Below are 57,074 nucleotides of genomic sequence, written 5' to 3' on the forward strand. Positions count from 1 at the left end.
GATCGAGCGCCGGTCCACCGATCCAGTGGTCGACCACCGAGATGCCGTGCAGGGCGCTCACGATCCACAGCTCGCACCCCTCGAGGTCGCCCGGGCGTGCCCGTTCCTCCACCACGCGGGTTCCGGTCGCCGTGGCGATGAGCCGGATGCTGCGGGCGGTGACGCTGTCGACCCGGGCCAGATCGCCGGCCGGTGCGGCGAGCACGTCTCCGCGCCACCAGAGCAGTGCCGAGCTGGCGCCGTCGGTGACGAGACCGTGGTCGAGCAGCACCAGCTCGTCGGCGCCGTTCTCCTGCGCCGCCGCCCGGAGGGCGATGAGATGCTCGAGGTCGGGCCCCTTCACGCGTGGCTCGCGCCGGGGATCGGGCCCGTCGTGCGTCACGAGCACTGCAGACGACCGGCGGCGGGGCGCCACCCGCACCCGCAGACGGAGCTCGCGGCGGCCGTCGTCGGTCTCGGCGAGCTCCACCCGCGGAAACAGGCCCGCGTCGCCGCCCGGCGCATCCTCACCGTCGGCTTTGAACGAACGGAGCCGGCCCATGGAGGCGCTCCAGAACGCGGCGACCTCCGACTCGGAGGGCGTACCGGTGTCGCTGCGCCCGCCCCGCGCACCCTGCCGCGAGGCCGCCGCGAGAAAGCGGGTGCGATGGGCGTCGAGGGCGCGCACGCTGCCCGCCGGCGTGACGAACCACGAATCGGCGGCGAGCAGTGCGCGATGGGCGGCGAGGTCGCGCTCGACGAGGGAGTCGCCCGTCCAGACGAACGAGGCCGGTGCGGATGCCACAGTGCCCCTTCCGTCGACGCGTCACGAATTACGCTAGTACAGTGCCGGCGCCGCTCCTTCGCAGAACCCTGAGCGGGCGGCACGACGCGGCAGCGGTCTTCGACGCCCTCTACTCGCGATCGGTGAATGCCTTCTGGCTCGACGGGGGAGCACATGCCTCGAGCGGCATGAGCTACCTCGGCGACTCGGAGCGCGTGCTCGAGGCAGTTTCGTGGGAGGCGCTGCTGGACGGGATCGGGATCGAGAGAGGCGAGGGCGGGCCCGGAATCCTGTCGCCGTACTCGGCCGCGAGTGCACCGCGCTTCGCACTCGGCTGGGTCGGCTGGCTGGGTTACGAGCTCGGCGTGCTCGGCGACGTGCCCTCACCGGGTGCTCGCGCATCCGTCACCCCCGTGGCGACGATGATGCGCGTCGATCGAGCCGTCGAGATCGACCACACCACCGGCGCCACCACCCTCCTCGCCCTCGACCGCACCGGCGCCCGCTCCTGGCTCGACACCACCACCCGCATCCTCGCCTCCCTCAGCGCATCGAGTGGGCGCACTCGGTCGCTCTCAGACACAGAAGCGACCGATCGCGCCCACTCGATCGCCGGCGGAGCCCGTGAGGTGAGGATGCGGCACGGGTTCGACGAGTACGCGGCCCTGGTGGAGGAGTGCCGCGAGGTCATCCGGGCCGGTGAGGCCTACCAGCTCTGTCTCACCAACGCGTTCGAGGTGGAGGGGGGCTTCGACCCCGTCGAGGTGCACCGGCGACTGCGGGCGTCGAGTCCGACGGCCCACGGCGGGCTCGTGCGAGCGGGCGACACCGCGCTGGTGAGCGCCTCGCCCGAGCAGTTCCTCACCGTGTCGCCGTCGGGTGTCGTCACGACCCGTCCGGTGAAGGGCACCCGCCGTCGCGACCCCGACCCGCGGCGCGACCGCGAGCTCGCCGCCGAGCTCGCGGCCAGCGACAAGGAGCAGGCCGAGAACCTCATGATCGTCGACCTCATGCGCAACGACCTCGCCCGGGTGTGCGAGCTCGGGTCGGTGGGCGTGACGAGGCTGCTGGAGGTGGAGTCGCTGCCGCAGGTGCACCAGCTGGTGTCGACCGTCGAGGGGCGACTGCGCGAAGGGCTCGGCGCCGTCGACGCGCTGGCGGCGTGCTTTCCGGCCGGATCGATGACGGGTGCGCCCAAGCTGAGCGCGATGGAGCACCTCGCCCGGCTCGAGGGGGCCCCGCGCGGCGTGTACTCGGGCGCCTTCGGGTACCTCTCCGACGACGGCTCCGCGGAGTTCTCGATGGTCATCCGCAGCATCGTCGTCACACCCGGGCGGGCCACCGTGGGGGCGGGCGGCGGCATCACGATCCTCTCCGACCCGGTGGCCGAGGTGGAGGAGACACGACTGAAGGCGGCGGCCCCGCTCGCCGCACTGGGGGCCGAGGTGCCCCCGTGGCCGGCCCCGCGCATCCGTTCGCCGCGGGAACACGGCGGCTTTTAGTACAGTTGTGCTTTGGTGCGCCGAGTGCGCCCCATCCTGAGCGACCCACTCTCTGGCTTCCATCGCCGCCGTGGGTTCGCCGCGCACGCAACGAATGAGAGTCACGTGGTCACCGAGAACACTGCAGCCGCCGCCGACCGAGACGACGCCGAGCGCTACGACTTCGCCGCCCTTCAGCAGAAGTGGCAGCCGCGTTGGGAGGAGCTGAAGCCCTTCCGCACCGACCTCGAGGGCGACAAGCGCCCCCGCAAGTACGTGCTCGACATGTTCCCCTACCCCTCGGGCGACCTGCACATGGGTCACGCCGAGGCCTACGCGCTGGGTGACGTGATCGCGCGCTACTGGCGTCAGCAGGGCTTCAACGTGCTGCACCCGATCGGCTGGGACTCCTTCGGCCTGCCCGCCGAGAACGCCGCCATCAAGCGCGGTCTCGACCCCCGGCAGTGGACCTACGACAACATCGAGCAGCAGCACCGCAGCTTCAAGAAGTACGCCGGCTCGTTCGACTGGGACCGCGTGCTGCACACCAGCGACCCCGAGTACTACAAGTGGAACCAGTGGCTGTTCCTCAAGATGTACGAGAAGGGCCTGGCCTACCGCAAGGCGAGCTGGGTCAACTGGGACCCGGTCGACCAGACCGTGCTCGCCAACGAGCAGGTGCTGCCCGACGGCACCTCGGAGCGCTCGGGCGCGATCGTGGTGAAGAAGAAGCTCACGCAGTGGTACTTCCGCATCACCGACTACGCCGACCGCCTGCTCGACGACCTCAAGCAGCTCGAGGGCACCTGGCCGGCCAAGGTCATCGCCATGCAGCGCAACTGGATCGGCCGCTCGGTGGGCGCCGACGTCGACTTCGTCATCGAGGGGCGCGACGAGCCGGTGACGGTGTTCACCACCCGGCCCGACACGCTCTACGGGGCCACCTTCATGGTGGTGGCGCCCGACTCCGACCTGGCGATCGAGCTCGCCGCGGGGTCGCCGTCTCAGGATGCACGTGACCGCTTCGACACGTACCTCGCCGAGGTGCAGAAGTCGTCGGAGACCGAGCGGCAGGCCACCGACCGGCCGAAGACGGGAATCTTCCTCGAGCGGTATGCCATCAACCCGGTCAACGGCGAGCGCCTCCCCATCTGGGCCGCCGACTACGTGCTGGCCGACTACGGTCACGGTGCGGTGATGGCCGTGCCCGCGCACGATCAGCGCGACCTCGACTTCGCGCGCGCCTTCGGGCTGCCGGTGAAGGTCGTGGTGGACACCCTGGCGCCGGTGACCGGCGTCATCCCGGTGATCGACCCCGACGACCTGCCCGAGCTCGAAGACCTCGACCCCGGCACCACCGGCGTCGCGCTGGCGGGCGAGGGGCGGCTCATCAACTCCGGCCCGCTCGACGGGCTGTCGAAGTCGAACGCCATCCGCAAGATCATCGAGATCCTCGAGGCGGCGGGCACCGGCCGGCCGGCCAAGAACTACCGGCTGCGCGACTGGCTCATCTCGCGACAGCGCTACTGGGGCACGCCCATCCCGATCATCCACGGGGCCGACGGCTCCGAGCATCCCGTGCCCGAAGACCAGCTGCCGGTGCTGCTGCCGGCCACCGAGGGACTGAATCTCACGCCTAAGGGGTCGTCGCCGCTCGGTGCGGCCTCTGACTGGGTCAACGTGCCCAACCCCGTCGACGGCACGCCCGCCCTCCGGGACCCCGACACCATGGACACCTTCGTCGACAGCTCGTGGTACTTCCTGCGCTTCCTGTCGCCGCACGACGACACGCAGGCGTTCGACCCGAAGCAGGTCGACACCTGGGCACCGGTCGACCAGTACGTGGGCGGCGTCACGCACGCCATCCTGCACCTGCTCTACGCGCGCTTCATCACGAAGGTGCTGTTCGATCTCGGCTACGTGAACTTCACCGAGCCGTTCAGCGCGCTGCTCAACCAGGGCATGGTGCTCATGGACGGCTCGGCGATGTCGAAGTCGAAGGGCAACCTGGTGCGCCTGTCCGACCAGCTCGACGAGCACGGGGTCGACGCGGTGCGCCTCACCATGGCGTTCGCCGGGCCCCCGGAGGACGACATCGACTGGGCAGACGTGTCGCCGGCCGGGTCGGCGAAGTTCCTGGCGCGGGCCTGGCGGCTCACGGCCGACGTCACCTCGGAGCCGTCGGTGAACTGGCGCGACGGCGACCGGGCGCTCCGGCGCGTGACGCACCGGTTCCTCGCCGAGGCGCCGGGGCTCATCGAGGCGTTCAAGTTCAACGTGGTGGTGGCGCGGCTCATGGATCTCGTGAACGCCACCCGCAAGGCCATCGACTCGGGCCCCGGCGGCGGTGACCCCGCCGTGCGCGAGGCCGTCGAGACCATCGCTCTCGGGTTGTCGCTGTTCGCGCCCTACACGGCCGAGGACATGTGGGAGCGGCTCGGCTACGAGCCGTCGATCGCCAATTACGGCTGGCGGGGTGCGGATGCGTCGCTGCTCACCGAGGAGACCGTCACGGCGGTCGTGCAGGTCGACGGCAAGGTGCGCGACCGGCTCGAGGTGTCGCCCAAGATCGACGGGGCGGCCCTGGAGGCCGAGTCGCGCGGACTGGCGTCGGTGCAGCGGTCGATCGGTGACCGGGAGATCGTGACGGTGGTGGCGCGGGCGCCGCGGCTGATCAACTTCGTGACGAAGCCTCGCGCCTAGTCTCTGCTCCTGCGCGCCAGCGCTCCAGCACTCCTGCACAGAAGCGGATGTCCGGGGCCTCGTCCCCAGATTCATCCTGTCGCGGGCTGCGAGGGGGTGAGGTCTCTACCGTGACGGCATGACCGTTCACGACGAGACCACCACCCCGCTGCCACCGCTCGCGACGGCTGCCCGTCGAGAGCTGCGTTCGGGCACGAGCGATCCTCCTGAGCGTGGCGCCGGGTTCCGGCTGAGGGTGGGGGCGGGCGCGGCCGTCGTGCTCGTCATCGCGGTGCTGGTGGTGTCGGTGCTCGTGACCGCGCTGTCGCCGGTGGGGGCCACCACGATCGTGGCGAGTGGCCCTTCCGGCACACCGTCCGCACCGCCCGTGTCTGTGTCGTCTCACACTCCGTCGCCCTCGCTGTTGCCGTCGCCGGTGTCGCCGGTGCCGTCGGTGGTGACGGTGCACGTGCTCGGGGCGGTCGGCGCTCCAGGGGTCTACGAGCTGCCGGTGGGTTCGAGGGTGGTCGACGGCGTGGAGGCGGCTGGCGGCCTGGCGGAGTCGGCCGATGCGGGGTCGGTGAATCTCGCTCGACCCTTGGTCGACGGCGAGCAGCTGCGGGTGCTGTCGGTGGGGGAGGAGGTGCCTCGTGTGCCGACAGGGCCCGAGCCCGGCGCCTCAGGCGCCGCTGCGTCCGTCGAGCCCGCTGCGGGTGCTGGAGCGGGCGCCCTGATCGATCTCAACCGGGCTACCGCGATGGAACTCGAATCACTCCCGCGCATCGGGCCCGCGATGGCCGCTCGTATCGTGGAGTGGCGCGATCAGAACGGTGGCTTCTCGGCGGTCGACGATCTGCTGCAGATCACGGGCATCGGCGACAAGACCTTCGAGGGCCTCCGCGACCTCGTCACGGTCTGACCCGCCCTGTCACACCGTGAGCGGTGATGTCAGACTCGTCGTCCCCGCGGGCGTCGCCTGGGGCGTGGCGGCGCTGCTCATCGGGGCACCTCGCCTCGCGGCATGGGCCGCCGCTGTGCTGTGGGTCGTCGTCGGCGTCCTGGTCGTCGCTGCTCTCCATCAGGTGCGTGCACGCGGTCGGCACGGACTCGATGCCGGTCGAACGCGGGGTGGGCACTCTCGGCGCGAGCGGCTCCGTGGCCGGGGCGTGCGGGCGCTGGGTCTCGTCCTGGTGACGGTGTCTGCATCAGCAATCGTGTGCACTGCGGTGGCGGTGGCGCTTCCCTCGCGTCATCCTTCCGACCTGCTCCCTGAACCCGGTGTGCGATCGGGCACCGCCGTGCTCACGGTCACCGGGCTGCCCGAGAGGGCCTCCTCGACCCCCTTCGAGGTGGCGGGCTCGCCCCCGCGGGTGCTCTTCGACGCGGAGCTCCGCAGTTTCACGACGGGCGGCCGGCAGCACCACCTGCGATCGCCGGTGCTGGTGTTCGCGAGCGCAGCGCATCCTGAGCGGCTCGCCCTCGGCAGCGAGATCAGGGTGGCCGGCCGCCTCACCTCCACGGAGCCCGGCGACTCACGTGAGTTCCTGTTCTTCGCCCGAGGATCGCCCGAGATCGTGGCGTCGCCCCCGGTCTGGCTGTCGTGGGCCGACCCCGTCCGTTCCGCGTTCCGAGACGCTGTGGCGGGGCTCCCGGGTGACGGCCGGCAGCTGCTCATCGGGCTCGCCATCGGTGACGACCGCGACGTCTCCGACGACCTCACCGAGGCGATGACCGTCAGCGGGCTCACCCACCTCACCGCCGTGTCGGGGGCCAACTGCGCCATCGTGGTCGGCGCGGTGGTGCTCGTCGGCGGTGCGCTCGGTCTCGGCCGGCGCCTCCGGGCGATGCTGGCGCTCAGCGTGCTGCTGATGTTCGTGGTGCTCGTCACGCCCGAGCCGAGCGTGCTCCGGGCAGCGACGATGGCTGTGGTCGTGCTGATCGCGTCGCTCGCCGATCGACCGGCGGCAGGGCTCCCGCCGCTCGGCGCCTCCATGCTCGTCTTGCTCGTGGCCGACCCCTGGCTCTCCCGCAGCGCGGGCTTCGCGCTCTCCGTGCTCGCCACCGCGGGTCTGCTGCTCTTCACCCGCCCGTTCGCCGCCGTGCTGGCGCGTGTGCTGCCGCGGCCGCTGGCGCTCGCCCTTGCGGTGCCGATCGCCGCCCAGCTCACCTGCCAGCCCGTCCTGTTCCTGCTCGCACCGCAGCTCACGCCCTACACGCTCGTCGCCAATCTGCTCGCCGAGCCTGCTGCGGCACTCGTCAGCGTGCTCGGGCTGATCACGTGCGTGCTGGCGGTGGTCTCGCCGAGGCTCGCCGAAGTGGTCGTGTGGTTGCCGTGGTTGCCCTCGGCCTGGATCGGGGCGGTCGCCCGATTCTGTGCCGGGCTGCCGTTGGCGGTGCTGCCGGTCGTCGACGGTCTCGCCGCGGCGCTCGTCGCGCTGGCGCTCATCCCGCTCGTCGCGTTCTGGCTGACCGCGTGGCGCACACGGCGCGGGATCGTGAAGGTCACTCTCGCTGCGGTCGTCGCCGTGGTCGTGGCGGTGATAGGGGCGTCAGCCGGGGGAGTGATCGCCCAGCGGGGCTCCATTCCCCACGACTGGACCTTCGCCGCCTGCGACATCGGGCAGGGCGACGCGGTACTCGTGCGCGACCCGCCGTCGGGCCGGGTCGCTCTCGTCGACACCGGCCCCGATCCGGAGCCGCTGGCCGCCTGCCTCGACACGCTCGCCATCGACCGGCTCGACCTCCTCGTGCTCACCCACTACGACCGCGACCACGTGGGCGGCCTCGACGCCGTGCTCGGCCGGGCCTCGACTGCCCTGGTCGGGCCGCCCGACGGTTCGGCCGATGAAAGGATGCTCACTGCCCTCACCGATGCCGGCACCGAGGTGGTGCCCGCCTCGCAGGATCTCGTCGGCGACCTCGGTGCCACCGGATGGCAGGTGCTGTGGCCACCCTCCGGCACGCGTCTGCGCGGCAATGACGCGAGCGTCACCGTCCGGTTCGACGCGCCCGGGGGTGTGCGCTCGCTCTTCCTGGGCGACCTCGGCGAGCAAGCCCAGGATGCGTTGCTCGCGCAGGGCGAGGTGACACCGGTCGACGTCGTGAAGGTCGCCCACCACGGCAGTGCCGACCAGAGCGAGCGCCTTTACGCTGCTCTCGGAGCGCGTCTCGGCCTCATTTCGGTCGGCGCCGACAACGGCTACGGCCACCCCACCCCCTCGCTCCTCGCCCTCCTCGGCCGCACCGCCACCACCCCCTTCCGCACCGACCTCTCAGGCCTCGTCGTCGTCACCACCCACGGCCACGACCTCACCGTCTGGACCGAGCGCGACCCCGCCACCCCGGAATCGCTCGGCTCCGTCTCCATGTCCCCAGCGCGTACTTCACCGCGCCCCCTACGTCGTGTCGATGCCGCCCCGCGCTACCACCCCCCGACCGCGCCTCTGTCGCGTCCGTGCCCCCGTTACCGCGCTCGTGCGTGTCGCATCCGCGCACGTGTCTCCGCGCTCGCGCGTGTCGCATGTGCGCGCCTGTCTCCGCGCTCGCCGATGTCGCGTCCGAGCCCCGTGCTCCCGCCGCTGCACCTACCCGTGTCGCGCCGGCGCCCGCGCACACCCGCCTCTCACTTCGACTTCCCCACTCCGACCCCACCTCCGCGCCCAACCCGACCTCGCCTCGATCTCCACTCCCGTCGGTGCGGTGCGGTGCGGGGCGGGGTGGGTCGGTGCGGTGCGGGGCGGGGCGGTGCGGTGCGGTGCGGGGCGGGGCGGTGCGGTGCGGTGCGGTGCGGTGCGGGGCGAGGCTGTCGGCGGCGGACGGTAGTCTGAGGCGGTCGGAAAGAGGTGGTCATGGCCGTGGCGCGGGGTTCCCGTTCATCGGGAGCGAAGTCGGGGTCCGGCTCGCGGTCGAGCGCGAAGGTCGCCATTCCGCAGCTCGACTGGAGCGAGATCTCGCCGGCTCCGGTGGTGCTCGTCTCCGGCACCGAGTCGTTCCTGGCCGAGCGCGCGATCCGCCGCCTGCGCGACTTGCTGAAGGCCGAAGACCCGAGTCTCGAGGTCACCGACATCGACGCCTCAGGCTACGTGCCCGGCGAACTCCTCTCGCTCGCGAGCCCGTCGCTCTTCGGTGAGCCCCGTCTGCTGCGGGTCGCCTCGGTCGAGAAGTGCACCGACGCGTTCATCGAAGACGCCATCGCCTACCTCGGTTACCCCGCCGACGACACCTATCTCGTGCTGCGTCACGGCGGGGGAGTGCGGGGCAAGAAGCTGCTCGACGCCGTGCGGGCCGCGGCCGGCACCGCGATCGAGGTCGTGTGCGCCGAGATCACGCGCGACAGCGACCGCTACGATTTCGCGGCCGCGGAGTTCCGGGCGGCCGGCAAACGGGTCACGCCGAGCGCTCTCCGGGCTCTGGTGTCGGCGTTCACCGACGACCTGGCCGAGCTCTCGGCCGCGTGCGCCCAGCTCGCCTCCGACTCGGCCGACGAGATCACCGAGGTGACGGTCGCCCGCTACTACGCGGGCCGGGTGGAGACGAACGCGTTCGCCGTGGCCGACGCGGCGCTCGCCGGGCACTACGGCGAGTCGCTCGCGCTGCTGCGTCACGCGCTGGCGTCCGGCGCCGATCCCGTGCCGATCGTGGCCGCCTTCGCGATGAAGCTCCGCACCATGGCGAAGGTTCTCGGCACCCGTGGTGCCTCCGGTCAGCTGGCCGGTCAGCTCGGCATGGCTCCGTGGCAGATCGACCGGGCCCGCCGCGACCTCTCCGGCTGGAGCAGCGAGGGCCTCGGCCGCAGCATCCAGGTGCTCGCCGACACCGACGAGAGCATCAAGGGCGCCGGCCGCGACCCCGTCTTCGCCCTCGAGCACATGCTCTCCGTCATCTCCGCCCGCGGCACCCTCTGACGCGCGCACGCCCCCCGGCGCGACAATCCGACTGCGGCAGGTGCTCGGCTCGCAGCGGGCCAACCGAGGCGCACCATCCCCACGGGGCAGGCGGTTTCCCGGGGTGGCTCCCCACCTCGGCATGCCCCCATGGGCGGCGGAACCGGGTGCGGCAGGCACCCCGCCCGCCGCACCCCGCCGCCTCCACGCGCCGAAGCGCTTGCACGCGAACGCCCCCCACACGCAGAACGGCCCCCGCCGAGCGGGGGCCGTTCGCGCACCCGAGGGGTGCGATGCTGTGCGCAGGTGGATCAGAGGGCCGCGACCTGCTTGGAGATCGCCGACTTGCGGTTGGCGGCCTGGTTCTTGTGGATGACGCCCTTCGAGCTCGCCTTGTCGAGCTTCTTGCCGGCCACGGCGAGGGCGGCGGTCGCCTTCTCCTTGTCGCCGGCGGCGACGGCCTCGCGGGTGGCGCGGATGGCGGTCTTGAGCTCGCTCTTGACGGCCTTGTTGCGCTCCTGGGCCTTCTTGTTGGTGCCGATGCGCTTGATCTGCGACTTGATGTTTGCCACGGAAATAACCTCTGTATCTGTTCGGATGAGTGCGGTGCGATTGGTCCGCTGCGGCCGAGCCGCGGAAGGAGCCACTCGCTGTTCGCACCCACCGGGATAACACTGGATGCGTAAGCCAACAGGCAACATTACCAGCTTCCGCGCGGGCGGACAATCCGAACCACGGAGTACCGTGAGAGCCTATGCCACGCTTCGCCGCCCACACCGAGTCCGTGCCGCCCTCGGGCATCCGCCGCATCTTCGAGCTCGCGCACGCGCTCGACGACGTGGTGTACCTGGCCGTGGGCGAACCCGACGTCGCCGTCGCCCCCGAGACCCTCGCAGCCGCCTCCGAGGCGTGGCTCGCAGACGACACCCGCTACACCGCGAACGGCGGCATCCCCGAGCTGCGCGCGGCGATCGTGCGCACGGTCGCGGAGCGTAACGGCATCGAGACCGACCTCGAGCGCGTCTGGGTCACCAACGGCGGCGCCCAGGCCCTCTTCCTCGCCATGTCGCTCACGCTCGACCCCGGCGACGAGGTCCTCGTACCCGACCCCGGCTACACCACGTTCACCATGAACGCCCACCTGGTCAACGCCGTCCCGGTGCCCTATCCGCTCCGGCTCGAGCACGGCTTCGCCCCCGATCTCGCCGAGCTCGAGCACCTGGTCACCGCCCGCACCCGCGTCATCATCGTGAACTCGCCGTCGAACCCGCTCGGCGCGGTGTTCGCCCGCGACACCCTCCGGGCTCTCCTCGACTTCGCCGAACGCCACGACCTCTGGCTCATCAGCGACGAGGTCTACGAGCGCTTCACCTACGGCCGCGAACACGTCTCGCTCGCCTCGCTGGGCGGCTCGGCCCCCGACCGGGTGCTGACCGTGTTCTCGGCGTCGAAGACCTACGCGCTCACCGGCGCCCGCGTCGGCTGGCTGCTGACCCCGCCGGGCGTCGCGCCCCTGCTGCGCTCGGCGCAGGAGGGCATGGTGAGCTGCATCAACACGCCGGCCCAGCGCGCCGTCGTCGAGGCCATCACCGGTTCGCAGGAGCCCGTCGAGGCGGCAGCCAGGCACTACCGCGAGAATCTCGCCCGCGCGACGGCTCTCCTCGACGAGCGAGGAATCCGCTACCTCGAGCCGGCCGGCGCCTTCTACCTCTGGGTCGACGTCTCGTACGCCAGCAACGGCGACGTGGCCGGATGGGCGGAGCGCTTCCTGCTTGAGCAGCGCGTCGCCGTCGCCCCGGGCAGCGCCTTCGGCCGCATGGGCGAGGGCTGGATCCGCGTCTGCGTCGCCGCCTCTCCCGACGACATCGCCACGGGGCTGAACCGACTCCCCGCCCCACCGGCACCCGCTCACCGGCCATGACCGGCACCGCGCCCGTCGCGGCGCCAGTGCCCGACCCCGAGCGCCCGCTCCGTCTCACCGTCATCGGCGCCGGAGCGGTCGGCGGCGTCCTCACCGCGCTCGCCGACCGCGCGGGTCACGAGGTCTCGGTCACCGCCCGCGGCGAGCAGCTCACCGCCCTCCAGGCCCGCGGTCTCCACCTCTCCGGATCCTGGGGTGACCACCTCGCGCACCCCCGCGCATCCGCGAACCTCACCGAGGCGCCCGACCTCGCCGTGCTCACGGTCAAGGCCCAGGATGCGCGCAGCGCCCTGGCCGCGAACGCCCATCACCTCGACGGGGTTCCCCTGGTCGTGCTGCAGAACGGCCTCGGGGGCGCCGAAGCGGCGGCCGCCCAGCTCCCCACCACCCCCGTGATCGGCGCGCTCGCCCTCTTCGCCGCCTCGTTCGTCGCTCCCGGCGAGGTCGCCGTGACGACCCCGGCCACCACCTACCTCGGCCCCGTCGCGGGCACCGCACCGGAGGTCTTCGACGACGTGCTCGCCACGCTCGGCACCTTCCTCGACGTGCAGTCGACCCCCAACTTCGCCGGCGCCCAGTGGACCAAGCTCATCGTCAACCAGGTGAACGCCCTCCCCGCCATCACCGGCCTCTCCGTGCAGCAGACCATCGCCGACCCGCTCCTGCGCCGCATCCTCACCGCCTCCATGCGCGAGGCCGTCACCATCGCCCGAGCCTCCGGCGTCCACTTCGAACCCGTCTACGGCCTCGACGACCCCGTCCTCACCGCCTTCGCCGCCGCATCACCCACCACCGCCGAAGCCCTCCCGCAGTCCATCGCCACGCGAATGGGCCCCGTCCCCAACCCCGGCTCCACCCTCCAATCCCTCCTCCGCCACCACCTCACCGAAATAGACCACCTCAACGGCGCCATAGTCACCACCGCCCACACCCTCGGCCTCAACGCCCCCCTCAACGCCACCCTGACCGCCCTAGTCCACCAAGCAGAACACACGGGCGCGTTCCTCACCCCCGCGCAGATAGCAAGCGCCGTCGGGTTGTCGGCTTAGGGTCCCGGTGTGGCGGGCGTCCTCGGGCAGGACCCTAAGCCGACAACCCGACGGCGCGACCCCACGACTCCCCGCCGACCTACGAGGAATACCCCGCCCTCAACTCCTCCACGAGCCCCGGCCCATTAGGCTCCCACCCCAGATCGATCCGCGCCCCCGTCCCCGTGGCCTCCTGGTCGAGCAGCAGCGCATCCCCGAACCCCTCCCCGAGCCACGCGTGCACCTCCTCGACGGTCGTCGGCGCCACCTGCCCCGCCAGCCCGGCCGCGACCGACGCCGCCTCCCCGAGCTCCCGCACGGTCGGGTTCTCGCCGCTGGCTCCGATGTAGGTCGACCCCGCGTCGGCGAGGTCGAACGCGAGCACGTACAGCTCGGCGAGGTCGTCGACGTACACCGTGGTCCAGTGCTGCTCGCCTGATCCGACGATCTGCAACGCCTCGCCCTCGGCGCCCGTCACGCGCGGCGCCCCCGCCACGAGCGCCGGGATGCCGCCTCCGCGCCCGAACACGATCGCCGGTGCGATCAGCGTCGTCTTCACCCCGGCGGCCGAGAGCACCCGCTTCTCGATCGCGCCACGCCACGCCGTCAGAGCGGGTGGGTCGAGCGGCGACCGCTCGCTGATGGAGCTCGACGACCCGTAGCTCCACACGCCCCCGGTGTGCACGTAGGGCTTGTCGCTGCCCTCGAGTCCGGCGAAGACGGCCGACACGAAGGCGTCGTCGGTCGGAGCGCTCGACTCGTCACCGGGGGAGGCGGTGTGGATGACGCCGTCGCTCGCCAGCGCGAGCGAGGTGATGAGCTCCCGGTCGGTCAGCGTGCCGAGCACGGGCGTCGCGCCCGCGGCCCGCACGAGCTCCGCCTTCTGCTCGTCGCGCACGAGCGCGGTCACCTCGCGGCCCTGGGCGACGAGCGCCCGCAGAACCGCCGATCCGATGTAGCCGGTAGCCCCGGTCAGGAAGATTGCCATACGTGGCAGAATAGAACGTCCGTCCGACCCAGAGGAATGCGTGAGCCCCCAAGCACTGAAGGCCCTCGAGCCGGCCTCGACCGACCCCGCCTTCATCCGCAACTTCTGCATCATCGCCCATATCGATCACGGCAAGTCGACCTTGGCCGACCGGATGCTCGGCATCACGGGCATCGTGAGCGACCGTGACATGCGGGCCCAGTACCTCGACCGCATGGACATCGAGCGCGAGCGCGGCATCACCATCAAGAGTCAGGCGGTGCGCATGCCGTGGGCGCTCGACGGCGCGAGCTACGCCCTCAACATGATCGACACGCCGGGCCACGTCGACTTCACCTACGAGGTGTCGCGCAGCCTCGCCGCCTGCGAGGGCGCCATCCTCCTCGTCGACGCCGCGCAGGGCATCGAGGCGCAGACCCTCGCCAATCTCTACCTGGCGCTCGAGAACGACCTCACGATCATCCCGGTGCTCAACAAGATCGACCTCCCGGCCGCCGATCCCGAGAAGTACGCCAGGGAGCTCGCGAGCCTCATCGGCGGCGACCCCGACGACGTGCTGCGGGTGAGCGGAAAGACGGGCGTCGGGGTCGAAGACCTGCTCGACCGGGTCGTGGAGCGCATCCCGGCCCCCGTCGGCAATGCGGATGCGGCCGCTCGCGCGATGATCTTCGACTCGGTCTACGACGCCTACCGCGGTGTGGTCACCTACGTGCGCATGATCGACGGCAAGCTGAGCCCGCGCGAGCGCATCCAGATGATGTCGACCAGGGCCACCCACGAGATCCTCGAGATCGGCGTGTCGAGCCCCGAGCCCACCCCGAGCAAGGGTCTCGGCGTCGGCGAGGTGGGCTATCTCATCACGGGGGTGAAAGATGTGCGCCAGTCGAAGGTGGGCGACACCGTCACCAGCGCGGCGAAGCCCGCGACCGAGGCGCTGCCCGGCTACACCGAGCCGCTCCCGATGGTGTTCTCGGGCCTGTACCCGATCGACGGCAGCGACTACCCGGCCCTGCGCGAGGCGCTCGACAAGCTCAAGCTGAGCGATGCGGCGCTCGTCTACGAGCCGGAGACCTCGGTCGCGCTCGGCTTCGGTTTCCGCTGCGGGTTCCTCGGCCTCCTGCACCTCGAGATCATCACGGAGCGGCTCGAGCGCGAGTTCGGTCTCGATCTCATCGCCACGGCCCCGAGCGTGATCTACGAGGTCACCACCGAAGACAAGAAGACCATCACGGTCACGAACCCGAGCGAGTTCCCCGAGGGCAAGATCGCCGCCGTGTCGGAGCCGGTCGTGAACGCCGCCATCCTGGCCCCGAAAGACTACGTCGGCACCATCATGGAGCTCTGCCAGAGTCGCCGCGGCACCCTCCAGGGCATGGACTACCTCGGCGAGGATCGCGTCGAGATCAAGTACACGATGCCGCTCGGCGAGATCGTGTTCGACTTCTTCGACAACCTCAAGTCGAAGACCGCCGGCTACGCGAGCCTCGACTACGAGCCCGCCGGCGAGGCGGTCGCCGACCTGGTGAAGGTCGACATCCTGCTGCAGGGCGAGCGGGTTGATGCGTTCAGCGCGATCGTGCACCGCGAGAAGGCCTACGCCTACGGCGTACTCATGACGGGCCGCCTGCGCGAGCTCATCCCGCGTCAGCAGTTCGAGGTGCCCATCCAGGCCGCGATCGGCGCGCGCATCATCGCCCGCGAGTCCATCCGCGCCATGCGCAAAGACGTTCTGGCCAAGTGCTACGGCGGTGACATCACCCGCAAGCGCAAGCTGCTCGAGAAGCAGAAGGAGGGCAAGAAGCGCATGAAGATGGTGGGCCGCGTCGAGGTTCCCCAGGAGGCCTTCATCGCCGCGCTCTCGGGCGACGTGGAGAAGAAGGACAAGAAGTGACCGCTGGTGGGCTCGCCGACGTGCCGCTCACCTATGCGGCGGTCGGAGCGACGCAGGCACCCGATCTGCTGTACTTCCCGCCGAAGGGCTACCGTCCGATCGAACGCCGGGCGCGCCTCGGCAGCGGGCGCGAGCGGTTCGAGACGGCGTCGGCGCGGCTGATGGCCTGGGGCGTGCAGCGCGGATCGGGCATCGCGGTCGACGACATCCAGCCCCCGGCCCCCTCCACTGCCGACTACGCCGGGCTCGTCTACGACGCCGACGGCGCCCCGCTCGCGCCGCGGCGGACGCACGCCGAGCAGGGTTACGCCGAAGACGGCACCCCGCTCGTGTCGCCCGGCACCACGGCCCGCCTCACGGTGCGGGCGTTCGGCGTGCCCTTCGAGGCGCCGGTGCGCGTGGTCTACACGGTCGACGAGCCCAACCGGCGCGGCTTCGCCTACGGCACGCTGCCCGGCCACCCCGAGTCGGGTGAGGAGCTGTTCTCGGTGGAGCGTCTCGCCGACGACTCGGTCTGGGTGGTCATCCGCGCCTTCTCGCGGCCGAGCACCTGGTTCTTCCGGCTCGGCTACCCGGTGCTCCGGCTGATGCAGGCTCGTGCCACCCGCAAGTATCTGCGCTCCCTGCTCCCGGGCATGGGATCGGTCCATCGCTCAGCCGCGGGCGCCGCCGCTCGTCCCGTGGCTCCCGGAGCCTAGGCGGAATCGTGCCCTCCGTGCTCCCCGTGGGCGATCCGGCGCCCGCCGACGGCCGGCTGCCGTTCGCCGACGCCACCGATTCGGTGGGGCGTGACCTCGGCCTCTACGTGCACGTGCCCTTCTGCCGGGTGCGCTGCGGCTACTGCGACTTCAACACCTACACCGCCACCGAGCTGCGCGGCGTGAAGCAGTCCGACTACGCCGCCCAGGCCGTGGAGGAGATGCGGTTCGCCGACGGCGCGCTCGGCGCATCCGGAGTCGCCCGCCGGCCGCTGTCGACCGTGTTCTTCGGCGGCGGCACCCCCACGCTCCTCCCGGCCGCCGATCTCGCCCGAATGCTCGCCGCGGCCCGTGACACCTGGGGCTTCGCTCCGGATGCGGAGATCACCACCGAGGCCAACCCCGACTCGGTCGACGCGGCCTACCTCGAGGCGCTCGCCGGGGCCGGCTTCACGCGGGTGAGCTTCGGGATGCAGTCGGCCGTGCCCTCGGTGCTCGCCACCCTCGAGCGCACCCACGACCCGGAGCGCATCCCCCACGTCGTGCGGTGGGCGAAACAGGCCGGGCTCGAGGTGAGTCTCGACCTCATCTACGGCACGCCGGGGGAGACCCTCGACGACTGGAGCCGCTCGCTCGACTCGGCGCTCGCGAACGAGCCCGGGCACATCAGTGCCTACGCGCTGATCGTGGAGGAGGGCACGAAGCTCGCCCGGCAGATCCGCCGCGGCGAGGTGGCCGAGCCGAGCGATGAGCTGCAGGCCGACATGTACGAGCTGGCGGATGCGCGGCTCGGCGGCGCCGGTTACGACTGGTACGAGGTGAGCAACTGGTCGAGGAGCGCCGCGCAGCGTTCGCGGCACAACCTCAGCTACTGGCTCGGGCACGACTGGTGGGGCATCGGACCGGGCTCGCACAGCTTCGTCGGCCGCACCCGGTGGTGGAATGTGAAGCACCCTGCGGCCTATGCGCAGCGGGTGGCGGCGGGGGAGTCGCCGGCGGCGGGCCGCGAGACGATCGACGACGACACGCGGCAGCTCGAGCGCGTGCTGCTGCTGTCGCGCGTGCGCGACGCCCTGCGCGTCGACGATCTCGCCCCGGAGGCGCGCCGCGAGGTGGCGGGGCTCATCGCCGACGGGCTGGTCGACGGCCCGGCAGCCTTGCGCGGAACCCTCACACTCACTCTGCGCGGCCGGCTGCTCGCCGACGCCGTAGTGCGCCGCCTCACCTGACGCGCCACCCGGTACAGCCCTCCCGGCCCCCGACCTGCCGACGCGTTCCCTCACGCAAGAATCGCGGCACCCGAGCCCCGTGACGGGGCGGAAGCCGCGATCCCTACGCGACCGAACAGCCGCTACTTGATGAAGCGGAAGTTGAAGAAGTACCGGTAGGTGCCGCCCGCGTTCACCTTCACACCCGCGATGATCGCGAAGATGAGGCCCACGATCTGCGCGGCCCAGGCGAGGAAGTAGAAGAGGAAGCCGATGAAGATGAAGGCCGTGATGGTGCCGATGATGTAGAGACCGATGACGAAGATCGCCACCGTGATCTGGAAGTTCAGCGACTCCTTGGCCTCCTGGTTGGTGAGGGGGCCGCGGTCTTTGAAGACCAGCCAGATGATGAGCGGGGGGATCCAGCCGAGGATGCCGCCGAGCTGACCGAGAAAGGCCCACTGCTTGTCTTCGGCGGGGGAGAGTGGAGCGGCGGCGGGTGCAGCACCGTAGCCGGGCTGGTACCCGGGCGGCGGGGTCTGCTGGTAGCCGGGGGGAGGAGTCTGCCCGGGGGGCGGAGTGGGCTGGCCGGCGGCCGGGTCGTACGGCGGTGTCGCGTTGGGGTCAGTCATGTCTCGCGCCTTTCAGACGTCGTGGGGATTTCTCAGCCACACGATAGCGGGACCGTCTTCCCGCGGCAACGATTTCGACGCAGGATGTCGAGCCCGGGCGCAGACGGGCGGAGTATGATTGGCACTCCGAACGTGTGAGTGCCAGCGAGAGGACGGTGCGGCGGATGGTGTCAGAGCGCAGCCTCGAGGTGCTCCGCGTGATCGTGCAGGACTACGTGGCTTCGCGCGAACCGGTCGGTTCGAAGTCGATCGCCGAGCGGCACAGCTTCGGCGTGTCGGCCGCCACCATCCGCAACGACATGGCGCTGCTCGAAGAAGAAGAGCTCATCACCGCGCCGCACACCTCCTCGGGTCGGGTGCCGACCGACAAGGGCTACCGGCTCTTCGTCGACCACCTCGCCGACCTCCGCCCGCTGTCGGCGGCCCAGCGCCACGCCATCGAGACCTTCCTCGGCTCCTCGGTCGACGTCGACGACGTGCTCGCCCGCACGGTGCGCCTCCTCTCGCAGCTCACACACCAGGTCGCCCTCGTGCAGTACCCCTCGCGGTCGCAGGCCCGGGTGCGCCACGTCGAACTCGTGGCCCTCGCCACCCGCCGGCTCATGACGGTGGTCATCACCGACACCGGTCACGTCGATCAGCGCATCATCGAGGTGCCCTCCGATCTCGACGACGCCCTCATCGCCGAGCTGCGCACGCGCTTCAACGAGGCGGTCGCCGGTCTCGGCCCGATCGAGGCGGCCGCCGAACTCCCCGCCGCAGCCGCGCGCATCCCGGCCCACCTGGCCGGCCAGGGCATCGCAGGCGACGACGGCCACGCTCGCACCGCTGCCATCGTGGCCGCCACCCTCCAGGAGCAGGTCTCCGCCAACCGGCAGGAGCGCCTGCTCATCGCGGGCGCGGCGAACCTCGTGCGCACTGAAGACGACTTCCGCGGCAGCATCCTCCCGGTGCTCGAGGCGGTCGAGGAGCAGGTGGTGCTGCTGCGCCTGTTCAGTGAGATGGAGGCCGACCAGCGCGGCGTGAGCGTGTCGATCGGCCGCGAGAACGAGTCGTTCGGGCTCGGCGAGACCTCCATCCTGGCCAGCGGCTACATGGGCGTGGGCAGCTCGGTCGCCCGGCTGGGCGTGCTCGGCCCCACGCGCATGGACTACTCCAGCAACATCTCGGCGGTGCGCGCCGTGGCGCGCTACCTCTCCCGCACCCTCGGCGAGTCGCCCAGCGCGAGCTGAGCGGCCGTCCCCACGATCCGCACCGTCCCCCACCCCGAAGGAGAAGCCCCTGGTGGCTGACCACTACGACGTGCTCGGCGTCTCGCGCGAAGCGACGCCCGAGGAGATCAAGAAGGCCTATCGCCGCCTGGCGCGTGAGCTGCACCCCGACGTGAACCCGAGTCCGGATGCGCAGGAGCGCTTCAAGCAGGTCACCCACGCCTACGACGTGCTGAGCGACCCCGGTCAGCGCCGGGACTACGACCGCGGCCCCCAGCCCGGCTTCGGCGGCGCGGGCGGGGGCTTCGGCGGCTTCGGCGACATCTTCGAGACCTTCTTCGGCGGTCAGGCCGGCGGCGGGGGCCGTGGTCCGAAGTCGCGCGCCGAGCGCGGGCAGGATGCGCTGCTGCGGGTGGAGGTCGACCTCGGCGAGGTGGTGTTCGGCACCCATCGCGACCTCGAGGTCGACACCGCCGTGGTCTGCGACACCTGCAACGGCAGCTGCTGCCTGCCGGGCACCTCGCCCGTCACCTGCGACATCTGCCACGGCTCCGGCTCCATCCAGCGCACCGTGCGCTCGCTGCTCGGCAACGTCGTCACCAGCTCGCCCTGCGGCACCTGCCGCGGCTTCGGCACGATCATCCCGAACCCCTGCACCACCTGCCAGGGCCAGGGCCGGGTGCGCGCCCGCCGCGTCATCCCGATCGACATCCCCGCCGGGGTCGACACGGGCCTGCGCCTGCAGCTGCCCGGTCAGGGCGAGGTGGGCCCGGCCGGCGGCCCCCAGGGCGACGTGTACCTCGAGATCAAGGTCAAGCACCACGACGTGTTCTCGCGCAACGACGACGACCTGCTGTGCACGCTCGAGGTGCAGATGTGGGATGCGGTGCTCGGCACCACGACCACCATCAACGCACTCGACGGCGACATCGAGCTCGAGATCAAGCCGGGCATCCAGAGCGCCGACGTCATCACGGTGAAGGGCCGCGGCATCTCGCACCTGCGGGGCAGCGGTCGCGGCGACCTGCGGGTGGGCGTGCAGGTGGTCACGCCCACGAAGCTCGACCACAAGCAGAAGGAGCTCGTGAAGCAGCTGGCCGCCGCGCACAAGTACCCGGCGCCGAGCCTCGGGCAGTTCCAGCAGGGCCTGTTCGCCAAGCTCCGCGACCGCTTCCTCAACGTCTGACCCGCCCGTCATGAGCTCGCTCTTCCTGCGCCCCGACCTCGCCGTCGTGCCCCACACGGTGGGCGACGTGGTGGTGCTCGGCGGTGACGAGGCGCGGCACGCCGCGACGGTCAACCGGCTCCGGGTCGGCGAGCACACCTCCGTCGGCGACGGCAACGGCCTCGTCGTGAGCGGCATCGTCACCCGGGTGGAGCCGAAAGAGCTCGACGTGCTCGTCGAGGAGTCGGTGCTGCATCCGGAGCCCGTGCCGCGCATCGTGCTGGTGCAGGCCCTCGCCAAGGGCGACCGCGACGAACTCGCGGTGCAGACGGCCACCGAACTGGGTGTGTCTGCGGTCATCCCGTGGCAGGCCGAGAGGTCGGTCTCGCGCTGGGTCGGCGCCAAGGCCGTGAAGGGTGTCGAGCGCTGGTCGACCATCGTGCGCGAGGCTGCGAAGCAGTCCATCCGGCCGTTCGTGCCCCCGGTCGGCGACCTCGTCGACACCGCGCAGCTGCTCGCCCTGGCCGAGGGGCAGCGGATGCTCGTGCTGGAGCCCACCGCCGAGCAGCGGTTGAGCGGGCTGCGGTTCGACCGGCTCGGTGACGGTTCGGGCGACGAACCCGACACCCCGCCCATCCTGCTCGTGGTCGGGCCCGAGGGCGGGATCTCGCCGCGCGAGCTCGACCGGCTCGCGGAGGCGGGTGCGCAGCCCGTCCGGCTGGGAGACGAGGTGCTGCGCACCTCGAGCGCCGGGCCCGCGGCTCTCGCGGTGCTCAACGTGGCACTCGGCCGCTGGTAGCGCGCGTTCTCCACAGGCGAGCGTTCTCCACAGGCGCACGGGAGACCCCCTGCCGGGCCATCCTCCGAACGTAGGATGGTCACATGTCCAGCACCGAGAGCTCCACCCCGTCGATCTTCTCGCGCATCATCGCGCGCGAGATCCCGGCCACCGTCGTGCGCGAGACCGATCGGCTCATCGCCATCGAAGACATCGCGCCGAAGGCCCCGGTGCACGTGCTGGTCATCCCGAAGACCGAGCGCTACCGCGACGTCGTGGAGCTGGCCGCGGGCGACCCCGCGCTGCTCGCCGAGCTCGTGGCCCTCGCGAACGAGATCGCCGCCGAGCGCGCCGACGGCGAGTTCCGCCTCGTCTTCAACACCGGTGAGAACGCCGGTCAGACCGTCTTCCACGTGCACGCCCATGTTCTCGCGGGCGGCTTGAAGGAATCATCACTTGGCTGAATCCGAGACCACACCCACCCCCATCCCCGGCACCACCGAGGCCAGACTCCACGTCGACGGCATCGAGATGGTGCGACTGCTCGGCCCGCAAGACCGGCTGCTCACCACGATCGAGCGGCAGTTCCCGCTCGTGTCGGTTCTTGTGCGCGGCAACGAGATCTCGCTCTCCGGTGAGAAGTTCCAGGTCGACGCCGCACGCAAGCTCGTGGAGGAGCTGCTGCAGATGGTGCGCAACGGCCAGGAGCTCACCCCGGTCGAGGTGTCGTCGTCGGCGCGCATCCTCGAGGGCGACCGGACTGCGAGCCCGTCGGAACTGCTCGGTCAGGCGATCGTCACGGCGCGCGGCAAGGCCGTGCGCCCGAAGACCGCGGGTCAGAAGGAGTACGTCGACGCCATCGACGAGAACACGATCGTGTTCGGCATCGGTCCCGCGGGCACCGGCAAGACCTACCTCGCGATGGCCAAGGCCGTGCAGGCGCTGCAGCGCAAAGAGGTCGAGCGCATCATCCTCACCCGTCCCGCCGTCGAGGCGGGGGAGCGGCTGGGCTACCTGCCGGGCACCCTCACCGACAAGATCGATCCCTATCTGCGGCCGCTCTACGACGCCCTCAACGAGATGATGGATCCCGAGATCGTGCCGAAGCTGCTCGCCGTCGGCACCATCGAGGTGGCGCCGTTGGCCTACATGCGCGGCCGCACGCTCAACAACTCCTTCATCGTGCTCGACGAGGCGCAGAACACCACGCCCGAGCAGATGAAGATGTTCCTCACCCGGCTCGGCTTCGGCTCGAAGATGGTGGTGACGGGCGACATCACCCAGGTCGACCTGCCCACCGGCACGAGCGGCCTCCAGGTGGTATCGCGCATCCTCGACCGCATCGACGACATCCACTTCGCCACGCTCACGAGCGCCGACGTGGTGCGGCACACCCTGGTGGGCAAGATCGTCGACGCCTACACCAAGTACGACCAGGTGCAGCTGGCGCGTCGCGAGAACCCGGGCTACCAGGCCCCGAACGACCGCAGCCAGAACGACCGAGACCGGCGTTACGCCGCCAGGAGGCGCTAGAGCCATGTCCATCGAGATCAACAACGAGTCCTCGGTCGAGGTCGACGAGAACGCCATCCTGAGGCTCGCGAGCTTCGCCCTCGACCACATGCACGTGCATCCGGATGCGGAGCTCGCGATCGTGCTGGTCGACGAGGCCGCGATGGAACAGCTCCACGTGCAATGGATGGACGAGCCCGGCCCCACCGATGTGCTGAGCTTCCCCATGGACGAGCTGCGCCCCGGCACCGAAGACTCCCCGACCCCGCCCGGTCTCCTCGGCGACGTCGTGCTCTGCCCGCAGGTCGCCGAGGAGCAGGCCAAGGCCGCGAAGCACTCCACCCTCGAAGAACTGCTGCTGCTCACCACCCACGGCATCCTGCACCTGCTCGGCTTCGACCACGCCGAGCCCGACGAGGAGCGCGAGATGTTCGGCATCCAGCGCGACATCCTGGTGGGCTTCGCCATGAGCGAGCGCCGCCGACGGCCGTGACCATCGCCCTGTTCCTCGTCGCCGCACTGGCGCTGGTCGCGCTCGGCGGCCTCTTCGCCGCGATCGACACGGCGGTGCTCTCGCTCTCGCGCGCCGACATCCTCGAGCTGGCAGAGCGCTACCGCGCGAAGCGCTCGCTGCGCGCGATCGCCGAAGACACCGGGGCGCACCTCAATGCGGCCAATTTCGCACGCGTGGTGTCGGAGACCACGGCCGCGGTGCTCGTCACGATCGCGTTCGCGTTCACCTTCCCGAACGAGCAGCTCTGGCTGGCCCTGCTGCTGTCCGCCGTGGTCATGACCGGTGTCTCGTTCGTGCTCGTGGGGTCGAGCCCGCGCAGCGTCGGCCGGGTGCACGCCCGCGCCGTGGTGCGCTACGGGGCTGTTCCGGTGCACCTGACGAGGGTCATCCTGGGTCCGCTCGCCAACGCGCTGGTGGCCATCGGCAACCGCGTCACGCCCGGTCGGCTGCGCTCGGGCACCTTCTCGTCGGAGGAGCAGCTGCTCAGCATGGTCGACGAGGCCACCGAGCTCGACGTTCTCGAAGAAGACGACCGGGAGCTCATCCACTCGATCCTCGAGTTCAACGACACGGTGGTGCGCGAGGTCATGATCCCGCGCACCGACATGGTCACGATCGACGACGACGCGACCGTGGGGCACGGTCTGGGGCTCTTCCTCAGCAAGGGCGTCTCGCGCATGCCGATCGTGGTCGACGACCGGGTCGACGAGATCTCGGGCGTGCTCTACCTCCGCGACGCGGCCCGCGTGGCCTACGAGCGGCCCGAGCAGGTCGACCGCATGCTCGTGCGCGAGCTCGCCCGGCCCGCCCTGTTCATCCCCGAGTCGAAGAAGACCGACGACACGCTCCGGCAGATGCAGGCCGAGTCCAACCATCTCGCGATGGTGGTCGACGAGTACGGCGGCATCGCGGGCCTGGTCACGCTCGAAGACCTGCTCGAAGAGCTCGTGGGCGACATCTCCGACGAGTACGACCGCGACGTGGTGGAGGTCGAGCCGCTCGGCGGCGAGGGTTCCGACGCCTCGTTCCGTGTGAGCGCGCGCCTTCCGGTCGACGAGCTGGGCGAGCTGTTCGGGCTCGAGCTCGACGACGACGACGTCGACTCGGCGGGAGGACTGCTCACCAAGGCCCTCGGCCGGCTTCCTCTGCCGGGCGACGAGGCGCGCATCACCGGCCTGGTGCTCACCGCCGACCGCACGGAGGGCCGGCGCCGCGTCGTCACCGTGATCGCCCGCCGAGACCCGGATGCGCCGCTGCCGGCGCGCGAGACCGCACACGCCGAGGAGGGCGCATGACCGACGACACCACTCCCACCTTCCGGGCCGGCTTCGCCACCTTCGTGGGCCGGCCGAACGTGGGCAAGTCCACGCTCACCAACGCCCTGGTCGGCGAGAAGGTGGCCATCACGAGCTCGAAGCCGCAGACCACCCGGCAGGCCATCCGGGGCATCGTGCACGACCCGGCCGGCCAGCTCATCATCGTCGACACCCCGGGCATGCACCGCCCGCGCACGCTCCTCGGCGAGCGGCTCAACTCGCTCGTGCAGCAGACGCTCGGCGACGTCGACGTGATCGGCTTCTGCATCCCGGCCGACGAGAAGATCGGGCCCGGCGACCGGTACATCAACGAGCAGCTGGACGCGTATCCGCGGGCGAAGAAGGTCGCCATCGTCACGAAGATCGACGAGGTCTCCAAGCCCGCGGTGGGCGACCAGCTGTTCGCGGTCTCGCAGCTGCGCGACTGGGAGGCGATCGTGCCCGTGTCGGCCACCTCGCGCATCCAGCTCGACGTACTCGTGGCCGAGCTCATCGCCCTTCTGCCGGAGTCGCAGAAGCTCTACCCCGACGACCAGTCGACCGATGCGGGGCTCGAATCGCGCATCGCCGAGCTCATCCGCGAGGCGGCCCTGGAGGGTGTGCGCGACGAGCTGCCGCACTCCATCGCGGTCACGATCGACGACCTCTCCGAGCGCGACGACAAGGACCTGGTGGAGATCTACGCGAACCTCTGGGTGGAGCGCGACAGCCAGAAGGGCATCATCATCGGCCCGAAGGGGTCGAGGCTCGGTGAGGTGGGCGCCCGCGCCCGCGCCGAGATCGAGCCTCTGGTCGGCAAGCAGGTGTATCTCAACATCAGGGTGAAGGTGGCCAAGGACTGGCAGCGCGACGCGAAGCTGTTGGGCAGGCTCGGCTTCTGAACCCGGTAGCCTGGAGTGGTGTCTACCCCTGAGAACCCGTTCGGCCAGGTTCTGGTCGCCATGGTCACCCCCTTCACCGCCGACGGAGAGGTCGACTGGCCGGGGGTCGAGAAGCTCATCGACGACCTCATCGTGGGCGGCGCCGACGGCATCGTGGTGAGCGGCACCACCGGGGAGACCTCCACGCTCACCGACCCCGAGAAGATCCGTCTCGTCGAGGTGGGCAAGGAGGTGGCCGCGGGCCGGGCGAAGATCATCACGGGCGGCGGCTCCAACGAGACCGCGCACGCGATGCAGCTGGCCAGGCAGAGCGAGAAGGCGGGCGCCGACGGCAACCTCGTCGTCACGCCGTACTACAACAAGCCCACCCAGGCCGGCATCCTCACGCACTTCCGCATGATCGCCGACGCCACCGACCTGCCGGTCATCCTCTACGACATTCCCGGCCGCACCGGCGTGCCCATCAAGTACGAGACCATCCTGCGGCTGGCCAAGCACCCGAACATCCTCGCCGTGAAAGACGCCAAGGGCGACTTCAGCGAGGTCAGCCGGGTGCTCAACCAGACCGACCTGCTCTACTTCTCCGGTGACGACTCCAACGTGCTGCCGCACATGGCGATCGGCGCGGCCGGCCTCATCGGCGTCACGGCCAACGTGGCGCCCGCGCCGTACCGCACCATCGTCGACGCCGTGAACGCCGGTGACCTCGCCACCGCCACGGCGGCCCACCAGTCGCTCGAGCCGCTGGTGCGCGCCATCATGACGCACGTGCCGGGCACGGTCGCGGCGAAGTACATCCTGCACGGCCTCGGCCGCATCGGCAGCCCGCGCGTGCGTCTGCCGCTCGTGGGCCCCGAGGAGTGGGAGGCCGCCGAGATCGAGAACGAGATCGACCTCGTGAAGAACATCCCCGGGCTCGACTTCAAGAATTTCCGCCCCGACCGCAACGCGGCGGCCGGCGGCGCACTCCCCAAGGTGGCCGGCACCACGCGCTGAGCCGCCGCGCGCCCCGAGGCGCGCATCGCAATCGAACACGAACGAGGAGGGCCCATGCAGAGCCCGATAGCACCGCCCCCGCCCCTGGAAGCCGGAACCCTGCGAGTCACGCCCGTCGGCGGACTCGGCGAGATCGGCCGCAACATGACCGTCTACGAGTACGAGGGCAAGCTCCTCGTGGTCGACTGCGGCGTGCTCTTCCCCGAGGCCGACCAGCCCGGGGTCGACCTCATCCTGCCCGACTTCTCGATCGTGCGGGACCGCCTCGACGACGTGGTGGGCATCGTGCTCACCCACGGGCACGAAGACCACATCGGCGCGGTGCCCTACCTGCTCAAGCTGCGCGAAGACATCCCGCTCATCGGCTCGGGACTCACCCTCGCCCTCGTGGAGGCGAAGCTCAAGGAACACCGCATCACGCCCTACACCTTCGACGTGAAGGAGGGGCAGGTCGAGGAGCTCGGGCCGTTCACCTGCGAGTTCGTCGCGGTGAACCACTCGATCCCGGATGCGCTGGCGGTCGCCATCAAGACACCGGCCGGCGTGGTGCTGCACACGGGCGACTTCAAGATGGACCAGCTGCCGCTGGACGGCAGGCTCACCGACCTGCGCGCGTTCGCGCGGCTCGGCGAGGAGGGCGTCGACCTGTTCCTGCCCGACTCCACCAACGCCGACGTGCCCGGCTTCACGCCGCTCGAGCGCGACATCGGCCCGGTGCTGGAGTCCATCATCGAGCGCGCACCCCGGCGCGTGATCGTGGCGAGCTTCTCGAGCCACGTGCACCGCGTGCAGCAGGTGCTCGACGCCGCCCACGCCCACGGGCGGCGGGTGGCCCTGCTCGGCCGTTCGATGGTGCGCAACATGACCATCGCCGCGGAGCTCGGCTACCTCAAGGTGCCCGACGGGGTGCTGATCGACTTCAAGAAGGCGGGCGACCTGCCCGACGACCGTATCGTCTACATGTCCACTGGTTCGCAGGGCGAGCCGATGGCCGTGCTGTCGCGGATGGCGAACCTCGAGCACCAGATCGAGGTGGGGGAGGGCGACACGGTCATCCTCGCCTCCAGCCTCATCCCCGGCAACGAGAACGCGGTCTACCGCGTCATCAACGGCCTCACCAAGCTCGGTGCCAACGTGGTGCATAAGGGCAACGCGAAGGTGCACGTCTCCGGCCACGCGGCCGCGGGCGAGCTGCTCTACTGCTACAACATCCTGAAGCCCAAGAACGTGCTGCCGGTGCACGGCGAATACCGTCACCTCGTGGCCAGCCAGAAGCTCGCCATCGAGACCGGGGTGCCCGAGCGCAACACGATCGTGGCCGACGACGGCACCGTGGTCGACCTGCGGAACGGCGTCGCGCGCGTGGTGGGGCAGTACGATCTCGGTCTGGTCTACGTCGACGGCTCGTCGGTGGGCGAGATCACCGATGCCGACCTCAAAGACCGGCGCATCCTCGGCGAGGAGGGGTTCATCTCCATCATCGTCGTGGTGGAAGCGCAGACCGGCCGGATCGTGGTGGGGCCCGAGATCAACGCCAAGGGCTTCGCCGAAGACGACAAGGTCTTCGACTCCGTCAAGCCGAAGATCAGTGCGGCGCTCGCGGAGGCCGCCGGAAACGGCGTGCGCGACCCGTACGCGCTGCAGCAGGTCGTGCGTCGCACGGTCGGCCGCTGGGTGAACACCAGCTTCCGCCGTCGGCCCATGATCGTGCCGATGGTGATCGAGGCCTGAGCGCGGGCCGACCACCCTCGGCGCGGCACCACCGCGTCGTCGGGGGTGGCGGGTAGCGTCGTGGCATGGCCACGAGGAGTACGTCGACGCCCCGATCCAGGGGGGCGTCCTCGGCGCGCGCGAACGGAGCGGCACCCCGCAAGCCGGCATCGCGCACCGCCGCCCAGAAGACCGTGAAGTATCCGGTCGTCACCGAGCAGAAGCCCAACGCCCTCGCGCGGATGTGGCTCGCGCTGGCCCACGTGGTGGGCGGAGCGGCGCGGGCCTTCGGGCCCGAGAAGCTGGCGAAGGAGGAGCGGAGGGACGGCCTGCCGTTCCTGTTCTTCCTGCTCGCGGTCGCGGGCGCGGTCGTCGAGTGGTTCTTCGCGTCGAACGCCGTGGCCGTGGCGCTGAACGCGTACACCTTCGGTGGGCTGTTCGGCCGGGTGGCCTACGCGCTCCCCGTCATCCTGCTCCTGCTGGCGCTGTGGTTGTTCAGGCACCCTGCGTCCGTCAACGACAACGGGCGCATCGGCATCGGTCTCGCCGTCTTCCTCGTCGCCGTCTCCGGGCTCTGTCACGTGCACGGCGGCGCGCCCGACCCGGCGGCCGGCATCGAGGGGCTCTCCGCGGCCGGCGGCATCATCGGCTGGATCGCGGGGGCGCCTCTGGTGGCGCTCATCACGCCGGTCGGCGCCACGATCGTGCTCGTGCTCTTCGCGGTGCTGTCGCTGTTCATCATCACCAAGACGCCGCCGAACCGCATCGGCCGCCGCGTGCGCGAGCTCTACGCCTACCTTTTCGGGGCCACCGCGCCTGAGGAGGGTGCGACGGGTGCGACGGCCGCCGAGGCCGCCGCCGACGCCTCGGCCGCTCCCGCCCGCAAGCGCCGTCGCAAGGGCGAGGCGGCCGGCGACGACCCCAACATGCTCGACTTCGACGCCCAGCCCTCCGACTCGGGCGCGCTGCCCTGGTGGCGTCGCAACGACTCCCAGCGCGAGGCCGATCCCGAATTCGACACCCCGCCGCTGGCGCCGCGCATCGAAGACCGTACGCCGCCGCCCGAGGACGGCCCCTACGCGAGTGCGGCCGATTTCGATGCGATGATCGCGGGACCGGGCGACGACGCCACGGAGAACTTCGGCAAGGGACTCCTGCGCGACATGCAGGCCGCCGAGCAGGCCATCAAACGCGTCACCGGGGAGATCCTCCCCGGTCGCAAGCAGGCGACGGGGCTGCTCGACGACGACGCGACGGAGTCGCTCGACGCCTTCGCCAACCCGGTTCCCGGCGACGTCGAGAGCGTCGACGGCCTCCCCGAGCCCGCCCCCGCATCCGACCCGGTCAATTACCGTCTGCCGTCGGTCTCGAACCTCTCGGTCGGTGAACCCTCCAAGGCTCGCTCCGCGGTGAACGACGACATCGTGCGGGCGATCACCGATGTGCTGAAGCAGTTCTCGGTCGACGCCACGGTCACCGGGTTCTCGCGCGGCCCGACCGTCACCCGTTACGAGATCGAGCTCGGCCCCGGCGTGAAGGTGGAGCGGGTCACCGCGCTGTCGAAGAACCTCGCCTACGCGGTGGCCTCGAACGAGGTGCGCATCCTCTCGCCCATCCCGGGCCGCAGCGCCATCGGCATCGAGATCCCCAACACCGACCGCGAGACCGTGTCGCTGGGGGACGTGCTGCGTTCGCAGAAGGCGATGAACGACCCCCACCCGATGACCATCGGTGTGGGCAAAGACGTCGAGGGCAAGTTCGTGCTGGCCAACCTCGCCAAGATGCCCCACCTGCTGGTGGCCGGTTCCACCGGTTCGGGCAAGTCGAGCTTCGTGAACTCGATGGTCACGAGCGTGCTCATGCGGGCGAAGCCGAGCGAGGTGCGCATGGTGCTGATCGACCCGAAGCGGGTCGAGCTCACCGCGTACCAGGGCGTGCCCCACCTCATCACCCCCATCATCACCAACCCGAAGAAGGCGGCGGAGGCGCTGGCCTGGGTGGTGAAGGAGATGGACATGAGGTACGACGACCTGGAGAGCTTCGGCTTCCGGCACATCGACGACTTCAACCGCGCCGTCATCAACGACGAGATCCAGTTGCCGCCCGCCTCGCAGCGCGTGCTGAAGCCCTACCCGTACCTCCTCGTGGTGGTCGACGAGCTCGCCGACCTCATGATGGTCGCCCCGCGCGACGTCGAGGACTCGATCGTGCGCATCACCCAGCTCGCCCGCGCCTCGGGCATCCACCTGGTGCTCGCCACGCAACGGCCCTCGGTCGACGTGGTCACCGGTCTCATCAAGGCCAACGTGCCCTCACGCCTGGCCTTCGCGGTCACGAGCGTCACCGACTCGCGGGTCATCCTCGACCAGCCGGGAGCTGACAAGCTCATCGGCCAGGGAGACGCGCTGTTCCTGCCGATGGGCTCGTCGAAGGCCATCCGGGTGCAGGGCGCCTGGGTGGGTGAGAGCGAGATCGCCAAGGTGGTGGAGCACGTCACGAGGCAGGCGCGCCCGGAGTACCGCGACGACGTGGCGGTCACGGCCGAGAAGAAGCAGATCGACTCGGACATCGGCGACGACCTCGAAGTGCTGCTCGCGGCGGCCGAACTCGTGGTCACCAGCCAGTTCGGCTCCACCTCGATGCTGCAGCGCAAGCTCAAGGTCGGCTTCGCGAAGGCGGGCCGCCTGATGGACCTGCTGGAGTCGCGCGAGATCGTCGGGCCCTCGGAGGGTTCGAAGGCCCGCGACGTGCTCGTCACGGCCGAGCAGCTTCCGCAGGTGCTCGCCATGATCCGGGGCGACCAGGGGGCGGTGGCGCCCGCCGCCGACCGCTACGCTGAGGACGACGACGAGTCCGGCGACGAAGACGCCTGGCAGCTGACCGGCAGGGAGTGATCGCGTGAGCGCGGACGAGGTGCGGGTCAGCAACTGGAACCTGCCGAACGCCATCACCATCGTGCGCATCCTGCTCGCACCGGTGTTCTTCGTCATGCTGCTCGTCGACGGGCACGACCACGGCGCGCTGCGCTGGGCGGCGGCGGTGCTCTTCATCCTGGCCATCGCCACCGACGGCATCGACGGGCACATCGCGCGCAGCCGTGGCCTCGTCACCGATCTCGGCAAGCTGCTCGACCCCATCGCCGACAAGGTGCTCACGGGCGCCGCGCTCATCGGCCTGTCGATCCTCGGTGAGCTGCCCTGGTGGGTCACGGCGCTCATCCTGGTGCGCGAGGTGGGCATCACCGTGTGGCGCTTCGTGCAGCTGAAAGACCGCGTCATCCCGGCCTCGCGGGGCGGCAAGCTCAAGACCCTGGTGCAGTCGATCGCCATCTCCCTGGCGCTGCTGCCCTTCCCGGCGCTGTTCGGCGGCTGGGTCGACTGGGTGAACACCGTGTTCATGGCGCTCGCGCTGGTACTCACCGTCGTCACTGGCATCGACTACCTCGTGCAGGCGTGGCGGCTCAATCGGCCGGCGCCTGGCGCCCCGTCGAACCCGCCGTCCTCGACGAGATGACCGGCCCCGAGCCGCTCAACGGCCTCGCCCCGCGTATCGTGTCCGCTCTCCTCGCCGGCCGCACGAGCATCGCCGTGGCAGAGTCGCTCACGGGCGGTCTCCTCACGGCGGCCCTCGTCGACGTGCCGGGCGTCTCCGCGGTGCTCCGCGGGGGAGTGGTGGCCTACGACACGGCGGTCAAGCACACGGTGCTCGGGGTCGATGCCGAGGTTCTGGCGGCTCACGGGCCGGTGCATCCGGATGTGGCGATGCAGATGGCGGTCGGAGCGCGCGAGGCTCTGGCGGTGGCGGGCGAGCCGGCGGCGGTCGGGGTCTCGACCACCGGTGTGGCGGGGCCCGACCCGCAGGACGGTCAGCCGCCGGGCACCGTGTACGTGGGTATCGCGGTGGGCAGCGACGTGCGGGCGCACGCGCTGCACATCGAAGGCGACCGGGCGGAGGTGCGGGCCGGAGCGGTGCGCGAGGCGCTCAGTCTGCTCGCTGTCGCGCTCGATCTCGAGGTGGGAATGTGACGCGTTTCGATCTCGTTACATCTGACGTCATTCACAAGTATTGTCCAGTCCCGGTCGTTTAGAGTCTTTGCTACGAACCACACGGTGACAGGATGCGCAAGGAGGGTCCAATGATTCTAGTTCGTCAGGAAATCGGCGACGTGCTTCGGGACTTCCGTCTGCAGAAGGGTCGTACCCTTCGCCAAGTCGCCAGCAAGGCGAGCGTCGCGCTCGGCTACCTGAGCGAGGTGGAGCGAGGTCAGAAGGAGGCGTCGAGCGAGATCCTCGCGTCGGTCGCCGAGGCGCTCGACACCCCGATCTCGGTCATCATGCGCGAGGTCGGAGACCGGCTCGCCCTGGTGGAGGGCAACTCCATCCCCGACACCATCCCGGACGAGTTCGTGGCCGACTTCGACGCCGACCTCGTCGCCCGCTGAGCGGGTGCGACTGAGCGAGTTCCGGCAGGCGATCCTCGACGAGTTCGGGAGTGCCTACGGGCGTGTGGTGACCGACGACCTCGTGCTGGTCGATCTCGGTGACCGCACGCCGGCGGAGGCGCTGGCGGCGGGAGTGTCGCCGCGCGAGGTGTGGCTGGCCGTGTGCCGGGCGTCAGATGTTCCCGTGCACCGCCGCCATGGTGCAGGCCTGCCCGCACAGCCCCGAGGCTGAGCGTCGACGTGCGGCGTGCACGACACGCCGGGTTCGACTCTCGAACATATCTTCGGTGAGGCGTAGGCTCCTGCACAGCGGGAGATTCGAACACGTTCTCCACAGATTCTGCTGACGGCGCCCCCGGTGTCGGAGGTCGGCTCTAGCGTGATGCGTGTTCGACCACCCGTCGACGCCCTGTCGTCGTCGTACCGGACGGTTCGACGCCACGACAGCCTGTGGGCACACCATCCGCCGCCGAGAGGCCGCACCAGCACGAAGGAGATCGAGATGCCGTCAGACGCAAATCGTGAGAAAGCACTAGAGACCGCGCTCGCCCAGATCGATCGCCAGTTCGGCAAGGGCTCGGTGATGCGCCTCGGCAGCGACGAGCGTGCTCCCGTCGAGGTCGTGCCCACCGGGTCGATCGCGCTCGACGTGGCGCTCGGCATCGGGGGCCTGCCGCGCGGCCGCATCGTCGAGATCTACGGCCCGGAGTCCTCGGGCAAGACCACGCTCACGCTGCACGCCATCGCCAACGCCCAGCGGGCCGGTGGTATCGCCGCCTTCATCGACGCCGAGCACGCCCTCGACCCCGAGTACGCCAAGAAGCTCGGCGTCGACATCGACTCCCTCCTGGTCTCTCAGCCTGACACCGGGGAGCAGGCGCTCGAGATCGCCGACATGCTGGTGCGCTCCGGCTCGATCGACCTCATCGTCATCGACTCGGTGGCGGCCCTCGTCCCCCGCGCCGAGATCGAGGGCGAGATGGGCGACTCTCACGTGGGTCTCCAGGCGCGCCTCATGTCGCAGGCGCTGCGCAAGCTCACCGGTGGGCTCAACCAGACCAACACCACCATGATCTTCATCAACCAGCTGCGCGAGAAGATCGGCGTGTTCTTCGGCAGCCCCGAGACCACCGCCGGTGGTAAGGCGCTCAAGTTCTACGCCTCGGTGCGACTCGACATCCGCCGCATCGAGACCCTCAAGGAGGGTACAGAGGCCGTCGGCAACCGCACCCGCGTGAAGGTCGTGAAGAACAAGATGGCCCCGCCCTTCAAGCAGGCGGAGTTCGACATCCTCTACGGTGTGGGCATCTCCCGCGAGGGCAGCCTCATCGACTTCGGTGTCGAGCACGAGATCGTGCGCAAGTCGGGTGCCTGGTACACCTACGACGGCGACCAGCTCGGCCAGGGCAAGGAGAACTCGCGCCGCTTCCTCAAGGAGAACCCCGATGTCGCGGCCGAGATCGAGAGCAAGATCCTGGCGAAGCTCGGTGTGGGCGAGGCGGGAGCCGCGGGCCAGACCGGTGGTTCGGTCGAGTCCATCGAGGCGAAGCTCGCTTCGCGTAAAGGCGCCTAGCCGACGATGAACGACGTGGTCAGCCTGGAGGCGGTGCGGCGTGGGCGGGCTCGCTCGCGCGCGGTGGCCGCCTCCGGCGCCGCCGACGTGAGTCACTTCGAACACGATCGGGCCATCGACGACCAGGCCATCGACGCCGGGGCCATCGATGAGGAGAGCGACGAGGAGCGGCTCGAGCGCATCGGAGACTCCGTTCTGCGGGCGCTGGGTCGTCGGCAGCTCTCGACCGTCGAGACCCACGAACTCCTGGTGTCTCAGGGAGCTTCGATCGATGAGGCCGAGGTGCTGGTGGCCCGGTACGAAGAGCTCGGCTACCTCGACGACTTCGCTCTCGCCGAAGCCATGGTGTCGCGCTTGAGCGAACGCAGTCACAAGAGCAAGGCCGCCATCGGCCGCGAACTGAGTGCCCGAAAGATCCCGGGCGAGTTCGTCACCGCCGCACTCGAGCAGCTCGACGAGGAGACGGAGTTCGACCTGGCCGTCGAAGCCGCCATGAAAAGGGTGGCGCAGCTCTCGGGATACGACGAGCAGACGGTCGAGCGTCGGCTGATGGGCTTTCTCACGAGGCGGGGATTCACCTCGGGCGTCGTGCGCGAGGCCACCAGGCGCGCGCTGGCCACTCGCCGGCGGTCCACGGGCCCGCGCTTCGTCTGAGGCGTCAGCGCCGCACACCTGCGTTTCGTACAATTGACCCACCATGAGCACTGTGAGTGAAGCCCCCACGATCATCGGGGAGTCGAGCGCGTCGCGCGACGCGTCGGGTCGCGCCCGCACCTACGAAGTGCGCACCTACGGCTGCCAGATGAACGTGCACGACTCGGAGAGACTGAGCGGCTCGCTCGAGGCAGCGGGCTACGTGCGGGCCGACGGCGTCGAGCCCGACGTGGTGGTCATCAACACCTGCGCCGTGCGTGAGAACGCCGACAACAAGCTCTACGGCAACCTCGGCCACCTGGCCTCGGTCAAGCGCAAGCACGAGGGCATGCAGATCGCGGTGGGCGGCTGCCTGGCCCAGAAAGACAAGAACGTCATCCTCGACAAGGCGCCGTGGGTCGACGTCGTGTTCGGCACGCACAACATGGGCTCGCTGCCGAGTCTGCTCGAGCGCGCCCGTCACAACGACGCCGCGCAGATCGAGATCCTCGAGTCGCTGGAGACCTTCCCGTCGACCCTTCCCACCAAGCGCGACTCCACCTACAGCGGCTGGGTCTCCATCTCGGTGGGCTGCAACAACACCTGCACCTTCTGCATCGTGCCGTCCCTGCGGGGCAAGGAGAAAGACCGCCGCCCGGGCGAGGTCCTCGCCGAGCTGCAGTCGCTCGTCGACGACGGTGCGATCGAGGTCACGCTCCTCGGCCAGAACGTCAACTCCTACGGCGTCGAGTTCGGTGACCGCTTGGCGTTCGGCAAGCTGCTGCGCGCCGCCGGCCAGATCGACGGCCTCGAGCGCATCCGCTTCACCAGCCCGCATCCCGCCGCGTTCACCGATGACGTCATCGACGCCATGGCGGAGACGCCGGCCGTCATGCCCCAGCTGCACATGCCTCTGCAGTCGGGGTCGGACCGCATCCTCCGCGCGATGCGTCGCTCGTACCGCTCGGCCAAGTTCCTCGGCATCCTCGACCGGGTGCGCGACAAGATCCCGCACGCGGCCATCAGCACCGACATCATCGTCGGCTTCCCCGGGGAGACCGAAGAAGATTTCCAGGAGACGCTGCGGGTGGTCGAGCAAGCGCGTTTCGCCTCGGCCTTCACGTTCCAGTACTCGATCCGCCCTGGCACACCGGCAGCCACCATGCCCGACCAGGTGCCGCGCGAGGTGGTGCAGGAGCGCTACGACCGCCTGGTCGCGCTTCAGGAGCGCATCAGCCTCGAAGAGAATCAGAAGGTGGTCGGCCGCCGGGTCGAACTCGTGGTGGCCAACGGCGAGGGTCGCAAAGACGCCGAGACCCATCGCCTGAGCGGCCGTGCCGAAGACAGCAGGCTCGTGCACTTCGAGGTCCCCGCAGGCTCGGTCGCGCCCCGACCGGGTGATGTCGTGTCGGTCGTCGTCACGCACGCGGCTCCGTTCCACCTCATCGCCGACAGCGACGGGTCGCCGCTGCGGGTGCGCCCGACCCGCGCGGGCGACGCGTGGGACAGGGCTCAGGCCGAGTCCTGCGCCGTGCCCACCCCGGCGGGCGCATCCGGGCCGACCCCGGGCAGGGTCTCCTTGGGTCTTCCCTCCCTCCGCATCGGCAGTGCGCCCCGCGTCGCGCCGGGCGTCGCCACGCTCCCGATCTACAGCACCACCGACGACCTCCGCGGCTAGCGGCGATGGGCTCTCCGCCAGACAAGGTGCCCGAGCTGGTCGCCGTGGTCGGTGCCACCGGAACGGGAAAATCCGAGTTCTCGCTCAGGGTGGCCGACGCCCTCGACCGCGAGGGGCGCGCGGCCGAGGTGATCAACGCCGACGCCATGCAGCTGTACCGCGGCATGGACATCGGCACGGCGAAGCTCACCGCCGCCGAGCGCTCAGGTGTGCCGCACCACCTGCTCGACGTGCTCGACGTCACCGACGAGGCGTCCGTGGCGGCCTACCAGCCCGCGGCGCGCGCGGCCATCGACGAGGTGCTGGCGCGTGACGCCGTCCCTGTGCTCGTCGGCGGGTCGGGCCTCTACGTGTCGTCGGTCATCCACGACTTCCGTTTCCCCGCTCGCGACGAGGCCGTCCGCCTGCGCCTCGAAGACGAGCTCGAGCGGGTCGGGGCGGCCGGTCTGTACGAGCGGCTCCACGCGATCGACCCCGAGGCCGCCGAACGCGTCGGCGGGTACAACGGCCGGCGCCTCGTACGCGCGCTCGAGGTGGTAGAGCTCACCGGCGAACCGCTCAGCGGAACATTGCCGGAGACGCCGATTCCGTGGCGCACGACGACACTGGTGCGGATCGGCGTCGAGCGGGCCCGGCTCGTGGAGCGCCTCGACCGCCGAGTGGAACGGATGTGGGACGCCGGCCTGGTCGAGGAGGCCCGCTCACTCGTCGGCCGTGGTCTCCGCGACGGCGTGACCGCATCCCGTGCCATCGGGTACGCCCAGGCACTCGCCCAGCTCGATGGCACCGCCACCGCCGAAGAGGCCATCGCCGACGCCCAGGCGCTCACCCGACGCTACGCGCGCCGTCAGGTGAGCTGGTTCAAGCGCTACGAGCGCGCCCTCGACGTCGACGGACTCGATGCCGACGACGTCGTGTCCGCTGTGGGCCGAACCGTGCGGTCGCTCAGCATCGCGGCCCTAGACTGATCGCATGCCTGCCGACCTGCACTTCACGAAAGGACAGGGCACGGGCAACGACTTCGTGCTCTTCGCCGATCCCGACGGCGAGATCGACCTCGACCCGTCGCAGATCGCGGCGGTGTGCGACCGTCATTTCGGGGTGGGCGCCGACGGTCTGCTGAGGGCCGTGCGGTCGCGCAGCATCCCCGAGGGTGCGGCGGCCCTGGCCGAAGACGAGTCCGCGGAGTGGTTCATGGACTACCACAACGCCGACGGGTCGATCGCCGAGATGTGCGGCAACGGAATCCGGGTGTTCGCCCGGTACCTGATCGAGAACGGGCTCGCCGAGCTCGTGCCGGGTGAGACCCTCGCCATCGGCACACGCGCCGGTGTGCGTGACGTGCAGCGCAGCCGCCTCGGGTTTCAGGTCGACCTCGGGCGATGGAGGCTCGACGGCGGAGAGCCGCTGGTGCGCGCGAAGAACCTCCAGGTCGCCCGGCCCGGCCTCGGCATCAACATCGGCAACCCCCATGTGGTGGTGGCGCTGGCCGACGACGAGGAGCTGGAGTCGGCCGACCTGAGCTTCATCCCCCACCTCGAGCCGGAGCCGGTCGACGGGGCGAACGTCGAGTTCGTGGTGCCGAGCGACCCGCTCGTGCGCGACGGGGTCGGCCACATCCGGATGCGCGTGCACGAGCGCGGCAGCGGCGAGACGCTCTCCTGCGGCACGGGCGCGGCGGCGGCCGCTCTGGCCACCCGCCACTGGGCGGGAGAGGGCGCCCCCGACCACTGGAGCGTCGCGGTGCCGGGCGGCGTGGTGGGGGTGCGGATGTTCGCCACCGAAGACGGGGAGCACGTGGCGCTCTCGGGGCCGGCCGAGCTGGTGTACGAGGGCGATCTCGCGATCGCCTGAGCGCAGACGATCGCCGGAGCGCAGACCGGCGACTCAGCGCGACGTGGCGTGCCGCCGGGCCCGCAGCAGCCGGTAACCCCGGTTCGTGGTGGCGCGCAGCACCGAGAGGTCGGCGAACTCGCTCTCGAGCCAGCGCTGCAGCGAGTCGGAGCCGAGGTTCTTCTGCACCACGAGCCAGGCGTCGGCGCCGATCTCGAGTCGCGGGAGCCAGTGCTCGAGCATGGAGTGCAACTCGTTCTTGCCCACCCGGATCGGCGGGTTCGACCAGATCGCCATGAATTCGACGTCGGCGGGAACATCTTCGGGCCGGCAGGCGTTGACATGCTCGAGGCCCAAGATGTGAGCATTTCGTCGAACCAAGTCCAGCGCGCGTTCATTGACGTCCACCGCCCACACCGTGGCGTGTGGTGACTCCAGGGCCAGTGAGAGCGCGATGGGTCCCCAGCCGCAGCCCAGGTCGAGCAGGTTGCCGCCCGGGGGTGGAACCGGAACGTTCGACAGTAGAACACGCGTGCCCGCGTCGAGCCGATCGGGGCTGAACACGCCTCCCGCCGTCACGAGACGACGAGGGGCCCCTGCCAGCTCGACCGTGATCTCGCGAAGCGACATCTCTCCCGCGGGTTTCGCCGAGAAATAGTGCTCGCCATCCATAGAGGGAATCTAGCAAACAAGGAGGCTAGTCTTGACTGCGATGTCAGACCACGACACCCCTGTCACCGACACCACCGTCCCATCCGCCGGCGCTGCCGCCGCCGAGGACGTGGTCGCGCGGGTTCTCGCTCGCGCCGAATCTCGCGCGAGCGGCTTCTCGCTGTTCGCCGACGGCGCCGCACAGGCGTTGCAACGCAGCGACACGGCCGCGGGCTCCGGCTTCGACGGCGACCAGTTCGATCGCGACGACCGGCAGTCGCTCCGGCGTGTCGCCGGGCTCTCCACCGAGCTCGATGACGTCACCGAGGTGGAGTACCGGCAGCTGCGGCTCGAGAACGTCGTCATCATCGGCGTCTACTCGCAGGGCACGCTGTCCGACGCCGAGAACTCGCTGCACGAGCTCGCCGCGCTGGCCGAGACCGCCGGAGCCGTGGTGCTCGACGGACTGCTGCAGCGCCGGCCGCATCCCGACCCCAGCACCTACTTCGGCAAGGGCAAGGCGGAGGAGCTGCGCGCCATCGTCGCCTCGCTCGGCGCCGACACCGTCATCGCCGACACCGAGCTCGCCCCGAGTCAGCGTCGCGCGCTCGAAGACGTGGTGAAGGTGAAGGTGATCGACCGCACGGCCGTCATCCTCGACATCTTCAGCCAGCACGCCAAGAGTCGCGAGGGCAAGGCGCAGGTCGAGCTGGCGCAGCTCGAGTACCTGCTGCCGAGGCTCCGCGGCTGGGGTGAGTCGATGTCCCGCCAGGCCGGTGGCCAGGTGGGTGGCGCCGGAGCCGGTATGGGTTCGCGCGGACCGGGTGAGACGAAGATCGAGCTCGACCGCCGCCGCATCCACACGCGCATGGCGAAGCTGCGCCGTCAGATCGCGGCCATGAAGCCCGCGCGCGAGGCCAAGCGGGCCAACCGCCGCCGCAACGCCGTGCCCGGGGTCGCCATCGCGGGGTACACGAACGCCGGCAAGTCCTCGCTGCTCAACCGCATCACGAGCGCGGGGGTGCTGGTCGAGAACGCGCTATTCGCCACCCTCGACGCCACGGTGCGCAAGAACACCACGACCGACGGTCGCCCTTACACCCTCGCCGACACCGTCGGCTTCGTGCGGGCGCTGCCGCACCAGCTGGTCGAGGCGTTCCGGTCGACGCTCGAAGAGGTCGCCGATTCCGACGTCGTGGTGCACGTGGTCGACGGTTCGCATCCCGACCCCGCCGGCCAGATCGCCACCGTGCGCGACGTGCTGGGCGAGGCCGGAGCGCGTGGCATTCCCGAGATCGTCGTGTTCAACAAGAGCGATCTGGTGAGCGACGACGACCGGCTGGTGCTGCGCGGACTCGAGCCCGGCGCGGTGTTCGTGTCGAGCCGCACCGGGGAGGGCATCTCCGAGCTGCTCGCCCGGATCGACGCGATCCTGCCGCGGCCCAGCGTGGAGGTCGAGCTGCTCGTGCCCTACGACCGAGGTGATCTCGTCACGCTGCTGCACGAGCGCAACACGGTGTTGAGCACGGAGTACGAAGAGCAGGGCACGCACGTGCGCGCACTCATCAACCCGGAGTACGAGGAACGACTGGGGGCCTTCGCCGTCACGCACTGACGGCGGAGGGCCGTCAGACGGCCCGGAGGACGGCGACGACCTTGCCGAGCACCTGGGCGTAGTCGCCGAGGATGGGCTCGAAGTTGCTGTTGCGAGGGAGCAGCCAGGTGTGGCCGTCGCGCTGGCGGAACACCTTGACGGTGGCCTCCTCGTCGAGCATGGCGGCCACGATGTCGCCGTTCTCGGCCGTGTTCTGCTGGCGCACCACGACCCAGTCGCCGTCGCAGATGGCGGCGTCGATCATCGATTCGCCCACCACCTTCAGCATGAACAGCTCGCCGTTGCCGACGAGCTGGCGGGGGAGGGGGAACACCTCGTCGACTTGCTGCTCGGCCGTGATCGGGATGCCCGCGGCGATGCGGCCGACCAGGGGCACGAGCGTGGCGTCTCCGACCGGGGGCGCGGAGTCGGCATCGGGGCCGGGCGCGTCGTCGAGACCGGGCACGTCGATGAGCACCTCCATGGCGCGGGGCCGGTTGGGGTCGCGCCGGAGGTAGCCGGAGAGCTCGAGCTGGTTGAGCTGGTGGGTGACGCTCGAGAGCGAAGCGAGGCCGACGGCGTCACCGATCTCGCGCATGCTCGGCGGGTAGCCGCGCGAGGTCACCGAGCGCTGGATGACGTCGAGGATGGCGAGCTGCTTGTCGCTGAGGCTCTTGCGCCGCCTCGTGCGACCGGGTTCGTTCACCACGTTGCCTGCTCTCTGTCGGTGGTCGGTGATCTGATGTCGGTGGTGGGTGATGTGATTCACCCATCGATCGAAACTGTATCCGAGAACGGCTCATCCGCACATCTATGTTCGAGTGTGTCGCGCGAGAAGTCGCGGTTTCGATCGTCTTGACAGGTCGAACATTCGAAGATAGATTCGGAACACAGATTCGCAGGAGGCTACGATGAGCATCGCCGCATCGATGATCAGTTCAGTCAGCACCACCCCCGTCACCGCGACCGCGCTTGCGCCGGAGACGAGGCTTCGCATCACCGCGCGTGGCCGTCGCGTTCTCGCGGCGCTCATCGCGCTCCCCATCGTCGCGGCGCTCGGCACTGCGGCGCTCCTCGGAGGTGGTGCCGCCATCGCCGGCGCCGATTCCTCCACCACGAGCTTCGAGTACGTCACCGTCACCGGAGGGCAGACCCTCTGGGGCATCGCCGAGACTCTGGCCCCCGAGGCCGACCCGCGCGATGTCATCGCCGAGATCATGAGCCTCAACCAGCTCACCGAGTCCTCCGTCCAGCCCGGCCAGCGCATCGCCATCCCGACCCACCTCGCCGACTGAACCGCCCTCTCCGCGTCCGCCGTCGTCGCACGAGCGGCGTCCACCCTGCGATTGGGCCCCGGTCGCACGCATTCCGCGCGGCCCACATTCGCGGATGCCGCGAACCGCACCGCGACCTCAATCAGCCGCAGATGCCCGTTTCATCGCGTAGGTCTGCGACCCGCGACGGCCACACGCCGGCCGCGCTCGTCCATACACGAGCCACCCCCTCCGCGCCGTCACGGCGGCCGGAAGCCGTCATTCCTGCGTGAACGAACCGCGGAGTCCGCAAGCCGCCGGCCGGGGCCTCGGCGGGTCGGGTGGGCGAAGGGAGGTGCGGTGGATGCGGGTGCTGGGGTGGAAGGTATGGGTCGGGGCGGCGTCGGTAGAATCGGGCGGTGACTTCTCTCGATGACCTGCCCCTCCGAGACGACCTCCGCGGCCAGGAGCCTTATGGGGCCCCGCACCTGCACCTGCCGGTCCAACTCAACGTCAACGAGAACACCCACCCCATCCCCGAAGACGTCGCCCGCGACATCATCGAGGCCATCGCGCGCGAACTCCTGCAGGTGAACCGCTACCCCGACCGCGAGTTCACCGCCCTCCGCGACTCCCTCGCCGGCTACCTCGGCCACGGCCTCACCCGCGACAACCTCTGGGCGGCGAACGGCTCCAACGAGGTGCTCCAGCAGATCCTCATGGCCTTCGGCGGTCCCGGCCGCACCGTGCTGGGCTTCCCTCCCACCTACTCGATGCACTCGATCATCGCCCACGGCACCGGCACCGAGTGGATCGCGGGGGAGCGTGACGCCGACTACCTCATCTCACCCGAGACGGCGGTCGACTGGGTCACCCGCACCAAGCCCGACCTGGTGTTCTTCTGCGCCCCCAACAACCCGACCGGCACCGCCCTCGGCCTCGACACCATCGCGGCGGCTTACGACGCCACCGACGGCATGGTGATCGTCGACGAGGCGTATGCCGAGTTCATGCCCGACGGCGAGCCCTCTGCGCTCACCCTCCTCGAGGGTCGACCGCGCCTGATCGTGTCGCGCACGATGAGCAAGGCCTTCGCCTTCGCCGGCGCCCGCCTCGGCTACCTCGCCGCAGACCCCGCCGTCACCGACGCCATCCGCCTCGTGCGCCTTCCCTACCACCTCTCCGCGCTCACCCAGGCGGCCGCCGTCGCGGCGCTCGCCCACGCGCCCGAGATGCTCGCGATGGTCGACGACATCAAGGCCCAGCGCGACCGCATCGTCGACGAGCTCACCGAGTTGGGCTACAGCCCCTGGCCCAGTGCCGCGAACTTCGTGCTCTTCGGCGGGGTGGACGATCCGGCCGCCCTGTGGCAGGCGCTGCTCGACCGCGGCATCATCATCCGCAACCTCTCCATCCCGGGTCACCTGCGCGTGAGCGCCGGCACCGCGGCGGAGACCACGGCCTTCCTCGACGCGATGCGCGAGCTCACCGTCCACTGAGGGGGCCGCGCGCATCAGCCGATCGCCCCGCCCGGCGTCGGTAGACTGCTGGCATGACCGCCCCACGCACCGCCGACCTGCGCCGCGAGACGAGCGAGTCGTCGATCGAGCTCTCGCTCGACCTCGACGGCACGGGTGTCGCCGACATCGAGAGCACCGTCCCGTTCTACGACCACCTGCTCACGGCGTTCGCGAAGCACTCCCTCACCGACCTCCGGGTGCGGGCGAAGGGCGATATCGAGATCGACGTGCACCACACCGTCGAAGACATCGGCATCGTGCTCGGTCAGGCCATCCGCCAGGCGCTGGGCGACAAGTCGGGCATCTCGCGCTTCGGCGACGCCCTGGTTCCGCTCGACGAGGCCCTCGTGCAGGCCGTCGTCGATATCTCGGGCCGCCCCTTCCTCGTGCACTCCGGCGAGCCCGCCGGCTTCGAGTACCACCTCATCGGCGGCCACTTCACCGGCTCGATGGTGCGCCACGTGTTCGAGGCCATCACCTTCAACGCCGGCCTCACGGTGCACGTCACCGTGCTGGGCGGCCGTGACCCGCACCACATCGCCGAGGCCGAGTTCAAGGCCTTCGCGCGCGCCTTCCGGCAGGCGAAGGCCCTCGACCCGCTCGTCTCGGGCATCCCTTCCACCAAGGGTGCCCTGTGACCGCCAAGCCCTCGGTCGTGGTGCTCGACTACGGCAGCGGCAACATCCACTCCGCCGCCAAGGCGCTCGAACGCGCGGGCGCCGAGGTCACGGTCACGGGCGATCGCACGGCGGCCCGCGAGGCCGACGGTCTCGTGGTACCCGGTGTGGGCGCATTCAGTGCCGTCATGGACCAGCTGGATGCGGTGCGCGGCGGCGAGACCATCGGCCGCCGGCTCGCGGGCGGCCGGCCCGTGCTCGGCATCTGCGTGGGCATGCAGGTGCTCTTCGACGAGGGCATCGAACGCGGCGTCGACACCGAGGGCCTGGGGGAGTGGCCGGGCACGGTCGACCTGCTCGAGGCCGAGGTGGTGCCGCACATGGGCTGGAACACCGTTGAGGCCCCCGAGAACTCGGTACTCTTCGACGGCATCCGCGACGAGCGCTTCTACTTCGTGCACTCCTACGCCGCGCAGCACTGGCAGCTCACCGAGGAGGTCACGAAGCGCCCGCCGCTGGTGACCTGGGCCCGACACGGTTCGCGCTTCGTGGCCGCGGTCGAGAACGGACCGCTCTCGGCCACGCAGTTCCACCCCGAGAAGTCGGGCGAGGCGGGCATCCGCCTGCTCGCCAACTGGGTGGGCACCCTGCGCTGAGACGGTGGCGACGTCTCGAAGGAGGGCAGATGCCCCACGGTTTCGACGTGACGCCGCCGAGTCGCTACTATCGCCAGGGGCCGTGGCGAGCACGGGCCCACGATCGAGGATCTTCATGAGCGAGTTCAACAAGGCGCCCCGACTGGTGCTGCTTCCCGCCGTCGACGTGGCGGGCGGCAAGGCCGTGCGCCTCACCCAGGGCAAGGCCGGCACCGAGACCAACCACGGCGACCCCGTCGACGCCGCCGCCGACTGGATCGCGCAGGGCGCGGAGTGGATCCACCTGGTCGACCTCGACGCCGCCTTCGGCCGCGGCAGCAACCTCGGCGTGATCAAGAAGGTCATCCGCCAGGCCAAGGGCGTGAACGTGGAGGTGTCCGGCGGCATCCGCGACGACGCGAGCCTCGAGACCGCCCTCGAATCGGGTGCCAAGCGCATCAACCTCGGCACCGCCGCGCTCGAGAACCCCGAGTGGGCCGCCAACGTCATCGCCCAGTACGGCGAGGCCATCGCGGTGGGCCTGGATGTGCGGGGCACGACCCTGGCCGCCCGCGGCTGGACCCAGGACGGCGGCGACCTCTGGCAGGTCATGGACCGCCTCGAAGAGGCCGGATGCGCGCGCTACGTCGTCACCGACGTCACCAAGGACGGCACCCTCAAGGGCCCGAACGTCGAGCTGCTGCGCCAGGTGATGGCCCGCACCGAGCGCCCCGTCATCGCCTCCGGCGGCATCTCGAGCCTCGACGACCTGGTCGAGCTGCGCGAGATCGTCCCCCTCGGTCTCGAGGGCGCCATCGTGGGCCGCGCCCTCTACTCGGGTGCGTTCACCCTCGCCGAGGCGCTGGACGTGGCTTCTGCCTGACACTCCCGAGCAGCAGGGGCCTCCGCAGCCCCGCGCTCTGCCGTCCCACCTCGCCGACTCGGCCGGGCAGCCGTGGCAGGGGCGCCACTTCGAGCCGCACGGGCACGAGGACGACGACGGCAGTGCACCCCCCGCACTCCTCGCGGCGCTCGGGGCGTTCCGCGCCCAGCCCGGCTCCGGCGACCCCGTCGCGGTGCTCGACTCCCTCCGTGACGCGCGACTGCTCGTGCCCCTCGTGGCGCACGCGGGCGACGAAGGGGTGACGGAGGCGGGCCTCCGGGTCGACAAGACCCAGGAGCTCTCGCTCGTCACGGTCGCCGGCCCCGACGGCCGCACGGTGCTCCCGGCGTTCACCTCGGTCGAGGCGATGGGCCGCTGGAACCGCGCGGCCCGCCCCATCCCGGTCGACGCCCGCCGCATCGCGCTCGCGGCGGCAGCCGAGGGCACCGAGCTGATCGTGCTCGACCCGGCGTCGCCCACCGAGTTCGCGCTCCGCCGCCCGATGGTGTGGGCTCTGGCGCAGGGCACCCCGTGGAAGGCGCCCGCCACCGACCCGGTCGTGGCCGACGCCTTCGAGATCTCCGTCGCCGAGGAGCCGCAGGTCGCGGGGGTGCGCGTGGTCGCGGGCGATCCGGATGCGCGCCTGGCCGGCGCCGAGGTGGTCGTCGTGCTCGGGCTCGTGCCCGGTCTCGATCAGGAGGCCTTGCGCATCCTGCTCGACCGGGTGCGGCAGCGCTGGGCCGTGGATCCGGTCATCGTCGACCGGGTCGACTCGATGAGCGTGCGGCTCACCGCGGTCGGCTGAGAGCTAGTTCACCGGGCCGGTGTACTTCTCGCCCGGGCCCTCGCCGATCTTGTCGGGAACGACGGAGGCCTCGCGGAACGCCAGCTGCAGGGAGCGCAGTCCGTCGCGGAGGCTGCGCGCGTGCTGGTCGCCGAGGAAGGGTGCGGAAGCGGTGACGAGCCCGGCGAGGGCGGTGATGAGCTTGCGTGCCTCGTCGAGGTCGGTCTCGACCGAGGGGTCGTCGGCGAGCCCGCACTTCACCGCTGCGGCGCTCATGAGGTGCACGGCCGTGGTGGTGATGACCTCGACCGCGGGCACCTCGGCGATGTCGCGGATGGCCTCTGCTTCACTCATGTCCAGGAGTCCTTACTGAATCGGCGAGTCTCTGCTAGACTCTTCGCGGTCTGAGTTCTCATGGACTCAGCACGAAAGTGGAGAATCTCCCACCCGCGCATACCGCCTCATCAGGTTACCGGGTCGAAAGCACGTCGAGTTATGCCGTTGCCCCAGGGCACCGACCTGTCTGGCGTGCGGGTTCCTAGCTTTCGTGACGACACACGAAACTAAGGAGCAACGCATCAGCGATCCCCGTACCAACGACCGTATCCGAGTCCCCGAGGTCCGCCTCGTGGGTCCCGGTGGCGAGCAGGTCGGCGTCGTCAGCATCGACGTCGCGCTTCGGCTTGCCCAGGAGGCCGACCTCGACCTCGTCGAGGTGGCACCGAACTCCAAGCCCCCGGTCGCGAAGATCATGGACTACGGAAAGTTCAAGTACGAAGCCGCGCAGAAGGCCAAGGAGGCCCGGCGCAACCAGGCGAACACCATCCTCAAAGAGGTGCGCTTCCGCCTGAAGATCGACGTGCACGACTACGAGACCAAGCGCAAGCGCGCCGAGGGCTTCCTCAAGGCCGGCGACAAGGTCAAGGCGATGATCCTCTTCCGCGGCCGTGAGCAGTCCCGTCCCGAGCAGGGCGTGCGCCTGCTGCAGCGCTTCGCCGAAGACGTCGCCGAATTCGGCACCGTGGAGTCCAACCCCACGATCGACGGCCGCAACATGGTGATGGTCATCGGCCCGCTGAAGAACAAGTCCGAGGCCAAGGCCGAAGCCAACGCCAAGCGCGACGCCTCGAAGGCACGCAACCACGAAGCCACTCCGGCCGCTCCGGCAGCCGAGTAATCCCAGACCCGAACACACACGAGGAGAACACCCATGCCCAAGCAGAAGACCCACTCCGGGTCCAAGAAGCGTTTCAAGGTCACCGGCAGCGGCAAGATCATGAAGCAGCAGGCCGGAATGCGCCACAACCTGGAGGTCAAGGCCCCGGGTCGCAAGGCCCGTCTGAACCAGGACCAGGTGCTGTCCAAGGCCGACACCAAGGTCGCCAAGAAGCTTCTCGGCCTGTAGCCCGTCCGCTGCAGCAGCCGTCAGAGACCCAGAAGGAATAAAGAACAATGGCAAGAGTCAAGCGGGCAGTCAACGCCCACAAGAAGCGTCGCGTCATCCTCGAGCGCGCCGAGGGCTACCGCGGTCAGCGGTCGCGCCTCTACCGCAAGGCCAAGGAGCAGGTCACCCACTCGCTGGTCTACTCCTACCGCGACCGCCGTGCGCGCAAGGGCGACTTCCGCCGCCTGTGGATCCAGCGCATCAACGCCGCCTCGCGCGCGAACGGCCTCACCTACAACCGCTTCATCCAGGGCCTCGCCCTGGCCGGCATCGAGGTCGACCGCCGCATCCTGGCCGAGCTCGCCGTGAACGAGCCCGCCACCTTCGCCGCGATCGTCGAGAGCGCCAAGGCTGCTCTGCCCGCCGACACCTCGGCGCCCAAGTCGGCCGCGTAGTCGACAGGAGTTCTCGCCGCATGCTCGACAATCCGCGTTCGCCGCGCGTTCGGGCCGTGGCGAAGCTCGCCAAGAAAGGAGCCCGGTCGGAGACCGGGCTCTTTCTCTTGGAAGGACCGCAGGCCGTCTCGGAGGCGCTCGCGAGCGACCCCGGTCTGCTGATCGATCTCTTCGCCACCCCGACCGCGCTCGAGCGCCACACGGCCATCGCCGAGCTCGCGCGGTCGGGGGGCGTTGAGGTGGAGTTCGTCACCGAACAGGTGCTCGACGCCATGGCCGACACGGTCACCCCGCAGGGCTTCGTGGCGGTCTGCCGCCAGTTCCCCACGGCCGTGCGCGACGTGTTCGCCCAGGGGCCGCGCCTCGTGGCGATCCTCGAAGAGGTGCGCGACCCCGGCAACGCGGGCACGATCATCCGGGCCGCCGATGCTGCGGGCGCCGATGCGGTCATCCTCACCGGCCGCACGGTCGACCTCTACAACCCCAAGGTGGTGCGCTCCACCACCGGCAGCCTGTTCCACCTGCCGGTCGCGGTGGGCGCCACCCTCGCCGACGTGCTCGATCGCGCGCGAGAGGCCGGCCTGCAGGTGCTCGCCGCCGACATCAAGGGCGACGACCTCCTCGCCGTGCGCACGGAGGGCCTCCTCGCCCGCCCCACGGCCTGGCTCTTCGGCAACGAGGCGCACGGCCTCGACGACGCCGACCTCGCCCTCGCCGACCGTCCGGTGGCGCTGCCCATCTACGGGCGGGCGGAGTCGCTCAACCTGGCCACCGCCGCATCCGTCTGCCTGTACGAGAGCGCGTTCGCCCAGCGATCCTGAGTGTTTCGGCTCGGTTACGTGTGAGTCACGGAACTCTATGAGGCGTTGCCACCCCCGAAGGGGTGTGGTTGGGTGAAGCGCATGGATGCGTCCGCCACCCCCGTTCGAGGCACAGCGGGCGATGCGCCCCTGGTCGTCATCGATCACGTCGACAAGCATTTCGGCGAACTGCACGTGCTGAAAGACGTGACCACTTCGGTCGCGCGCGGCGAGGTCGTGGTCGTCATCGGCCCCTCCGGCTCGGGCAAGTCGACCTTCTGCCGCGCCATCAATCGCCTCGAGACGATCGATTCCGGCACCATCACCATCGACGGCGAGGTGCTGCCGAAGGAGGGCAAGCAGCTCGCGCAGTTGCGGGCCGACGTGGGCATGGTCTTCCAGTCGTTCAACCTCTTCGCCCACAAGACGGTGCTCGAGAACGTGACCCTCGCGCCCACGCGGGTGCGCAAGCGCTCGCGCAAAGAGGCCGAGGCCCGCGCGATGGAGCTGCTCGATCGGGTGGGGGTCGCGAACCAGGCGTCGAAGCTGCCCTCCCAGCTCTCCGGCGGCCAGCAGCAGCGCGTGGCGATCGCGCGCTCGCTCGCCATGGATCCCAAACTCATCCTGCTCGACGAGCCCACCAGCGCGCTCGACCCCGAGATGATCAACGAGGTGCTCGACGTGATGGTCGGCCTCGCCCGCGACGGCATGACCATGATCGTCGTCACCCACGAGATGGGGTTCGCCCGCCGTGCCGCCGACCGGGTCATCTTCATGGCCGACGGCCGCATCGAGGAGGAGGCGACCCCGGAGAAGTTCTTCGACGCCCCGCAGTCGCCGCGGGCGAAGGACTTCCTCTCCAAGATCCTCGCCCACTAGGCGCGGCAACACCCCCGCCACAGTCCGTGCGCGGGGTACACAGCACACGAGAGGTACGACTGATGAGGCACAAGACGCTCCCATTTCTCGCACTGACCGCCGTGGCGGCGGTCGCACTGGCCGGATGCGCGGGGTCGGGTGACACCGCGGCCGAGCCGACGGTCGAGGCGGCACCCACCTTCGCGGCGGGCTCGACCATGGAGGCGCTCTCCGAGGCGGGCCAGATCACCATCGGCACGAAGTTCGACCAGCCGCTGTTCGGCCTGGTCGGGCCCGACGGCACGCCCGAGGGCTTCGACGTGGAGATCGGCAAGATCATCGCGGGCAAGCTCGGCATCGCTCCGGAGAACATCAACTGGGTCGAGACCGTGTCGGCCAACCGCGAGCCGTTCATCCAGAACGGCGAGGTCGACATCGTGGTGGCGACCTACACCATCAACGACACCCGCAAAGAGGTCATCTCGTTCGCCGGGCCCTACTACGAGGCCGGTCAGAGCATCCTCACCCTCGCCGACGACGACACCATCGAGAGCGAGGACGACCTGGTGGGCCAGCCGGTGTGCTCGGTCACCGGATCGACCCCCGCGGCGAACCTCGAGGAGCTAGGCGCCGAGGTCGTGCTCACCGACACCTACACCAACTGCCTGGAGCCTCTGCGCACCGGTCAGGTCGTGGCCGTGTCGACCGACAACGTCATCCTCGCAGGGCTCGCGGCCCAGAACGAGGGCGAGTTCAAGGTGGTGGGCGAGCCCTTCACCCAGGAGCCCTACGGCATCGGGCTGGCGCTCGACGACACCGACTTCCGCATGTTCATCAACGACGTGCTCGAGGAGTCGTACGAGGACGGCAGCTACGAGGCGGCCTGGGATGCAACGGCCGGCGCCGTGCTGCCCTTCGTCGACCCGCCCGCGGTCGACCGGTACTGAGCCGGCCGCGCACGGTACGGCATCCGGATGAGTGAAGCGAGGCCCGAGTGAACGTCGTCATCGACAACCTGCCCCTCTACCTCGAGGGTTTCGGGCAGACCCTGTCGCTGCTCGTGATCTCGGGCCTCGCCGCGCTCGTGGTGGGCACGATCGTGGCGGTGATGCGCATCTCGCCGGTGCCGTCGCTGTCGGGTTTCGCGGCCGTCTACACCGAGCTGCTGCGCAACACCCCGCTCACCCTGGTGCTGTTCTTCTGCGCCATCATCCTGCCCTACCTGGGCTCCGAGCTGCCGTACTTCTGGTGCGCCATCATCGGTCTCACCGCCTACACCTCGCCGTTCGTGGCCGAGGCGCTGCGCTCGGGCGTGAACGGGGTGCCGATCGGGCAGGCCGAGGCGGCGAGGAGCCTCGGGCTCGGCTTCGGACAGACGGTCGGCGTCATCATCTTCCCGCAGGCGTTCCGCATGGTCATCCCGCCGCTCATCAACGTGATGATCGCGCTCACCAAGAACACCTCGGTGGCGGGCGCCTTCTTCGTGGCGGAGCTGTTCGGGGTGGGCCGCACGCTCGCCAACGCGAACGGCAACGCCGTGGTGGCGGTGCTGCTCGCGGTGGCTACCTTCTACCTCCTCATCACCATCCCGCTCGGCATCCTCGCCGGACGGCTCGAGAAGAGATTCGCGGTGCAACGATGAGCGCCTCCGTCCTGTTCGACGCCCCGGGCCCCCGCGCCCGCCGCCGCTCGCGCATCGCCTCGATCGTCGTGATCGTGCTGCTCGCCGCCGCGCTCGCCTGGGGTCTCTACACCCTCGCCCAGCCGCGCGAGTCGGGCGGCATCACGCTCCCCGGCTTCTTCGACGCCTCCCGCTGGGAACCCCTCGTCACCGATCCCGAATTCTGGGGCGCGGTCGGGCGCGGCCTCCTCAACACCCTCCAGGCCGCCGCGGTCGCCGCCGTGATGGCGCTCGCCGTGGGCGTGCTGTTCGTGCTGCTGCGCACCTCCTCGCTCGCGGTGGTGCGCATCCCGGCCACCGTGGTGCTGGAGTTCTTCCGGGGCATGCCGGTGCTGCTGCTCATGCTGTTCATCCTGCTGGTCGGATCGACCGGAGCGTTCTGGGCTGTGGTGCTCGGCCTCGGCCTCTACAACGGAGCCATCATCGGCGAGGCGTTGCGCGCGGGCATCGCGTCGCTGCCCCGAGGCCAGCGCGAGGCGGGACTCAGTCTCGGGATGACGACGCTGCAGACCAGGATGCTCGTGGAGTTCCCGCAGGCGTTCCGCCAGATGCTGCCGATCGTGCTCGCGCAGCTCGTGGTGCTGCTGAAAGACACCAGCCTCGGCTACATCGTGGGCTACAACGAACTCATCCGCACCACCATGAACAATCTCGGCAGCTACTACGGCAACCGCTTCCTCTTCACCCTGTTCGTCATCACCCTGGCGATCTACCTCGCGGTCAACCTCACCCTCTCGGCTCTCACCCGCCGGCTCGCGAGGCGACGGCTCAAGCGACCCGGGCGCATCGGTCCCGTGATCCCGAACCTCGTGCCCACCGCGGGCGGTGGGGCGATGAACGCCACCCTCGTCACCGGGGCCGACCCCGCCGACGCGACGACGGAGTGACCAGCGCGTAGACTTGTGCCTCGTGTCTGAACCCATCGTCATCACCGAGCAGGCGGTGAGCGACGCGGTCGACGCGGCGCTCGCAGCGCTCGCGACCGCCACCGATTCGGCGTCCCTGCGGGCCGTGCGCTCCGAGCACGCGGGGGAGCACTCCGCGCTCGCCGCGTTCAACGCGCAGATCAAGTCGCTCCCCGGCGACCAGAAGGCCGCGGCCGGCAAGCTCGTCGGTCAGGCCCGTGCCCGGGTGAACCAGGCCATCGCCGCCCGCGAGGTCGAGGTCGTGGCGCTCGAGGAGTCCGCACGGCTCGCCGAGGAGGCCGTCGACGTGACGGCGCTGCCCACGCACCGGCGCATCGGCGCCCGCCATCCGCTCTCCCTGCTGCAAGACCGCATCGCCGACATCTTCGTGGGCATGGGCTGGGAGGTGGCGGAGGGCCCCGAGGTCGAGAGCGAGTGGTTCAACTTCGACGCCCTCAACTTCGACGCCGACCACCCCGCGCGCGCCATGCAGGACACCTTCTTCATCGACCCGCCCGAGGCGCACCTGGTGCTCCGCACGCACACCAGCCCCGTGCAGGTGCGCAGCCTGCTCGAGCGCGAGCTGCCGGTCTACGTCATCGCGCCCGGCCGTGTGTACCGCACCGACGAGCTCGACGCCACGCACACGCCCGTGTTCAGCCAGGTCGAGGGCATCGCCATCGACAAGGGCCTCACGATGGCCCACCTGCGCGGCACCCTCGAGCACTTCGCACGGCAGATGTTCGGCGAGGGCGCGAAGATCCGCCTGCGCCCCAACTACTTCCCCTTCACCGAGCCCAGCGCCGAGATGGACGTGTGGCAACCGAACGCCAAGGGCGGCGCCCGCTGGGTGGAGTGGGGCGGCTGCGGCATGGTGAACCCCAACGTGCTGCGCTCGGCGGGCATCGATCCCGACGAGTTCTCCGGCTTCGCCTTCGGCATGGGCATCGAGCGCACGCTGCAGTTCCGCAACGACCTCAATGACATGCGCGACATGGTCGAGGGCGACATCCGCTTCAGTCAGCAGTTCGGAATGGTGGTCTAGAGATGCGAGTGCCGATCAGCTGGCTCGCCGAGTACGTCGACGTCCCCGCCGACGCGTCGATCGACGACATCCACGCCGCCCTCGTCAAGGTGGGCCTCGAGGAGGAGGGGTCGCACGGTTTCGACCTGCAGGGTCCGATCGTCGTGGGGCAGGTGCTCTCCTTCGAGCCCGAACCGCAGTCCAACGGCAAGACCATCCGGTGGTGCCAGGTGCGCGTGGCCCCCGAGGGCCAGACCGCGGCCGACGGGGGCGCGGATGTGCGGGGTATCGTCTGCGGCGCCTCGAACTTCGTCGAGGGCGACAAGGTGGTGGTCACCCTCCCGGGCGCCGTGCTGCCCGGCGGTTTCGCCATCGCCGCGCGCAAGACCTACGGCCACGTCTCCGACGGCATGATCGCCTCGGCGCGTGAACTGGGCCTCGGCGACGACCACGACGGCATCCTGCGCCTGGCCACACTGGGTCTCGACCCCGAGGTTGGCACCGACGCGCTCGCGCTGCTCTCGCTCGACGACTCCGCCGTCGAGGTGAACGTCACGCCCGACCGCGGCTATGCGTTCTCCATCCGCGGCATCGCGCGTGAGTACTCGCACTCCACCGGCGCGGCCTTCCGCGACCCGGTCGACCGCGTGGCCACCGTGGCCGGCAACGGCTTCCCGGTGTCGATCCACGACGAGGCGCCCATCCGGGGCCGCGTCGGCGCCACCGTGTTCGTCACCCGGGTCGTGCGCGGCATCGACCCCACCGTGAAGTCGCCGGCCTGGCTCGTGTCGCGGCTCAAGCTCGCGGGCATCCGTTCGATCTCGCTGGTCGTCGACATCACGAACTACGTCATGCTCGAGTTCGGCCAGCCGATCCACGGTTACGACCTGGATGCGCTGCAGGGCGGCATCGTGGTGCGTCGCGCCAGCGAGGGGGAGACCCTCGAGACGCTCGACGGCGCGGTGCGCACGCTCCACCCCGAAGACCTCGTGATCGCCGACGACCGCGGCGCCATCGGCCTCGCGGGCGTGATGGGGGGAGCCTCGACCGAGATCGGCGAGGGCACCACCGACGTGCTCATCGAGGCGGCGAACTTCGACCCCGTGTCGATCGCGCGCACGGCGCGCCGCCACAAGCTGCCGAGCGAGGCGTCGCGTCGCTTCGAGCGCGGGGTCGACCCGAAGGCCGCGCAGCCCGCGGCCGCCCGCGTGGTGGAACTTCTCGAGACCCTCGCAGGCGGCACGGCCGACGGTCTCGGCTCGGTGCACCACGAGCACGCCGAACCCGGAGCCATCATGCTGCCGTTCGGCTTCGTGCAGCGTCTGGTGGGCGTCGACTTCACTCCCGACGACATCGCGCGCTCACTCGCCGAGATCGGCTCGACGGTGGAGGAGAACGCGGCCGGCTTCGAGGTGACCCCGCCGTCCTGGCGGCCCGACCTCATCGACAAGGCCTCGCTCGCCGAAGAGGTCGCCCGCATCGTGGGCTACGACCGCATCCCGAGCATCCTCCCGGTCGCCCCTCCTGGCCGCGGCCTCACCGTCTCGCAGCAGGCGCGCCGGCGCACGGCCGACGTGCTCGCCGCGGGCGGGCTCACCGAGGTGCTCGCCTACCCCTTCCTCACGGCACGCCAGAACGCGGTGTTCGGCTCGCCCGTGGAGGAAGAGGTGCCCGCGATCGTCGTGGCGAACCCGCTCGACAGCGAGGCGGCGCTGCTGCGCACCTCGCTCCTGCCGGGTCTCATCGACATCGCGCGCCGCAACCTCTCGCGTGGTCTGACCGACCTCGCCGTGTTCGAGATCGGCTCGGTCTTCGTGCCCGAGGCGGGTCAGCGGTACGGGCAAGACGTGCTGCCGCTCGGCGCCGTGCTGCCCGACGCGGCCCAGCTCAGCGAGCTGCACGCGGGCATCCCGCCGCAGCCGCGCCACATCGGCGCGCTGCTGCTCGGCAACACCGTCGACCGCCAGCCGGGGCAGCCCGCGGTGGCCGCCGGGATCGCCGACGCCCTCGACACCGTGCGGCTGCTCGAGTCGGCGCTCGCCGTCTCGGTGCGGGTCGCCGCGGGCACGCACAAGGCGCTGCACCCGGGCCGAACGGCCGAGCTCTTCGTGCAGACCGCGACGGGTGAGGCGGCCGTCGGGTTCGCGGGCGAGATCCTGCCGGCGCTCGCCGACGAACTCGACCTGCCCCGCGTCGTCGCCGTGCTCGAGCTCGACCTCGACGCGCTGATCGACGCCGCCGGCAGCTCGGTGGAGGCCGCGCCGATCAGCGGCTTCCCGGCCGCCACGCAAGATCTGTCGCTGGTCGTCGACGCCGCGGTGCCGGCGGGCGAGGTGGAGAGCGCGGTGGTCGCGGGCGCCGGCGAGCTGCTGGAGAGCATCCGGCTGGTCGACGACTACCGGGGGGCCGGCCTGCCCGACTCCTCGAAGTCGCTCACTTTCGCCCTGCGCTTCCGGGCTCCCGACCGCACCCTCACCGCCGCCGAGGCCTCCGAGGCCAAGCTCGCCGGTGCGGCCAGGGCGGCAGAACTCCACGGTGCGACCGTGCGCGAGTAGCGCACGGTCTAGATTGGAGAGATGGTGTACACGGTCGCGATCGCGGGAGCCAGCGGATACGCGGGGGGCGAGCTCCTGCGCCTCTTGAGCGCGCATCCCGAGTTCGAGGTGCGCACGGTCACGGCGAACAAGAATGCCGGCCAGCGACTCATCGACCTGCAGCCGCACCTGCGCTCCTACGAGCACCTCGTGCTGCAGGAGACGAGCGCTGAGGTGCTGCGCGGTCACGACGTCGTCTTCCTCGCGCTTCCGCACGGCCACTCCGGCGCGCTCGCGGCCGAGCTCGGCGACGCGAGCGTGGTGGTGGACTGCGGCGCAGACCACCGGCTCACGAGCGCCACGGCCTGGGAGACCTTCTACAAGTCCGAGTACCACGGCTCGTGGCCGTACGGCCTGCCCGAGCTCGTGCTCGCCGACGGCTCGAAGCAGCGCGACCACCTCGTGGGCGTGAACCGCATCGCCGTGCCGGGCTGCAACGTGACGGCCATCACGCTGGGCCTCGCGCCCGGGCTCCGTGCCGGTGTCATCCAGGCGGCAGACCTCGTGGCCGTGCTCGCGGTGGGTCCGTCGGGTGCGGGCAAGACGCTGCGCACCGACCTGCTCGCGAGCGAGCTCATGGGGTCGGCGCACGCCTACGGCGTCGGCGGGGTGCACCGCCACGTGCCCGAGATCGTGCAGAACCTCACGGCCGCGTCGAACGAGGCGGTGACCGTGTCGTTCACCCCCGTGCTCGTGCCGATGTCCCGCGGCATCCTCGCCACCTCCACGGCACGACTGCAGCCTGGCGTCTCGGCCTCCGACGTGCGCTCCGCCTGGGAGCTGGCCTACGCCGACGAACCGTTCGTGCACCTGCTGCCGGAGGGCCAGTTCCCCCGCGTCTCCGACACCACCGGTGCCAACACCGCTCTGGTGGGTCTCGCCGTCGACGAGGCGGCCGACCGCGTCGTCGCCGTCACCGCGCTCGACAACCTCGTCAAGGGCACCGCGGGCGCCGCCATCCAGTCCACCAACCTCGCCCTGGGTCTTCCCGAGCGCGCAGGCCTCCCCGTGAACGGAGTC

General features: G+C 70.3%; 55 protein-coding genes (2 of these 55 cut by a window edge). 48 read left to right on the plus strand and 7 right to left on the minus strand.

The genetic code is table 11. The features are described 5' to 3' along the window. Positions 1-784 carry the 5' portion of an aminotransferase class IV gene (locus tag N1031_RS08810; protein ID WP_259479238.1) on the minus strand. The gene continues 62 nt to the left of window position 1, outside the view, so the window shows 784 of its 846 coding nt (coding positions 1-784); its start codon is at positions 782-784; its stop codon lies off the left edge, out of view. A gap of 41 nt (positions 785-825) precedes the next feature. On the opposite strand from N1031_RS08810, the gene N1031_RS08815 reads away from it, so the two are divergent. The 5 genes from N1031_RS08815 (at position 826) to holA (ending at position 9,830) form a co-directional block, all read left to right on the plus strand. After that, positions 826-2,265: an anthranilate synthase component I family protein gene (locus N1031_RS08815; protein WP_259479239.1), complete on the plus strand. Its 1,440-nt coding sequence runs from the start codon at positions 826-828 to the stop codon at positions 2,263-2,265. A gap of 105 nt (positions 2,266-2,370) precedes the next feature. Next, complete coding sequence (gene leuS / locus N1031_RS08820) at positions 2,371-4,947, plus strand: leucine--tRNA ligase (protein ID WP_259479240.1); 2,577 nt, start codon at positions 2,371-2,373, stop codon at positions 4,945-4,947. 118 nt (positions 4,948-5,065) lie between these two features. After that, positions 5,066-5,845, plus strand: a complete 780-nt coding sequence (locus N1031_RS08825) for a ComEA family DNA-binding protein (protein ID WP_259479241.1) — start codon at positions 5,066-5,068, stop codon at positions 5,843-5,845. A 16-nt stretch (positions 5,846-5,861) separates the two neighbouring features. Then, on the plus strand, positions 5,862-8,753 hold the full coding sequence (locus tag N1031_RS08830) for a ComEC/Rec2 family competence protein (RefSeq protein ID WP_259479242.1): 2,892 nt from the start codon (positions 5,862-5,864) through the stop codon (positions 8,751-8,753). Positions 8,754-8,774: 21 nt separating this feature from the next. Beyond that, positions 8,775-9,830, plus strand: a complete 1,056-nt coding sequence (holA, locus tag N1031_RS08835; protein ID WP_259479243.1) for a DNA polymerase III subunit delta — start codon at positions 8,775-8,777, stop codon at positions 9,828-9,830. A 290-nt stretch (positions 9,831-10,120) separates the two neighbouring features. Here holA and rpsT read toward each other — a convergent pair whose 3' ends face one another. Further along, positions 10,121-10,381: a 30S ribosomal protein S20 gene (rpsT, locus tag N1031_RS08840; protein WP_259479244.1), complete on the minus strand. Its 261-nt coding sequence runs from the start codon at positions 10,379-10,381 to the stop codon at positions 10,121-10,123. 182 nt (positions 10,382-10,563) lie between these two features. Here rpsT and N1031_RS08845 point away from each other — a divergent pair, with 182 nt between their 5' ends. Next, entirely contained in the window at positions 10,564-11,730 is a 1,167-nt protein-coding gene (locus N1031_RS08845; RefSeq protein WP_259479245.1) for a pyridoxal phosphate-dependent aminotransferase, read from the plus strand. Beyond that, positions 11,727-12,779 carry a ketopantoate reductase family protein gene (locus tag N1031_RS08850; protein ID WP_259479246.1) on the plus strand — a complete coding sequence of 351 codons (1,053 nt, stop codon included), beginning with the start codon at positions 11,727-11,729 and terminating at the stop codon, positions 12,777-12,779. The genes N1031_RS08845 and N1031_RS08850 overlap by 4 nt, the downstream gene beginning before the upstream one ends. Positions 12,780-12,858: 79 nt before the next feature. Here the strand turns inward: N1031_RS08850 and N1031_RS08855 are convergent, their stop codons facing one another. Beyond that, a complete protein-coding gene (locus tag N1031_RS08855) occupies positions 12,859-13,746 on the minus strand; it encodes an NAD-dependent epimerase/dehydratase family protein (protein WP_259479247.1) in 888 nt (295 codons plus the stop codon). 40 nt (positions 13,747-13,786) lie between these two features. Between N1031_RS08855 and lepA the strand changes: the two genes are divergently transcribed. The 3 genes from lepA to hemW are packed head-to-tail and all read left to right on the plus strand — an operon-like array spanning position 13,787 to position 17,564. Beyond that, positions 13,787-15,637, plus strand: a complete 1,851-nt coding sequence (lepA, locus tag N1031_RS08860; protein WP_259479248.1) for a translation elongation factor 4 — start codon at positions 13,787-13,789, stop codon at positions 15,635-15,637. After that, positions 15,634-16,335 (plus strand): DUF1990 domain-containing protein, encoded by a 702-nt coding sequence (locus N1031_RS08865; RefSeq protein ID WP_259479249.1) that lies wholly within the window; start codon positions 15,634-15,636, stop codon positions 16,333-16,335. Before lepA ends, N1031_RS08865 begins: the two co-directional genes overlap by 4 nt. Positions 16,336-16,343: 8 nt before the next feature. Next, a complete protein-coding gene (hemW, locus tag N1031_RS08870) occupies positions 16,344-17,564 on the plus strand; it encodes a radical SAM family heme chaperone HemW (RefSeq protein WP_259479250.1) in 1,221 nt (406 codons plus the stop codon). A 122-nt stretch (positions 17,565-17,686) separates the two neighbouring features. On the opposite strand, the gene N1031_RS08875 is transcribed toward hemW, so the two are convergent. Continuing rightward, on the minus strand, positions 17,687-18,175 hold the full coding sequence (locus N1031_RS08875; RefSeq protein ID WP_259479251.1) for a DUF4870 domain-containing protein: 489 nt from the start codon (positions 18,173-18,175) through the stop codon (positions 17,687-17,689). 164 nt (positions 18,176-18,339) lie between these two features. Here N1031_RS08875 and hrcA point away from each other — a divergent pair, with 164 nt between their 5' ends. The 20 genes from hrcA (at position 18,340) to dapF (ending at position 38,437) form a co-directional block, all read left to right on the plus strand. Then, on the plus strand, positions 18,340-19,407 hold the full coding sequence (gene hrcA, locus N1031_RS08880) for a heat-inducible transcriptional repressor HrcA (protein WP_259479252.1): 1,068 nt from the start codon (positions 18,340-18,342) through the stop codon (positions 19,405-19,407). A 52-nt stretch (positions 19,408-19,459) separates the two neighbouring features. Further along, a complete protein-coding gene (gene dnaJ, locus N1031_RS08885; RefSeq protein ID WP_259479253.1) occupies positions 19,460-20,572 on the plus strand; it encodes a molecular chaperone DnaJ in 1,113 nt (370 codons plus the stop codon). A gap of 10 nt (positions 20,573-20,582) precedes the next feature. Continuing rightward, positions 20,583-21,350: a 16S rRNA (uracil(1498)-N(3))-methyltransferase gene (locus tag N1031_RS08890; protein ID WP_259479254.1), complete on the plus strand. Its 768-nt coding sequence runs from the start codon at positions 20,583-20,585 to the stop codon at positions 21,348-21,350. An 83-nt stretch (positions 21,351-21,433) separates the two neighbouring features. Next, positions 21,434-21,793, plus strand: coding sequence for an HIT domain-containing protein (locus N1031_RS08895; RefSeq protein WP_259479255.1), 360 nt, complete (start codon positions 21,434-21,436; stop codon positions 21,791-21,793). A gap of 67 nt (positions 21,794-21,860) precedes the next feature. Beyond that, on the plus strand, positions 21,861-22,862 hold the full coding sequence (locus N1031_RS08900; RefSeq protein ID WP_259479310.1) for a PhoH family protein: 1,002 nt from the start codon (positions 21,861-21,863) through the stop codon (positions 22,860-22,862). A gap of 4 nt (positions 22,863-22,866) precedes the next feature. Further along, positions 22,867-23,334: an rRNA maturation RNase YbeY gene (gene ybeY / locus N1031_RS08905; RefSeq protein ID WP_259479256.1), complete on the plus strand. Its 468-nt coding sequence runs from the start codon at positions 22,867-22,869 to the stop codon at positions 23,332-23,334. Continuing rightward, entirely contained in the window at positions 23,331-24,650 is a 1,320-nt protein-coding gene (locus N1031_RS08910; protein ID WP_375163627.1) for a hemolysin family protein, read from the plus strand. Before ybeY ends, N1031_RS08910 begins: the two co-directional genes overlap by 4 nt. Next, positions 24,647-25,552 carry a GTPase Era gene (gene era / locus N1031_RS08915; RefSeq protein ID WP_259479257.1) on the plus strand — a complete coding sequence of 302 codons (906 nt, stop codon included), beginning with the start codon at positions 24,647-24,649 and terminating at the stop codon, positions 25,550-25,552. Before N1031_RS08910 ends, era begins: the two co-directional genes overlap by 4 nt. 18 nt (positions 25,553-25,570) lie before the next feature. Next, positions 25,571-26,548 (plus strand): 4-hydroxy-tetrahydrodipicolinate synthase, encoded by a 978-nt coding sequence (dapA, locus tag N1031_RS08920; protein ID WP_259479258.1) that lies wholly within the window; start codon positions 25,571-25,573, stop codon positions 26,546-26,548. 54 nt (positions 26,549-26,602) lie between these two features. Then, on the plus strand, positions 26,603-28,279 hold the full coding sequence (locus N1031_RS08925; protein ID WP_259479259.1) for a ribonuclease J: 1,677 nt from the start codon (positions 26,603-26,605) through the stop codon (positions 28,277-28,279). A 65-nt stretch (positions 28,280-28,344) separates the two neighbouring features. After that, entirely contained in the window at positions 28,345-31,152 is a 2,808-nt protein-coding gene (locus N1031_RS08930; protein ID WP_259479260.1) for an FtsK/SpoIIIE family DNA translocase, read from the plus strand. A gap of 4 nt (positions 31,153-31,156) precedes the next feature. Further along, positions 31,157-31,771, plus strand: coding sequence for a CDP-diacylglycerol--glycerol-3-phosphate 3-phosphatidyltransferase (gene pgsA, locus N1031_RS08935; RefSeq protein ID WP_259479261.1), 615 nt, complete (start codon positions 31,157-31,159; stop codon positions 31,769-31,771). Then, positions 31,768-32,283, plus strand: a complete 516-nt coding sequence (locus tag N1031_RS08940) for a CinA family protein (RefSeq protein ID WP_259479312.1) — start codon at positions 31,768-31,770, stop codon at positions 32,281-32,283. The genes pgsA and N1031_RS08940 overlap by 4 nt, the downstream gene beginning before the upstream one ends. A 110-nt stretch (positions 32,284-32,393) precedes the next feature. Further along, positions 32,394-32,699, plus strand: coding sequence for a helix-turn-helix domain-containing protein (locus N1031_RS08945; protein WP_259479262.1), 306 nt, complete (start codon positions 32,394-32,396; stop codon positions 32,697-32,699). A gap of 4 nt (positions 32,700-32,703) precedes the next feature. Next, positions 32,704-32,931 carry a DUF3046 domain-containing protein gene (locus N1031_RS08950; protein ID WP_259479263.1) on the plus strand — a complete coding sequence of 76 codons (228 nt, stop codon included), beginning with the start codon at positions 32,704-32,706 and terminating at the stop codon, positions 32,929-32,931. Positions 32,932-33,201: 270 nt separating this feature from the next. Beyond that, positions 33,202-34,272, plus strand: a complete 1,071-nt coding sequence (gene recA, locus N1031_RS08955) for a recombinase RecA (RefSeq protein WP_259479264.1) — start codon at positions 33,202-33,204, stop codon at positions 34,270-34,272. 6 nt (positions 34,273-34,278) lie between these two features. After that, on the plus strand, positions 34,279-34,926 hold the full coding sequence (locus tag N1031_RS08960) for a regulatory protein RecX (protein ID WP_259479265.1): 648 nt from the start codon (positions 34,279-34,281) through the stop codon (positions 34,924-34,926). 43 nt (positions 34,927-34,969) lie between these two features. Beyond that, a complete protein-coding gene (gene miaB, locus N1031_RS08965) occupies positions 34,970-36,583 on the plus strand; it encodes a tRNA (N6-isopentenyl adenosine(37)-C2)-methylthiotransferase MiaB (RefSeq protein WP_259479266.1) in 1,614 nt (537 codons plus the stop codon). Between the two features lie 5 nt (positions 36,584-36,588). Then, positions 36,589-37,551: a tRNA (adenosine(37)-N6)-dimethylallyltransferase MiaA gene (gene miaA / locus N1031_RS08970; RefSeq protein WP_259479267.1), complete on the plus strand. Its 963-nt coding sequence runs from the start codon at positions 36,589-36,591 to the stop codon at positions 37,549-37,551. Between the two features lie 4 nt (positions 37,552-37,555). After that, complete coding sequence (gene dapF / locus N1031_RS08975) at positions 37,556-38,437, plus strand: diaminopimelate epimerase (RefSeq protein ID WP_259479268.1); 882 nt, start codon at positions 37,556-37,558, stop codon at positions 38,435-38,437. A 33-nt stretch (positions 38,438-38,470) separates the two neighbouring features. On the opposite strand, the gene N1031_RS08980 is transcribed toward dapF, so the two are convergent. After that, positions 38,471-39,088 carry a class I SAM-dependent methyltransferase gene (locus N1031_RS08980; RefSeq protein ID WP_259479269.1) on the minus strand — a complete coding sequence of 206 codons (618 nt, stop codon included), beginning with the start codon at positions 39,086-39,088 and terminating at the stop codon, positions 38,471-38,473. A gap of 40 nt (positions 39,089-39,128) precedes the next feature. Between N1031_RS08980 and hflX the strand changes: the two genes are divergently transcribed. Further along, positions 39,129-40,682, plus strand: coding sequence for a GTPase HflX (gene hflX, locus N1031_RS08985; protein ID WP_259479270.1), 1,554 nt, complete (start codon positions 39,129-39,131; stop codon positions 40,680-40,682). 13 nt (positions 40,683-40,695) lie between these two features. Here hflX and lexA read toward each other — a convergent pair whose 3' ends face one another. Beyond that, a complete protein-coding gene (gene lexA, locus N1031_RS08990) occupies positions 40,696-41,370 on the minus strand; it encodes a transcriptional repressor LexA (protein ID WP_375163628.1) in 675 nt (224 codons plus the stop codon). 202 nt (positions 41,371-41,572) lie between these two features. On the opposite strand from lexA, the gene N1031_RS08995 reads away from it, so the two are divergent. From N1031_RS08995 to N1031_RS09020, 6 genes are all read left to right on the plus strand, one after another. Next, positions 41,573-41,956, plus strand: coding sequence for a LysM peptidoglycan-binding domain-containing protein (locus N1031_RS08995; protein WP_259479271.1), 384 nt, complete (start codon positions 41,573-41,575; stop codon positions 41,954-41,956). Between the two features lie 377 nt (positions 41,957-42,333). After that, the gene (locus N1031_RS09000; RefSeq protein WP_259479272.1) at positions 42,334-43,413 is read left to right on the plus strand and encodes a histidinol-phosphate transaminase; all 1,080 of its coding nucleotides are present in this window, start codon (positions 42,334-42,336) and stop codon (positions 43,411-43,413) included. Between the two features lie 53 nt (positions 43,414-43,466). Then, positions 43,467-44,072 (plus strand): imidazoleglycerol-phosphate dehydratase HisB, encoded by a 606-nt coding sequence (gene hisB / locus N1031_RS09005; RefSeq protein WP_259479273.1) that lies wholly within the window; start codon positions 43,467-43,469, stop codon positions 44,070-44,072. Next, positions 44,069-44,707: an imidazole glycerol phosphate synthase subunit HisH gene (gene hisH, locus N1031_RS09010; RefSeq protein WP_259479274.1), complete on the plus strand. Its 639-nt coding sequence runs from the start codon at positions 44,069-44,071 to the stop codon at positions 44,705-44,707. Before hisB ends, hisH begins: the two co-directional genes overlap by 4 nt. 115 nt (positions 44,708-44,822) lie before the next feature. Beyond that, positions 44,823-45,569: a bifunctional 1-(5-phosphoribosyl)-5-((5-phosphoribosylamino)methylideneamino)imidazole-4-carboxamide isomerase/phosphoribosylanthranilate isomerase PriA gene (priA, locus tag N1031_RS09015; protein WP_259479275.1), complete on the plus strand. Its 747-nt coding sequence runs from the start codon at positions 44,823-44,825 to the stop codon at positions 45,567-45,569. Between the two features lie 37 nt (positions 45,570-45,606). Further along, entirely contained in the window at positions 45,607-46,374 is a 768-nt protein-coding gene (locus N1031_RS09020) for an SseB family protein (RefSeq protein ID WP_259479314.1), read from the plus strand. Positions 46,375-46,377: 3 nt separating this feature from the next. On the opposite strand, the gene N1031_RS09025 is transcribed toward N1031_RS09020, so the two are convergent. Continuing rightward, positions 46,378-46,707, minus strand: a complete 330-nt coding sequence (locus tag N1031_RS09025) for a DUF1844 domain-containing protein (RefSeq protein WP_259479276.1) — start codon at positions 46,705-46,707, stop codon at positions 46,378-46,380. A gap of 193 nt (positions 46,708-46,900) precedes the next feature. Here N1031_RS09025 and infC point away from each other — a divergent pair, with 193 nt between their 5' ends. The 11 genes from infC to argC all read left to right on the plus strand — a co-directional run. Next, positions 46,901-47,530, plus strand: coding sequence for a translation initiation factor IF-3 (gene infC / locus N1031_RS09030; RefSeq protein ID WP_259479277.1), 630 nt, complete (start codon positions 46,901-46,903; stop codon positions 47,528-47,530). A gap of 33 nt (positions 47,531-47,563) precedes the next feature. Next, positions 47,564-47,758: a 50S ribosomal protein L35 gene (gene rpmI / locus N1031_RS09035; RefSeq protein ID WP_259479278.1), complete on the plus strand. Its 195-nt coding sequence runs from the start codon at positions 47,564-47,566 to the stop codon at positions 47,756-47,758. 47 nt (positions 47,759-47,805) lie between these two features. Beyond that, entirely contained in the window at positions 47,806-48,192 is a 387-nt protein-coding gene (rplT, locus tag N1031_RS09040) for a 50S ribosomal protein L20 (protein ID WP_259479279.1), read from the plus strand. 20 nt (positions 48,193-48,212) lie between these two features. Beyond that, on the plus strand, positions 48,213-49,013 hold the full coding sequence (locus N1031_RS09045; protein WP_259479280.1) for a TrmH family RNA methyltransferase: 801 nt from the start codon (positions 48,213-48,215) through the stop codon (positions 49,011-49,013). Positions 49,014-49,094: 81 nt separating this feature from the next. Continuing rightward, positions 49,095-49,871 (plus strand): amino acid ABC transporter ATP-binding protein, encoded by a 777-nt coding sequence (locus N1031_RS09050; protein WP_310795674.1) that lies wholly within the window; start codon positions 49,095-49,097, stop codon positions 49,869-49,871. A gap of 62 nt (positions 49,872-49,933) precedes the next feature. Next, entirely contained in the window at positions 49,934-50,797 is an 864-nt protein-coding gene (locus N1031_RS09055) for a glutamate ABC transporter substrate-binding protein (RefSeq protein ID WP_259479281.1), read from the plus strand. Between the two features lie 47 nt (positions 50,798-50,844). Next, the gene (locus tag N1031_RS09060) at positions 50,845-51,492 is read left to right on the plus strand and encodes an amino acid ABC transporter permease (RefSeq protein ID WP_259479282.1); all 648 of its coding nucleotides are present in this window, start codon (positions 50,845-50,847) and stop codon (positions 51,490-51,492) included. Continuing rightward, a complete protein-coding gene (locus tag N1031_RS09065; RefSeq protein WP_259479283.1) occupies positions 51,489-52,418 on the plus strand; it encodes an amino acid ABC transporter permease in 930 nt (309 codons plus the stop codon). Before N1031_RS09060 ends, N1031_RS09065 begins: the two co-directional genes overlap by 4 nt. Before the next feature lie 22 nt (positions 52,419-52,440). After that, positions 52,441-53,481, plus strand: coding sequence for a phenylalanine--tRNA ligase subunit alpha (gene pheS / locus N1031_RS09070; protein WP_259479284.1), 1,041 nt, complete (start codon positions 52,441-52,443; stop codon positions 53,479-53,481). Positions 53,482-53,483: 2 nt separating this feature from the next. Continuing rightward, positions 53,484-56,015, plus strand: coding sequence for a phenylalanine--tRNA ligase subunit beta (pheT, locus tag N1031_RS09075; protein ID WP_259479285.1), 2,532 nt, complete (start codon positions 53,484-53,486; stop codon positions 56,013-56,015). Positions 56,016-56,036: 21 nt separating this feature from the next. Then, positions 56,037-57,074 carry the 5' portion of an N-acetyl-gamma-glutamyl-phosphate reductase gene (gene argC / locus N1031_RS09080; protein WP_259479286.1) on the plus strand. It continues 9 nt past the right edge of the window, so the window shows 1,038 of its 1,047 coding nt (coding positions 1-1,038); its start codon is at positions 56,037-56,039; its stop codon lies beyond the right edge, outside the window.

Source organism: Herbiconiux moechotypicola, assembly GCF_024979255.1.
Classification (GTDB): domain Bacteria; phylum Actinomycetota; class Actinomycetes; order Actinomycetales; family Microbacteriaceae; genus Herbiconiux; species Herbiconiux moechotypicola.

Excerpts from the sequence above, each read along its gene's own strand:
- N1031_RS08900 (WP_259479310.1), top strand. The coding sequence starts at position 21,861 with ATGGTGCGACTGCTCGGCCCGCAAGACCGGCTGCTCACCACGATCGAG.
- N1031_RS09055 (WP_259479281.1), top strand. The coding sequence starts at position 49,934 with ATGAGGCACAAGACGCTCCCATTTCTCGCACTGACCGCCGTGGCGGCG.
- hflX (WP_259479270.1), top strand. The coding sequence starts at position 39,129 with ATGTCAGACCACGACACCCCTGTCACCGACACCACCGTCCCATCCGCC.
- N1031_RS08850 (WP_259479246.1), top strand. The coding sequence starts at position 11,727 with ATGACCGGCACCGCGCCCGTCGCGGCGCCAGTGCCCGACCCCGAGCGC.
- recA (WP_259479264.1), top strand. The coding sequence starts at position 33,202 with ATGCCGTCAGACGCAAATCGTGAGAAAGCACTAGAGACCGCGCTCGCC.
- N1031_RS08945 (WP_259479262.1), top strand. The coding sequence starts at position 32,394 with ATGATTCTAGTTCGTCAGGAAATCGGCGACGTGCTTCGGGACTTCCGT.
- N1031_RS08995 (WP_259479271.1), top strand. The coding sequence starts at position 41,573 with ATGAGCATCGCCGCATCGATGATCAGTTCAGTCAGCACCACCCCCGTC.
- ybeY (WP_259479256.1), top strand. The coding sequence starts at position 22,867 with ATGTCCATCGAGATCAACAACGAGTCCTCGGTCGAGGTCGACGAGAAC.
- hrcA (WP_259479252.1), top strand. The coding sequence starts at position 18,340 with ATGGTGTCAGAGCGCAGCCTCGAGGTGCTCCGCGTGATCGTGCAGGAC.
- hisB (WP_259479273.1), top strand. The coding sequence starts at position 43,467 with ATGACCGCCCCACGCACCGCCGACCTGCGCCGCGAGACGAGCGAGTCG.
- N1031_RS08875 (WP_259479251.1), bottom strand. The coding sequence starts at position 18,175 with ATGACTGACCCCAACGCGACACCGCCGTACGACCCGGCCGCCGGCCAG.
- N1031_RS09050 (WP_310795674.1), top strand. The coding sequence starts at position 49,095 with ATGGATGCGTCCGCCACCCCCGTTCGAGGCACAGCGGGCGATGCGCCC.
- N1031_RS08960 (WP_259479265.1), top strand. The coding sequence starts at position 34,279 with ATGAACGACGTGGTCAGCCTGGAGGCGGTGCGGCGTGGGCGGGCTCGC.
- miaA (WP_259479267.1), top strand. The coding sequence starts at position 36,589 with ATGGGCTCTCCGCCAGACAAGGTGCCCGAGCTGGTCGCCGTGGTCGGT.
- N1031_RS08890 (WP_259479254.1), top strand. The coding sequence starts at position 20,583 with ATGAGCTCGCTCTTCCTGCGCCCCGACCTCGCCGTCGTGCCCCACACG.
- holA (WP_259479243.1), top strand. The coding sequence starts at position 8,775 with ATGGCCGTGGCGCGGGGTTCCCGTTCATCGGGAGCGAAGTCGGGGTCC.
- dapF (WP_259479268.1), top strand. The coding sequence starts at position 37,556 with ATGCCTGCCGACCTGCACTTCACGAAAGGACAGGGCACGGGCAACGAC.
- N1031_RS09065 (WP_259479283.1), top strand. The coding sequence starts at position 51,489 with ATGAGCGCCTCCGTCCTGTTCGACGCCCCGGGCCCCCGCGCCCGCCGC.
- N1031_RS08845 (WP_259479245.1), top strand. The coding sequence starts at position 10,564 with ATGCCACGCTTCGCCGCCCACACCGAGTCCGTGCCGCCCTCGGGCATC.
- N1031_RS09045 (WP_259479280.1), top strand. The coding sequence starts at position 48,213 with ATGCTCGACAATCCGCGTTCGCCGCGCGTTCGGGCCGTGGCGAAGCTC.
- N1031_RS08930 (WP_259479260.1), top strand. The coding sequence starts at position 28,345 with ATGGCCACGAGGAGTACGTCGACGCCCCGATCCAGGGGGGCGTCCTCG.
- N1031_RS09025 (WP_259479276.1), bottom strand. The coding sequence starts at position 46,707 with ATGAGTGAAGCAGAGGCCATCCGCGACATCGCCGAGGTGCCCGCGGTC.
- N1031_RS08980 (WP_259479269.1), bottom strand. The coding sequence starts at position 39,088 with ATGGATGGCGAGCACTATTTCTCGGCGAAACCCGCGGGAGAGATGTCG.
- pheT (WP_259479285.1), top strand. The coding sequence starts at position 53,484 with ATGCGAGTGCCGATCAGCTGGCTCGCCGAGTACGTCGACGTCCCCGCC.
- N1031_RS08895 (WP_259479255.1), top strand. The coding sequence starts at position 21,434 with ATGTCCAGCACCGAGAGCTCCACCCCGTCGATCTTCTCGCGCATCATC.
- era (WP_259479257.1), top strand. The coding sequence starts at position 24,647 with ATGACCGACGACACCACTCCCACCTTCCGGGCCGGCTTCGCCACCTTC.
- rpmI (WP_259479278.1), top strand. The coding sequence starts at position 47,564 with ATGCCCAAGCAGAAGACCCACTCCGGGTCCAAGAAGCGTTTCAAGGTC.
- N1031_RS08940 (WP_259479312.1), top strand. The coding sequence starts at position 31,768 with ATGACCGGCCCCGAGCCGCTCAACGGCCTCGCCCCGCGTATCGTGTCC.
- priA (WP_259479275.1), top strand. The coding sequence starts at position 44,823 with ATGAGCGAGTTCAACAAGGCGCCCCGACTGGTGCTGCTTCCCGCCGTC.
- N1031_RS08925 (WP_259479259.1), top strand. The coding sequence starts at position 26,603 with ATGCAGAGCCCGATAGCACCGCCCCCGCCCCTGGAAGCCGGAACCCTG.
- N1031_RS08855 (WP_259479247.1), bottom strand. The coding sequence starts at position 13,746 with ATGGCAATCTTCCTGACCGGGGCTACCGGCTACATCGGATCGGCGGTT.
- rplT (WP_259479279.1), top strand. The coding sequence starts at position 47,806 with ATGGCAAGAGTCAAGCGGGCAGTCAACGCCCACAAGAAGCGTCGCGTC.
- miaB (WP_259479266.1), top strand. The coding sequence starts at position 34,970 with ATGAGCACTGTGAGTGAAGCCCCCACGATCATCGGGGAGTCGAGCGCG.
- N1031_RS08825 (WP_259479241.1), top strand. The coding sequence starts at position 5,066 with ATGACCGTTCACGACGAGACCACCACCCCGCTGCCACCGCTCGCGACG.